This window comes from Paenibacillus sp. SRL342, assembly GCF_984798905.1.
This window is the reverse complement of the sequence record NZ_OZ481790.1, coordinates 4,669,706-4,727,376: the sequence shown is the minus strand read 5'-3', so window position 1 is coordinate 4,727,376 and position 57,671 is coordinate 4,669,706. Positions and strand designations below refer to the sequence as shown.

Here is a 57,671-nt window from a genome sequence, read left to right as displayed (position 1 = left end):
AAATCCAATATTTTGCTCCTCGGCATGTCGTACAAACCAAATATTGCCGATCTGCGTGAATCACCAGGACTGGAAGTATATGAACTGTTCAAGGAAAGTGGAGCTAACGTAAGCTACTACGACCCACATGCAGATTCATTCCAGGACAAGCATGGGGAGACCGTACACAGCGAAGTGTTCAATCTGGAACAGTTCAAAAAGTACGATTGCATCGTGCTGATCACCAACCACAGCGATTTGCCTTACTTTGATATTGCCGAGATGGGTGTACCGATTCTGGATACACGTAATGCGTTCCGTTCGTACACACATCCGCATATCTACAAGATTGGTCACTCGGTACAGCATCCTGTGCTTGAACCAAGTGAAGCGTTGCTCGTCTGAGGAAATATATGAGGCAACGGGGCAAACTGGTGGGTATGGCGAAATGGGCCATTCTGGCTGTGGTGTTGTGCCTGCTGCTTCTGTCCTGGATGTTCAAATGGTTCTCGGCAGAGGAACACAAAGCGACCTGGCTGTGGGACGCGTCCATTATTGCAGAGCAGACACCTGAGATTATTGCTTTCTCCAAAGAACAGGGCGTGGATACCATCTTCCTGCAAATCCAGGATGAGTTGCCTGACGCAACATACCGCAAATTCATTGCGGCTGCCCGACAGGCTGAGATTGAAGTGCATGGACTTAACGGTCATGCAGACTGGGCCTATGAGGAGAAGCGGGATGAAGGACTTGCTTTTATCGAGCGAGTACGAGCATACAATGCAGCTTCGGCCAAGAATGAACGCTTCCAAGGTATTCAACTGGATGTGGAGCCGTATCAGCTGAAGCGCTGGGAGAACGAGGAGAGCAGCGTCATTGCAGAGTGGCAGAACAACATGAAGGCCTGGACAAAAGCCGGCGAGGATGCCGGACTGTACATGAGCGCTGCCATTCCGTTCTGGCTTGATGCCCGTCAGTCGGCTGAAGGTGAGGGTACATTCAGTCGCTGGGTCATTTCCCACTTCGATGCGGTAGCTATTATGGCTTACCGGGATAGCGGACAGCAGATGTATGATCTATCCAAGGAAGAACTGGACGAAGCGGATGATCTCGGCAAGAAAGTCTGGATCGGAGCGGAACTCGCGGATACACACGAGGGGGATCACCTGACCTTTTTCCGTAAACCGGTTAGCAATATGAATGAAGAGATGGCAAAGGTGTTTGATCTCGGTACCTCTCATTCTTCTTTTGCAGGTGTGGCTGTGCATCATTATGAAGCATGGTATGCGAAAGAGAACGGTATTCCGCTTGCGCGCAAGAATGAGAAGAAGGAATAGCGTTAGGTCAATGTTAACAAGTTCCTGATTCATGGTGCGTGCGTCAAGACTATAGTATAGAAAGAAGGCAAGTTCCGGGTTAAACTGTACCCTATGTAAAGGACATTTCTAAAAAAAACTATATGGCTTCAGGAAGATGATCTCTGTATTGTACAGGGGTCATCCTTTTTAGGTTCCACTGGTATCTATAGTGATTATAGTAGGTCATATAGGCTTTAACTTCTCGTTTGACTTCGTCTAACGTGGCATAGCTCTTTAAGGAAGTTTCGTCCTTAAAATGACCAAAAAACGACTCTTGCGGTGCGTTATCCCAACAATTTCCTCGTCTGGACATGGATTGCCCAAGCCCCATCCGTTTCACTTTCTTCTGAAAATCCGGATGAGTGTAGTGCGTACCTTGATCGGAATGAATGAAAGCATCATGACTCTTCTTGAATTTGCGGTTTTTCTGTAAGTGGAGCAACGTGTTTGTCGCCAGATCCATCGTCATTCGCTCCGACACATGATAAGCCAAAATTTCATTGGTGGAACTATCCTTGATGGTGGACAGATAGGCGCGTTTCCCTTGGCCGTAACTTATGTATGTAATATCTGTTAGAAGTATTTTGCCCGGGATGCCTTGTTTGAAGTTGCGTTGTAACAGGTTAGGCATGGTTCGATGCTCATGGGTTGCCTTCATCATTCGTTTGTAGGGATTAGCTCGTCGATGAGGGCATACAATATCGTATTTTTTCATGATTCTTCGGATGCGCTTGAGATTCCACATGATCTGAAATTGTCCTTGCAGCGTCATCTTAATGGAGCGAGCGCCCTTGTTACGTTTCTTAAATTGGAAGGCTCGACGGATGTACACACCTATTTCCTCATCAACCTGTTCCTTCTTCGTGCGTCTGTGAATGGCTGAAGTGCTCCAGTATCGGTAGTATCCGCTTTTGGAGACCTCGGCGGTCTCACACAGAACACTTACCATTCGCTGAAGATGGTATTTCTCAATCACGGTTCGGATTAACCTGTATCGAAGACTAGGCGTTAGTTTTACTCGTGGTTCCACCCCCGTTCGGCCAGGCGAATCTTTTTTAAGAGTTCATTCTCTGCTTGGAGCAGGTGAATCTGTGCTTCGAGTTTCGCGTTCTTTTCTGCCAAGGTTAACTCACGTTTTAGAGACTCTCCTGAATGTTTGCCTCGTGTATCTTGTAAGCCTAGAGCTCCTTGCTCGTTGTAACTGGCTCTCCATCGGTCAGCTGCGGCTTTGACCCGAGTCATCCCAATGATTTGAACGTCAAATCCACATGTCTCAAAGATCTCTCTAGGCATCCTTCCTTGCTGATTTAATGTAATAAAGAACTGTTTGAACTCGTCCGTATAAGTGATTCCCTTGGTCGAAACAGACTTCACATAGGGATTTGTAGCAAGTTGCACTACTTCGCCGGTTGTAAATGTTTTTTTACTCATTAATCGTTCTCCGTCCTTGTCTCATTCATGGTATACAACAAAAATACCCCATAGAGAGACTTTTTTAAAGTATCTACTCTATAGGGTACAGTTTAGTAGAGGGGCTTGCCTTTTTTGGTGGTGGATTTATATAAATTGAACTAAAGAAAATTCACACTTGCCACTCCGATGACAGAACAACCTTCTGATCGCTGTTATTCCCAGATTTTTTATATTTGGCTTTACAAAGGGGAAATCTGGTGATAAAGGCGAACGCTCCACTTCTTCAGGTTATTTCTGTCCTCTACGTTCTCGTGTAAATGTTTAGTTGAATTTATATAGTAATGGGTTTTGCAGCACTATGATGTGCAGGATATGAAACTCAGGAGTCTATTGCAATTTGGTAGACGCGGTATCGTACACAACCGTACACAAGGCGTGGTCCATGAGGCATGGAGGATTATAGGCTGGGGAGCGAAAGGTCGCTCCCTCATTCTTTCGTGCTCTCCGCTGTGCGATAGCGATTGGGCGGCAGACCGACTTGCTTTTTAAATGCTTTGGAGAAGGAGAACAAGTCCGGGTAACCTACGGAATGAGCCACTTCAGTTAAGCTTAGCGGCGTCTGCACGAGTAGACGTTTGGCCTGATTCATTTTCAATTGTTGGATATATTGAACGGGAGACAGGCCATAGGCTTTGCGGAACTGTTTGGCAAAATGGGTTCGATCCACACCCGCATGAGCGGACACACCTTCCACGGAGATGCCGCCTGCAAAATGAATGTCCATGTATTCCTTGCCTTTCTGGAGCCAAGGTGTGGCTGAATCCGGTTGCAATCCTTTGGTTGCGGGGGACCGCGCAATTCGGTCGAAGAGGTTTAGAAATCGGGTGAGTCGTCCCAGATCACTCGCCCGGTCCTGCGGTTTACGAACATCCTCCATGAACGAGCGCATGGCACTTGAAGTCTCCGGTGTCAGTACACCTGAACGGTGCGGTGAGTCGGGTGTAAGTCCAATTCGGGAAAGCAGTTCGGCTGCATGTGCACCATCAAAGGCAATAAATATTTTCTGCAACGTATCCTCGGGGTCCGTCCAGTACTCATGGGTAACATGTGGAAACAGACAGAACGCATCCCTGGCACGAAGGGCGTGACGCTGTCCGTTCTGTATGAATGTACCTTCCCCCTCCAGCACAAATAGCAAATAATAATAAGGTGTAGTGCGCGGGCCAATATGATAGTTGGTCTTGGCTATATTACGGCCGATGCGGATCGGCCAGGCGCCACCAGCTTTCTCGAATTCAGATGGAGTGAAGAAAAAAATATCCAAAAACTCATGGTGGTCCTCCTTCATGCTCTCGGTCATCAGGAACACCTCTTTATTGTATAAGTATCGTTTGTACATTCTAAAAGTTTCGCTTGTAGATGTAGTTCAAAAAGTCCACTTTTGATTACGAATCATGCCTAGTGGCATCATCAACATCGAAGCTGAAATTCAGCCGAAATGTCCGTTGCTCACGTAGTTTTCCTACGCTCCACTACTCCATTTCTAGCTTCATTCCATCTTCTCGGTACTGAAAACCAGACTTTTTGAACATGTATTTAAACCTATTATACAGGTGGGTTTTATATATATTCAAGATCAGGAAGACCTAAATCTGAGAAAAGACCACAAAATGACAAAATAAAATTGCCGCGAAATGACATTGCTCACAGACAAATCAATTGTTATGATGTCCATACCTATTAAACCAAGTTAATTAATCGGCATTTGGATACCTACTTTGAAAATGAGTTAGAAATTAGGCACACTTTAAAAATAAGTTTTAAACGAGTGCAAACGTAGTGGAGGGGACGAAATCGATTCTGAAGAAACGTAGTGTTCACCTTTATCTCCGGATTTTCCCTTAGAAAAGGGAATCAAAAAAATCTGGAGATAACAGTGATCGTAAGAACGATTCGTAACCGGAACGGCCAAGTTGCAGAACAGTGATCTTTTTTTAACATGAGACTTTATTTATTCATAGAAGGGATTGACTTTTGTGAGCGAACAGGAAGATATGAAGTTTGGATGGTTTTTGCCTACAGCAGGAGATGGTAAGTATGTAGGGGTTGCCCCGGAGCGGGAGCCGAGTCTGGATTATCTGGTTGATGTGGCACAGACAGCGGAGAAGGCAGGATTCGAATTTGTATTGATTCCTACAGGGGGAGCCTGTCTGGACGCGTGGGTTGTCGGCTCGGCAGTAATGAGTCACACAAAGACATTGCGTCCCCTTGTGGCCATTCGCCCGGGTTTGGTTACACCCGTACTCGCTGCACGCATGGGAGCGGCACTGGATCAGCTATCTGGTGGTCGCGCCATGATCAATGTGGTGACAGGCAGTTCTGTTCGAGATCTGGAGGAACTCGGCGATCCACTGGCACATGCGCATGATGAGCGGTATGTGCGGGCAAGCGAGTATATGGAAGTCATGAAGCGTTCATGGACCCAATCGACCGGACTGAATCTGACGGAGTTCGCAGGAAGTGGTCCGAACTCTAGCGCAGATGCACCCAGCGATCCCAATCCTGAATTCAACGGCCAGTATTACAACTTCAAAGGACCGGTAGGCATGCCGGAGACGGTGCAAAATCCGCATCCACCATTCTATCTGGGAGGAAGTTCACCAATTGCCAAGAAGGTCGCCGTTGAACATGCGGATACGTTCCTGATGTGGGGCGAGCCCCATGACTGGATTCAGGAGCAGATCGAAGAGATTGAGGTCATTCGTCAGCAGGTGAAAGAGGAAACGGGACAAGATCGTCAGCTCCGTTACGGCATGCGTGCTCAGGTGCTCATTCGGGATACCGAAGAAGAAGCATGGGCAGCGGCTTGGGAGATTATTAGCAAAGTACCACCAGAAGCGATTGAGAAAGCCAAAGCCGCTTTTGCCGAGACGGATGCAACCAACCAACGCAGACAGAACGAGCTACGGGAACTGTCCGAGAAGCAGCAGTTTGTCGTAGGTCCCAACCTGTGGACAGGCTTGTCCGTTGTGCGTTCCGGCGGTGCGATACTCATTGTAGGTACAGCCGAACAGGTGGCAGAGCGCTTGATGGAATATGGTGATCTGGGCGTAACAACCTTCATTCTGTCCGGTTACCCGCACTTGGAAGAAGCCGAAATCTTCGGTCGCACAGTGATGCCAATCATTCGCGAGAAATGGAAAACAAGACAGAAGCAGCATTCCGTTACTACCAACTAAGTAAGTGCCCCTTTTTTTACACTTTAACGGAGAGGGTAGAACCGATCTGAAGAAGCGGAGCGCTCGCCTTTATCCCCGGATTTTAACCATTGAAAGAAATGATTCAAAGAAATCCGGGGATAACAGCGATCGGAAGATGGTACTGCACTCGGAGTGCCCCGTGTAAAAACATTCATGCAACTTATATCAAGCATCCTCAGGAGGTCGTCTTTCATGAAAAAAAATAAAAAATTGATCCTGCCGCTTGTCAGTATGCTGGTCATGTCCATCCTGCTGTCAGCTTGCGGCCGCGAGGATAACGCGTCACCTGGAGAGAACGGCTCCTCGGGTCCAGGTAAAGTTACGATCAGCTTCATGCACTGGCGCGGAGAAGATTCCGAAGCACTGAACAAAACCATTGACGCTTTTGAGACAGCAAATCCGAACATTAAAGTGGAGATGCAGACGCTGCCTTCCGATCAATATCAGTCCACCGTACAATCCAAAATCAGTGACGGTTCGGTAGGAGATGTATTTGCCTCCTTCCCGGGTGCACAGTTCGAAGCTTTCACCAAAGCCGGCTTGTTCACGGATCTGACCGGATCATCGTTTCTGACTGCCTACAATTCCAAGCTGATTGAATCAGGACAGCATGATGGCAAGCAATATGCAATTCCGTATCAACTCGTATATAACGATCCAATCTATAACGTAAAACTGTTTGAACGATACGGCTTGACGCCACCAACTGATTGGGAAGGCTTTCTGGCCCTTTGCCAGAAGCTGAAAGACAATGGTATCATTCCGATTGCCTTTGCCGGAGCGGACATTGGCCCAGGGCAATTCATGAATACGATGGTGATGAACAATGCACCGAGTGACGACATTTTTACCAAAGTAGAAGCGGGCGAAGCTAAACTGACGGATGAGTTTTGGGTGAAAACATTGACTCAAATCAAGGAACTGAACGATAAAGGTTACTTCCAACAGGATGCACTGGGTACCAAGGACCCTGCGGCGGGCGCACTGTTTATTCAAGAGAAAGCAGCGATGCTGGCAAGTGGATCATATCAATTGGCTCAGAATAAGCAGCAGAATCCAAATCTGGAGCAAAAACTACTTGCACCGATTACCGTAAGTGCCGATCAAGCGAAGTATGAAGGAGTGCATACGACCACATTCATGCTCGCCGTGAACAGCAAATCAAAACATCCGGAAGAAGCGAAGAAGTTCCTCGAATTCCTTAGCAATCCCGATGTAGCGAGTAACTATGCCAACCAAACGGGACAGAATGTAACGGTGAATGATGTGAAGTACGATACGCCTGAGCTTCAGGTAGCCGGAGAATGGGCAACCAAAAAGACCGTGTTCCAGCCACGGTTCACCATCCTGAACGGAGATAATCAAAAAGCCGTAACCAACTCCATTCAGGCTGTACTGAGCGACACTTCTCCGGAAGAAGCAGCACAGCAGGCACAAGCGATCATTGATCAGCATATCGGGAAATAAACGATGAAAAACCGTCTTCAGCTATCCCTGTTTCTGATCCCCGGATTGCTGCTGTACGTTGGATTGTTCGTATTTCCTACATTGACGGGGCTGTTCTATTCCTTTACGGACTGGGATGGGGTATCCCCGTCGTATGCATTTGTAGGGCTGGATAATTACAAGGACAGTCTCAGCAGCATCGTATTCCGCAAAGCCTTTGGCAATAACGTGGAGTTCATGTTAACGGTTGTTATAGCACAAACCTTTATTTCACTTGTCCTGGCTCTGCTCCTGGTACGTAATACCAAGACACGCATTGTGCTTCGGGCATTGTATTTCCTGCCTGCGATTCTGTCCTCCGTATCGGTCGGACTGATCTGGGCATTTATGTATGATCCATCCATTGGATTGATCAACTATGGACTGAATGAGGCCGGGATGAGCAGCATCGCTCGTAACTGGATTGGTGATCCCAAGATCGCCATCTATTCCATCGCTGCGGTACAGGTATGGGCACATGCCGGACAGATGATGATTGTATTCATCGCAGGTCTGCAAGGCATTCCAGCAGAACTGTATGAAGCGGCTCGCATGGACGGCGGCAGCAAATGGCAGGTATTCCGTACCGTGACCTGGCCACTGCTGGCACCTTCGGCAACGATTGTTGTGGCTTATACGACCATACAGTCGTTCAAGGCATTTGACCTCATTTTCACCATGACGGACGGAGGACCGAACTACGCAACTGAAATTTTGACAACATATATCTATCATACCGCCTTTGGCAGCTATTCATTTGGTCTGGCTTCTGCCGGTTCCATGATCTTCCTGGTGTTGCTCGCGCTCTTGACGCTGTTGCAGTTCAAGGCACTACGTGCCGACCGGGTAAGCTATTGAGGTTGATGTTGGAGCATTCATCCTGCAATCGAGGCAGAAGGGAGTTCACATGTTTTTAAAATGGTTCAATCGCCTGATCTTATTGGTGTACGCGCTGCTGATCCTGGTGCCGCTGTACTTTGTGTTTGTATCTTCGTTCAAAACAAGCAGCAACTTCTTCACCAGTCCATTCAGCTGGCCGGACCCGTTTACGTGGGATAACATCACTGGCATGTTCCGCAATCAGCCGATGTGGCAATATTTCGGGAACAGTCTGGTCGTGACGCTTGGTACGGTTGCCATTGAGTTGTTGCTGAGTAGCATGATTGCTTACGCCATTGTCCGCTGGGGCGGTAGTGTAGGTAAAATCGTGTTTGCTCTGTTCGTAGCAGGTCTGATCGTTCCATCCCAAGTGAGTATGCTGCCGATCTATTCTCTCACGCGTACACTCGGGTGGTCGGACAGTCTCACGGGATTGATTGTCGTATCCGCGGCTATGCTGATGCCTGTCTCAGTATTTATGCTGACAGGTTTCATGCGCATGCTCAATTCGGAGATTCTGGAAGCGGGCAGTATGGATGGAGCAAGCGAGTGGAGACTCTATACGCGGATTGCACTGCCACTGGCTGCACCTTCGCTGGCGGCAACGGCTACGTTCCTGCTCGTCATGGTATGGAATGACTTGCTTATTCCGATGTTAATGCTCAGCAGTAAGTCCAAGCTAACGTTACCACTCGCGCTTATGCAGTTCCGCGGAGAATACGTGACGAACTATCCGATGATGCTTACGGGTGTACTGGTAACGGCCATTCCAATGATCGTGTTGTTCCTTCTACTCCAGCGTTACTTTGTAGCAGGTCTGACAGCGGGTTCACTCAAGGGGTAAGGTATCGCAGAAATCGGAAGGAAAAGCTTATTTTGCATTGATTTCTGGAGCATTCTGCATAATAATGATTTAGTGTCAGAATGACTACATAGAGATCAAGGGAGCTATAAGTGATGAGCAAACTGGAAGTATTGCGGAATCCCAAGCAGCGCAAGCTGCTGTTCAGTGCCGGCATGAGCTGGCTGTTTGATGCGATGGAAGTAGGTATGATCTCCTTTATCGTGGCTGCACTTGCCAAGGAATGGAGTCTCAGTCCCGGACAAGTCGGCGTGCTTACGAGTATTAACTCGATCGGTATGGCGCTAGGAGCTTTGCTTGCAGGTGCACTTGCGGACCGATTTGGACGGAAAGCTATTCTGATGTGGACCTTGCTAATCTTTACGATTGCAAGCGGTCTATCTGCACTTGCGACCGGATTTGCTGTATTGTGTGCACTGCGTCTGGTTGCAGGTATCGGACTTGGCGGAGAGCTGCCCGTAGCATCTACCCTGGTATCGGAGTCGATGCCTACAGCGGAACGGGGACGTGCCGTTGTATTATTGGAAAGTTTCTGGGCAGGGGGCTGGATTGTATCCGCGCTGATTGCAAACTTTGTTATCCCGGAGTACGGATGGAGAATTGCTTTTGCCATTGGTGCACTTCCGGCGTTCTATGCACTGTATCTGCGTCGTGCCATTCAGGACCCGCCGCGGTACAAGAATCATACCAAACTTCATAAAATCACGTTCCGCGAAAAAGTGGCTACCGTCTGGTCAGCACCACATCGCCGTACAACGTTGATGCTCTGGATTTTGTGGTTTACCGTCATTTTCTCTTATTATGGTATGTTCCTGTGGTTACCTTCGGTTGTGATGGCAAAAGGATTCACGTTGGTTAAAAGCTTCCAATACGTGCTGATCATGACGATCGCACAGCTGCCAGGTTACTTCACCGCGGCGTACTTCATTGAACGTTACGGTCGCAAGTTCGTACTGGTTGTGTATCTTACCTTAACTGCATTCAGTGCGATTGCGTTTGGACTGGCAACAACGGAAGCGACAATCCTGACTGCGGGGATCTGTCTTTCCTTCTTCAATCTGGGAGCCTGGGGTGGTCTGTACGCCTACAGCCCCGAATTGTATCCGACTTCCGTTCGTTCGACAGGTGTTGGACTTGCCACATCGGTTGGCCGAATCGGTGGGGTGCTTGCTCCATTAATGGTCGGTATGCTGGTTCAACGTGAAGTGGCGATCAGCCTGATTTTCACGATTTTCTTCGTGACAATCCTCATTGGCGCAGCGGCTGTACTGTTCTGGGGCCGGGAAACGAAGGGTCAGGAACTGGCCGAGTAATTGTCAATAAATACAACGCAACTTTTGTACGGGTCTGCCTGCCTACGGAAATAATGGGTTGGACAAGCGGTATATGGTTGATACAAGAAGGGGCATGACCATGGTGTGACCATGGGCTCATGCCTCTTTTTGTTATGTTCAGCGTCGTTTTTTCACTGCGTCATCGGTCCGATAGACTTCATTTTTTCTATATCCTATAATGACACTCGGGATGTCCAACCGTGAGGATTCAGGGGAAAGAAGTGGGATCTGGATTCAGAAAAGTGGAGGTTAATGGAATGATGAAGAACAACATTGAAATGGATCACCCGAATGAAATCAATGAAAAGAATATGATAAGTGAATTAGATAGCGTGAGTGAGATGAAAGAGATGAAGGTGGGAAGCCATATGAACAGTAATGAACGGACTACAGTTGATAGCACGAATGAAGGGCTGGATCAATTAACGTTTGCTGGCAACATGGAACCTATCACTGTCAGTCGGAAAGTCACTCATGGGAAGGGGAACACGGCTGGCAAAAGAGCAGGGCGGGTCAGCATGCTTCTCGGTGCCTGCGCATTGACTCTGGGATTAACCGTGGCAGCTCCTTCAGCGGGAGCACAGAAGCTGGAACAGGGCGTTCGCAGCGAGCATGTACTGCAATTGCAGGAGCAATTAAGCGATCTGGGGTACTTCGACGCCGGAATGACTGGATATTATGGTTCGATTACCAAAGGTGCTGTACGTGAGTTCCAGCAGGCGCAGGGACTAAGTGCAGATGGAGTTGCAGGTCCGGCGACACTGAACAGGCTGAATAAAAAGGCTAAAGCCGAAGGCGAGACGTTACGCCAGTTGGCGAAGCTGATCCATGGTGAAGCGCGCGGAGAATCTTTTGAAGGGCAAGTCGCTGTAGGAGCGGTTGTGTTGAATCGGGTACATTCGAGTGAATTCCCGTCGTCTATTTCGAAGGTTATTTTCCAGAAAGGGCAATTCACGGCTATAGATGATGGGCAGTTTAATACCAAGCCAACCCAGACTTCTTACAGGGCTGCTCGTAAGGCATTGAATGGCGCTGATCCGACGAACGGAGCGCTGTATTATTACAATCCGAAGATTGCCACTTCGGTGTGGAGTAAGAGCAGGCCGACACTGCTGACCATTGGGCAGCATGATTTTACGAGATGAGTTAAGTTGAGATATGTAGTGTAATATTTGAATGATAATAATGAACCTCGGTGTACGCTGCTGAATGCAGACGTGTACCGGGGTTTGTTTTATATTTTGATTGTGCAGGCGAGGATTGTTGGAATCTCAATATAATCTACATCAATGGGAATGGTCAGCATATAAATTATACTTACGTTGCATTAGGGGAGAAAGCACTACAAGAAGCGGCAAGGGATATCATTGAAACCGAATCGAATTAATAAAGTATATATAAAGAAGGATATAAATTATTAATTGTAGATTTGGATGAATGAGAATTTATATTTAACAGGATGTAGATCATGCCTACTGAGGTTTTGCTAGGTTACATCCATAGAGGGGAGGACGAATATGCCATTTATTGGGGGAATCATTTTAATTTTTATCCTAGCATTCATTCTATGGTCATTAATGTTCCCGCTATTCAATAAAATAGGTAGTAGAATTCTGAAGAAATACAATAAATTCAAACAAGAGGAGAATGGTGATGAAAAATTCAAAGACGTTTAGGGTAGGGGCAATTACGGTTGCATTAGTTATTATTGTGGGCGTGCTGCTGGTGACCTTCTTTTTAACACGAATTCCTAATGGATATGTTGGGGTCGTATATTCACCAAATGGAGGCGTAAAAGATAGCACACTGAGTCAAGGGTGGAAACTCGTTGGAGCGTTTGATAAAGTGACGAAATATCCTATCCGAATTCAAACGGTGGAATACAGAGATATTCAGATTGCTACTTCTGATGGGAAAAACATCACAATCGATTTTGCTTACAACTACCAAGTAGAACCAAGTAAAGTATCTTCTATCTTTAATACATTTGGGCCAATTAGCATTCAAGAAATTGAGGATACATATCTCAAAACACGTTTCCGTGATGCAGCTCGTAAAGGTATTTCCAAGTTTACAGTCATTGATGTTTATGGTGAAAAGTCATCCGAAGCAGGCGTAGACGTCGAACAACGTTTTTCTGATGATGTTAAAGAGTTAGGCTTTATTGTATCAAACGTTACCGTCGGTGTTCCTCAGCCTGACGCTAAGACTCAGGAAGCAATCGATAAGCGTGTTGAAGCTTCTCAAGAACTGGAACGTAAAACGACTGAACTGGAGATCGCCAAGAAAGAAGCAGATCGTAAGCGTGTGGAAGCACAGGGTAATGCAGACAAACTATTGATCGAAGCAGAAGGTCAAGCTAAAGCAAATAAAGAGCTTCAGCAATCATTAACAAGTCAACTCGTTGAATATGAAACAATCAAGAAATGGGATGGAGCCCTTCCATATGTGAGTGGATCAAACACGCCAATGATTCAATTGCCAACTACAAAAACAGAGCAAAATAGCGGCGCGGGGAGTGTATCGCCCTAATAGCGGTTTGAAATGCATGCCTTGCTTTTTCACCATTTTAATGTGTTGAATTCTAATGAACAAGCCGGTCCAATCGTGGGCTGACTTGTTCATTTTGAATTTTTTCAAAGGTACTCTGAGAGATTTAGTTAAGCCATGGCATTGGATTCACCTGTCCAATCCTGTACAATGGATAACGACAAAAACAACGGTAGATTAAGGATGGATCAGCACGATGAGAATTATCATATCACCAGCTAAAAAGATGAAGATTGATACCGATCTTATGGCTATCGCACAGATGCCGCAGTTTATAAACGAGTCAGAACAGCTATTGAGTCTGCTTCAAAAGTTATCCTATGACGAACTCAAAGCGATGTGGAAGTGTAACGATGCAATCGCCGAACAGAACGTGGAACGGATTCAGAATATGAATGTAAAAGCAAATCTTACGCCAGCCATCTATGCCTATGAGGGCATTCAGTATCAATATATGGCTCCGGGTGTTTTTCAAAATGAGGAATTAGAGTATCTTCAGCAACATGTACGCATATTATCCGGTTTTTATGGCATGTTGCGGCCTTTGGATGGGGTTACCCCTTATCGGTTGGAGATGCAGGGCAAGCTGCAAGGTCCGGGCTTCAAAACGCTCTATCAATTCTGGGGTAGCAAACTCGCAGATCAGCTTCAATCAGAAAGCAACTACATCCTAAATCTGGCTTCCAAAGAGTATAGCAAAAATATTTTACCTTTTCTGAGTGAGGAAACCCGGTTCATTACTTGTGTATTTGGACAAATGGTCAATGGGAAGCTTGTTGAAAAGGCAACCTGGGCCAAGATGGCCAGAGGTGAAATGGTACGTTATATGGCAGAGCACAAGATTGCAGAGGTGAAGGACGTAAGAAACTTTGATCGGTTAAATTTCGCTTTTTCAGAAGAACGATCCGACGAGAGTACGTATGTATTCATACAAGCAGAGGGAAAGTAGCTTACAGTGCAACGGTGGGTTCCTATACAAAGTCGACCCTTTAAGGTCACAAAGAGAAAAGACGCAGGGGATGTATATCCCTGCGCCTGATCAAGAATTATTAAATCCATGTCCAAAGCTGATGAGCTTTTGGGCTTACTTTCCGTATTCCTCAGGATAGAACCAGGATAGCCAAATCCTCCAATATTCATATTACATCCTTCCTGTTAGCGAACATTAATCCAAGCGGTCCACTGTGTTGGAATATTAATGGAATAGACCGTACCTACAAATTGTCCCCCTGTACTAGGCGCTTCATAAACCCAAGAATGGGCAAAAGCATCTACGACACGATCACCGTCCAGATCAATAGCTTCAGACCAGTTGTTTGTCATTGTATTGCCGGCGAGTGTGCCGTAGTGACTGCTGTCATAACCGATCTGGAAAGTAATACACTGAATCCAAGCCCCACCATGATCATTGGTTGTGGACAGTGGGTTGTTATTGAAGCCGTAAATTTCTTGACCGCCATTAGGAGATACGACACCGTATACATTAATGTGAGATACTTTCGGAGCAGGCGCAAACAGAACTGGACCACCCACATTATCAGCCTTCTGCGATTCAAATTCAGCCTTAGCCGCTTTCACAGCTTCACGGAATTCTTTGGAATTAATAATTTCTTCCTTTGTCATAGGTTTGGCTTGAGTCACATCACCGTCTGCATAGGCAGCTACATTAAATGAAAGCATTAGAACAAGAATAAGAGCTAAACTAATCAACTTTCTCATAGCAATAAATTCCACCTTTCTTGTTATGGGGATTCTTTTACAAAAAACATGCGGTTACGACAAATAGACCTGCTTGCAGCTTAAAGCCTCTTGCCCTCCTCTCTTTTAAAGATGGTTCTTCCCCTTTTTTCTTTACTGAAAAAGAAATTAAGGAGGTAGAACTCTACAGGCTAGAAAACTCTATGAAGTAGGAATGTATATGTAAAATGAATGCCTGCCAATAATTATGTGTTGCAGACAAAATGTAAAACTCATTTATACGCATTGATATCTTAGCTATGATAGGTTCTGATACATTTTGAAAATATAAGATTCCAAAATAAATATCTAAATTGTAATATATTACATTTATACAAACATATAGTACACCTAATCATCCGCACGAGTCAAGTTTCTTCATTAATACTATGATTTGTTAAAGTCTGCTGCTCGTCGTAGTAAAATGCCACAGTATCCTATAGTCGCAAAAGGAAAACCCTCTGGAACATGTATACACCTACATAGAGATCGTATGGGGCTGAGGGACGGATATAAATCATTCTGAGCGTGGATTCATGCAGTGAAATCAGGAGGTTAGGCGGATGTATTGTACTAGTACTTCTGCTAACATAGGTTAATCATATATCAGATGAGCGGTGAAAACGGATGAGTACAATTAAGGTGACTCCTGAGCAACTACATCACGTATCGGATCAGGTGGATCAGGCGAGACAACAATTGGAACATATACGGGAGGATCTCACAAGACAGATCGTGTTCCTTCAGCAGATGTGGCTGGGTGTGACGCAGGAGCGTTTTTATGATGAGTTTGCACGGTCACGTCCTGTATTGCAGAGGGCGCTGGAAAGTATGGTGAACACCTCTAAGGAATTGAAGGATATTGCCACGCGATTTGAGAATGTCGATGCTGAAAAGGTGAGTCTTGGCAGTACTGTTGGCGCTGTAGGTGCGGGAGCAATGATGAAGACCTCAAGATATTATGCTGGTTCGGATGATAAGGGCTACCGGATGGCACAAGTCAATATGTTTGGGAAGCTGATGTGGATGCCTGTGAATGAGAATGGTGTTACGGATCAGGCAGCCTTGCAGGCATATAAGAAGGATCAGGGGCATTTGGATTTTAATCGGATGCAAGCTACGGATGCTGAAGCGCCAGGGGAAGATATTTATGCGATGCAGATCAAAGCTTTTGAAAATGGAATTCATCCCTTCACAGGCGAGCCTGTATCCGATAAGTATGCTCAGATGATGCTGACTTCTCTGAAATTCAGCCAACTATTTATGGCATTTCAGATGGTTCGCGGGAGTATGCCGGGTGGCAAAGGGCCGTTTCGCTTGCCTGCCTCTGATCCGGCTGTGGCGAAGATTAAAAAGAATTTGGAAGCGGCTGAAGCGAAGAAAGCGTATGGGCAAAAGAAGGGTTCTGAGGTCACAGGACAGGTTCCTGATATCGGAGAAGTTAAATTGAAACCACTTGGGACTAAAGGGGAAGGTGATGCACTAAAACGTACCTTTGAAATAGACGGAACTAAAGTAGAAATTAATAGTGGACATGGTTACCGTGGAAGTGGGCATCGAACAGGAAATGCTCAAGATATTGGCACCATGGATCAGATTGAATCCGTTATACTTAAAGATATGGAATTAGCCAATAAGGCAAATCTTGATTTCCCTAGACCTCCTAAAACGATTGAGCGAACGATTCAAGTAAATGAGAAAACAATGGGCTATACCGTAACACAAACGCCTGATGGTACTTTAAGGGTCTCTACCTATTATCCTAAATAAAATATAAAGGGGACATTTACCTTGACTATACAGAAGACAGTGGAAGAATTGCATCAGTTGATTGACCAGGATTGGTCGAAATTAGATCAGGCAGAGTTAAAAACAACGAGAGAGAGTGTAGAATCTCTATCCAATGAATTGCTATCTGAGATAGATCATACGAACAACTCAGATCATTTATTAGAAGCCATTAATTATGAGCTTACGCATTTTTTTCTACCGATCCCTTGTGGGATAAAGATGTATCAAAGATTGATTCTGTTGAATCCGTCCAACCCATCCTACTATGAATGGTTTACGGATTACCTTTTACAGTATGGACCCGATTGGCAGGAAGAGGCGAATGAGTTAACCGAAATTTATACAAAAAAAGATTTTCAGGATGCTTGTGACTTTGCACAAAAGATTGAGCAGGTTAAAGATTTTGAAAGTAAATAAATTTTCAGACATCATCGTAATTCGTTACAGTAAAATGATTTGATATCCTCTGTTAAATCAAAGAATGAACCATAGGGATCTGTATGCTTCTAAAGAGAAGAATAATGAATTTCGAGATCGTGGGAGGGATTCCGATGCCTAAGAAAGAAACAATTCAAGAAGTGGAGCCAGTATTAAACGCCAACAACGAATCAAAGTTTTATTTCGGATAGAGCAGCTCAAAGATTGGCAAGATGCCTGTATAGGGAAAATGGAACATTTACAGATAAAACAACATTTGAATCGTAAAGCAATACAAGCCTCGATTGGTTATCTCACTTTCGAGTAGGCTTAGACCGAAGCTTAGCGCTAAGTCAAGTCGGGCACATAGAAGAAATCTATGGCGTTTAAGAGTTGTTATTACACTTTATTTACCGAATATCTGACGATTACTTTTGGGTTGCCGATGATGATTGGGTGTACAGCTGGGAAGATATGCAATCACTAAAATCGTTACAGTATCCTGAATGGTTTTATAAAAATCCGAAAGCTCTTCCCACCTGAATGTTGTGAGGAACGAGTTCTTTAGTATGCAGAAAATAACTAAAGAAGGTGAGAGGACAGCAAATAAAGGCGCTGAGGTAAGTAGTTCAATAAGGTGTATAGCGATTTGATAGGCAGGTCATAGAATAAATTATTTAAACAAATATAATTATGCTCTGGAAAATCCTTGTTGGTTTTATAGTTCGAAAAACCTATAATTTGAATATATTTGGATTTTTAAAGAGGAATTAGTCTTAATATGTAGAAAATAAGTATGTAGTAGATTAATTTACAGCAATTTACTTCAAATATAACTTATCATGCGTTACAAGGGGTCAATATTATGGCGAAAAAAAAGACAGTTCAGGAACTAACAGCCGCGGAATCTAAATCTATCGGTTTTGATTATCAGTATTACTATTTTTTGTTTCTAATGCTGCAATTAGAATCTGATCAAGCTGTTGGGTACGAGGTAAAGGACGATGTTCATATTGACAAACCTGATGGTAAACAAATTTTCTTTCAACTAAAGCATTCTATTGAAACAAAATCAGATGATACGATAGTGAATTTAACAGAAAAAGATGAAGATATTTGGAAAACAATTTCAAATTGGGTGAAAATAATTAATGATGAGGTTGCAAAAAGAACAACTTTGGATATGCAAATTGAGTTCATAAATAAAACTGATTTTCACTTAATAACTAATAAATCGGAATCTAAAGAAAATGAGTTTTTGAAGAAAATCGCACTTTTTCAAAAAAGCCAGATTACTGTACAACAAATTAAAGAATATCTATTAACAATCAGTACTCCTGCTCCTAGGAAGATTGCATCTGTAGTGGACAATTATATAATGCTACTAATTAAACAGAAGCAGAGCTGGTTAAAAGCTTTTTTTTCTAAATTAATTGTTGAACATAACAAAGATGACTTGATAGCAAATATTAAAGTTAAAATTAAAGAGAAAAATGTAAAAGATACTCGAATTGATGATGTTTTCTCTTCTGTGGATAGCCACTTGAGAAGAATGATGTACGATAATATTAAAGCACGGCAGAAAATTGTTATTACCTTTGAGGATTACTATAAAAATTTCACTAGATATTTTGAATTAGGTAGAAATAGAAAATTACCTATCAGATTAGAGACGAAAAAAGCATCTATACCAGTAAATGCTCACACTCATATCTCTATTAGGCAATTAATTGATGCAGAAATTTTAAGTGGAATGGATGATGATTTTGAGGAAACATTAGTTAATATTTTTACAAGTAAGTATGAATTAAATAATAATCTTATTAAGTGGATTCAGGATAGCGATATCTCGGAAGATGATAGAAAGGCCTTTGACAAAGAAAGTCTTGATCGCTGGGTAGTTATATTTAAGGGTGTTTATTCAAAGATGCTGAGGAAACTACGTACAACACCCATTGAGGCAATTGATCCCGAAGAACTAATTGAGCTAGCATCTAAATGTTACTATAAAACGCTTGAGTTACAACTCACATTAGATGAAACTGAACTTACAACCAATATGAGTAACGGTCAGTTTTATCTTTTATCTGATAAGCCTATCCTTGGATGGTATTTTGATTGGAAAGAAAGGTATAAACCATGAGTGATTTAGGAGCTATGATCAAAAGTATAGGTAATGATTTAACTGTCAATCAAACTAACATATTCAATAATGAAATGATAGGTAGCATAGCTATGTATTCGGTTATTAGACACTTGGGATCGTTAAGTACTGCCAAAGCAATGTTAATTCTTCCAATAGCATTGCATAATCAAATTGTTAGTTACATTGGTAGAGCTAATAGAGAGGTCAAAAGTATCGAACAACTTCTTATAAGAAAATCGGATCTTTTAGCAAATTTTAATGGGCGTTTTTACTCACTATTAGAGGTTTCTGTGAATTGTATTGCAATATTAGCAGCTCTTAAATTTGTGAGTATAAGTTCTGATGGAACAATTAATGTTATAAAAGATAAAAATTTTATACCAAGTAGTGAGAAAAAATATATCGGTAGTAGAGCTAGTCGTATCATAGATTCAACACCCCAAATTGCTAGGCTCTTTGAGGATAATGTTGAAAATTTATATCTCCAATTGAGGGTGAAATTATGAGATTTCATATCATGAAACTTATTCTTTGGCTAAGGAATGGGAAGATGCGTGAATTGGAATTTAAAAATAACAAAGTGAATGTTATTACGGGGGAGAGCGAGACAGGGAAATCAGAAATAATAAGTATTATTGATTATTGTTTCTATGCAAGTGAAATTGATATAACGGAGGAAAAAATAAATGAAAATGTTAATTGGTATGGCATCAAATTCAGTATTAATAACAAAATATACACTATAGCTCGTGGAAGAATAAAAGAAAGAAGATTGTCTAAGGAATATTATTTTTCACCTGTGGGTACCGTTCCAAAAATTCCAAAAATGAACATAGAGGAAACTGATCTTAAAAAAGTAATTGAAAAAGAGTTCAGTATCTCAGATAAAACAGTGTTTACATATGGGAGTAAGAACATAATGTTAGGCAGTAAAATATCTCCTAGATATTTTTTTATGTTTAATACTCAATCGGAAAATATAATAATCAATACTGAAGTTTTCTTTGATAAGCAAAATAGTGATAAATACAGGGACGCGTTAACAAGAATTTTTGACTTAGCAGTTGGTATTGAATCAGAAGAGAATCTTTTACTTAAAGCAAAAATAAATGAATTAAATAAAGAAATTAATTTGCTTAATAGAAAAAAAATAGTATTTGACAAGGCTTCTAACGTCTTTCTGGAAGATCTAAAATCTTTATCTGAAAGAGCTCAAACATTTAACTTAATTGATTACGAGGTATTTAATGTTGAAGCAGTATTAGCTAAGTTAAAAGCTACAGTTACAAATTATAAAGAAGAAAATATAACGATCAATTTAGATAAGTTAAATAAACTAAAAAGAGAAAAAAATTCACTAATAAGAAAAATCAAAAATCTTAAAAGCTTCAAAAATGAATATGAAGAGTACAGAAAACTTGAGGCAGTTAATTTAGATAGTTTGAAGCCTGTTGTTGCTATCAAGAATGCATACTATAAGCTTTTTGGTTTGCCAGACCTTGATTTGATTATGAATGTGTTGAATGAAGAATATCATGAAATAAAGAAAAATATTGCGGGTAAGCCTCCTTTTGATTTTAACGTTGATGAAAAAATCAGCAAATACGAATCGGATGTTGACAAGTTAAATATGCAAATCATTAACATTCCTCTTAATGACGCACAAACTAGAAATGAGATGGATAAATTAATATTTATAGGGGAGTTAAAAGCTAAGATTTCAATTTATGAAGGAAGCGGTAATGAGTCAGAGATAAAGAGCGAAATTACTAATACTTTAAATGAAAAAATTGAAACTAGAGATGAGTTGGAAAAATATGTTGTAGACTATACTGAACAAAAGGATTCAGTTTTGCGACTGTTAGATGAACTAGTTCAAAATTATTTAGAACAAAGTGAGGATGCAATACCAACATATAAAGGATACAAATCTGCTTTTCAGTACAAAGAAAAGAGATTGAAGTTAAGAGAGCCGAAGGCCATAATACCAACTAAAGTAGGAAGTAGTTCAAACCATCTTTTCTTACATTTGTGTCTCTTTTTAGGTTTACAAGAGCTTATAGTAAGACAGAATTCTCCGTATGTTCCGAACTGGTTAATATTAGATCAGCCTAGTAGGCCATATTTTGGAGAGGAGGAAGAAGTAAAGGTAAAGGAACAAAAAGAATGGGAAGATGTCTCGAAAACAGATAGAGCAAAAATTAAAATCGCTATGCGGCTATTAAACGATTTTATTACTTACGTAAATAATGACTTACAGAAGGATTTTCAGATAATCGTCTTAGAGCACATACCAAAATCAATTTGGCAAGAAGCTAAATTGGATAATTTTTTTCAGGTAGATGAAGACTTTAAAAACGGTAATGCTCTTATTCGATTTGATATTAATGGAGAGCCGTATTGATTCAAGAAGTCTTGTAGAATTGATATTGTATAAAGGGCAATCAATAAAATTGAGGGAGATATTTTCTATGATAAATAAGGAATACAATGAGTATAAGGAAACTACAATAAATTCTGCTTTTATTACAATTAACACAAAACTTTCTGAAATATTCAATGATGCTACTAAAGAAAAGCTTGAGAGTTATTCTAGAAGGTGGATTTGGGAGTTAATACAGAATTCATGTGATACTGAGACTGATTTTATTAACATAAAAGTTAAGTTTGATTCAATAAAGCATACAGTGAGTTTTTGCCATGATGGGAGGCCTTTTGATAATCGTAGTCTTCTGAGTCTGATAACACAGATTTCTGAGAAGGTTGACTTAGAAGATAAAGTTGGCCAATTCGGCACAGGGTTCATTACTACACATCTACTCTCAAAAAGGGTGAGGATCACAGGAGCATATTGTAAGAAAGATAATCAAAATGTTGGTCTAAATTTTGATTTGGATCGAAGTGCATGGAGTGAGAATACATCGAGTAAAGAATTTGCGTATTCACTAAAAGAACAAATTCGTAAAAACCTGGATGATTTAGATGATCTTGAAACAGTAACAGCGGTAGCTAGCATAAACAACGAAACAGAATTTACATATTATTTGAATTCGTGGGAAATTAAAGAAGCAGTCAATTTGGGTATCAAAGACTTAATTAGTCATATTCCTTTTTTATTTGCTTTCAATGATAAAATCAATTCAATTACAATAAATGGTGTCAAGTATATTAGTCAACCAATTCCTACTAGTCATATTAAAAATAGAGAAAATTTATTGTTCTCAAAGGTTAGGATATATAAAAATAGTGAACACATATGTGATGTTTTTAACTTTAAAAATAAGCAAGAAGATATTTCAATCGGTGTTTGTTGTAATAAGGAAATAATAGCTTATCCGGATAATACAGCAAGAATATTTTGTAGATTTCCTTTGGTCGGGAGTGAAAGTTTCGGTATTCCATTTGTTGTAAATAGTAAGTCGTTTCAAGTTAATGAAAAAAGAGATTCTTTACAACAAAGTAATGAAATAAACAAAAAAATAATGGATGAAGCAATTAAGTTGTATGATAGAAGTATCAACATTTTTATGGAGAATTCCATTGAAGGATTGCGGAAATTTTGTATTACACGAGAAAAAAGGGAAAATACTCATTTGAGTGATTTTTACTTTAAGTATTCAAAAGAAATTTATTCAAATAAGGAAATAGTGAAGACAGCTCGTGGTCAAATGAAAACATTGAAGGAAATAAAAATTCCTTCTCTAGAGGACTTTAATTTTCCGAAAGAGATGGACGTAATGACTAAAGATAATATTCGAAAAGATTATTTCAATTTACTAACTCATTGTAAAAACATTGATGTACCAGAATTTGAATTCTACACAGATTGGCTAAAGACATTTAAAGAAGCTGCTATTTCGATTGAAAATTTAGCAGAAGAGATATCCACCAAAGATACAATATTAAATAAGCTGGAGAATAAAACTTGGAAGGAGTGGTTGAATCTTTATTTAGGGATTCTAGTTAAACTAGAAAAGAAAGAGTTATTGAAAACGAAATCAATATATGTAAATCAAAAAGATCTAGTAGTACCTTTAGAGAAATATTTTGCTGATATCATTACCGATGAAAAACTCAAAGAAATATATAATGGATTTTTCGAGAATGAAAAAGATTATATAGAGCATAAATTGATTCATCGTGTGATAGAACTAAAAGATGATATTTTTCAAGATTTTATCAACCCATATACAGATGAGATGATTGCAAAAGAAATATCTACTAATGTAATAAACACGTTGGCTAAAGAGCGGGGAAACGAAAATAAACGAGATGATAAAATCCAAGATAATTTTAACAAATTATTTTATTGGATAAAAGCTAATGAAGACAAAGCACAAAATATATTCAATTCAATTTACGATAATAGAATGAGTTTATGCTCTAATACAATTCAAATTGAAAACTATACTATGGCTGAAGAAGCAAAAAAATTTTTAGCAGACAATAATGTATCTTCTTTTGGGGAAATAGAAAATATAAAATTAATAGAAATACAGCAGCATCAAAATGTACTTGAAAATGAGATAGATAAGTTGCTCAATACTAATACGAAAGATGTTACAGAAGAAATGATATTGGATTTTTTGAGAAATATGTCAATCTCTTGTGAGGAGGAATTGGTAAAATTTTTAGAAGCTAGTGGTCAATCAGCGGAAAAAATTAAAAAATTCTTAGAGTATAGGTCATCAGGGTTACAAAGATGCTACTTGAAAGTGCAAGATATGTTAAAAACCGCTGCTGAGAGAGTAAAAGCTTATTTACCATCAAGAGGTTATGATTTGACTGATGTTAATCGAATTGCTCCTACTGTTTATGACGGAATAAAAAGAAATAACGAAGATATTGTAATTGTTGTCCGACCAAGTAATAATAAAAAAATAATACTTTATTATGACAGTGAGCCTACTTACCTTAGGAAAAATTATGAACTGTGGGTTGTCGACACGGATAATCAAATAGACATTCCGAAACAACTGACTCTGGGTGATATACTAAAAGTAACTGGAATAAAGGTAATACCATTGAGAAATTTATTTCTGTAAACGGAGGCTAGGTTATAATGTATTATTTAAATGATATTTTTTGTGAAAAAATAAGAATAAAAGAAACAAGCAAAACAAAATATTATCCGATTATTCAAACAATTGAAACAACAGTAAAAGAAATGCTCGCATATGCAAATACAAATGGAGGTTACATAATTTGGGGAGTTGATTACGATACAGAACTTGAAGTTATGGGACTCTCAAACGATCTATTCTTAGAAAATCGATTGAAAGAGTTAGTTAGTAAGCTTCCTGATGGGCTAAATTATACTATTAGTTCGTTTTCATACATTGGTCATGATTTGATTGGAATAATAGTTCATAAGTCACCACTAACATTATTATTGAATAATATTAAATATATTATGAAAGATAACAACTGCGTAATTGATAATCCAAAGATATTCATAAGCCATTCATCAAAGGATAAAAAATATGGTAAGGCGTTTGTTAGACTTATTGAAAGTCTTGGGGTAAGTAATAAAGATGTAATATTTACTAGTGATGACATACACGGCATCCCTTTAGGGCGAAACATCTTTGATTTTCTGAAAAATGAAATCAGTAATAATGCCCACATGGTGTATTTATTATCAGACAACTATTTTGATAGCCCTGCATGTTTAAATGAAATGGGAGCATCTTGGATAATAAAGAATGACTATACATTTATAGGTGTTCCAGAATTTTCATTTTCGAATCCTAAGTTTTCGGGAATTGCTATAGATATAAGGACTGTAGGTTTTAATATGAATAATAAAAGTCGATTAATAGAGTTCAGAGATATAATTTATAAAAAATTCAACATTCCAAGTATTGATGAACGAGTTTGGAATGAAAGATTAGATGAATATATTGATGAACTTAAGAAATAACTGGATCATATTTCAGTGAAAAATATTATTGGAATTAATGAAAAATAATGTTAAGTGAGACAGGAGGATTTTTCTATATTTGATACATGTTCCTATCTTTCTAAACCTCCGCTATTATTTGGTGAATCAATACTAAGAACATCTTTACGTAGCTCATTCCCGTTGAGCGGGATCATACCCAATGACAATACAATGATGAGCAAAGAAAAGTTTACTTATGAGTTGGATAAACATTATGTTATACGACAGAATTAAAAGAAAAAGAGAGTCGTAGGCTCTTTTTCAAGAGATATATTTTAATTAGTGTGTTAGGGCATAAAATAAAAAAAATAGAAACTTAGTTGGAGGCAATCATGCTATTAAACAGGCTATTCAGTATTCATGGGTTACATCGTCCAAGTAAAAATCAGGAGAAAAAGATGCGTAAATATATTGAGTCAAAAGTGTTTGATAATTTTAAGGCAGGATTATATACGGATTCGAAGGATGTAAACCAAATTATCCGTTATTGCTTTAATCTCTATATGGACATTATTCAATCAGAACTAAAAGGAATTTCATCGGGGCAACTCATACTAGATTTTTTAAATCAATATGACAGGACGATAATAATTCGGCAAGACACTAAAAACTTTTTGAATACAGATACAATGGAAGCTTGGAAATATCATGGTCCAATAATTAGAAGAGCAATTAAATTCATGATAGAACACGCTATTATGAACTATAGTAGTCAAGTTGCTGGAAGAGTGAAAAAGCAACAAATTGATAAATTGACAATTTGTACTGAAGAGTTAATTCGATTATCAATGCAAAGCGAGTCAACTTATGCCATATTCCCTGAACAAACCACTTTAGAACTAAAACAGAATTCAGAAATATATTATGATTTAAAAATTAATAATAGTGTCATTGAAAGTGGACTTAAATCACCTGGCTTTTTAAAATTATTAAATGGAAAAGCAATCATAGATTCAGATTTATCAGTTTTGAATGATTTGATGAAAGAGGACTTCTATGAAAAATTCAAAGCTGAATTAACTGATTTATGGAATGCTCTGGATAGATTGATTAACGAAGAATATAATGAAACTCGATACATAAAAAAAGAAATTATATTGGAGAAATTAGCGTTATATGCTGGTATTAGCAATGAAGATGCCTTTATTTTTTATGAGGGTTTATCTATTAATTCAGAAAAATTAGAGGCAGAAGGTCGTAATATTATTAATCCAAAGCAAGAAAAAAGATTACTGCGAAGATTTTTCATTGAAATTAAAATTGATAATGAGGAATATGTAACATGTAGCAAAGGTATGGCGAAGGAATGCAAACAACTATTCTTAAGAGGGCTATCATACAAAAAAATACCTTCTGAGTGGAATCCAGAAATGTTCAACAAAAGCATTGAAAAAGTAAATGAAAATTTGGGAATTTGGTTTGAAAATTTAGTTGAGGAAAAGCTAAAGGAGAATGCAGTTATTGGACGTAAAAATATAGAGGATAGGATTGGTAGTGATGATTATAAAATAGACATTCCAGAAGAAGTGGGTGAAATTGACTTTATCGGATTTGATTCGAAAAAAAATGAATTACTATTAATAGAGTGCAAAATAATTTCGCCAGCATTAGAACCAAAATATTTTCGTGATGATTATGATAAATTTATGAGGGATAGGAAGAAAAAACTAGGTTACAAGAGTCAATTCGAAAAAAAAATTGATTGGGTGAAAGATAACATTAAAGACGTCAAAAAAAGTTTCGGTTCCCAGATATCACTAAGTATTGATGATTCTAAACTTCGTCCGGTTTTACTAACTTTTTATCCGAGCATAATTGAAGGATTTATAACAGAGTTTGAAGTTTATACTTTAAGTGAATTTATTGAAACAAATTTTTAGACAATTAATAGAGCAAAAATTTCAAACTGTTCGATTCGCAAATCTTATAATGGTTTCTATAATATAAAATTTAAATATTTCCATATTTGGAGGGTGATATTGCGAATTTATGTAAGGGGATTATTTATTGGGAATAATTATTGATAACCCGCACGCACCCGTCATTGATGAGTTATTTGAATCAGTTCTGTATTATCATAATATTCGCTTTAACTGAGGCTTTAGCATTGCATTTGTATTGCTTAGCCTCAGTTTATTTTTGAAAAAACCAATTTCTTTTAACTTGAAGGATATGGCCTTCTTACATCCGTCCGATTCAAAAGATAATCTGTACTGGTCTGATGATAATCAGCCAGCTTTATCAATATAGCCGTTGGAATATCCAACTCACCACGTTCATAGTTGCTATAGACACGTTGACTACAACCGAGATAGGCGGCCATTTGTGTTTGGGATAAGTCTTTATCTTCACGCAGATTGCGTATACGAGCATACATGTTCATCACCTCACCAATACTATACTTTAGCGTGTTATCCGCTATTGATTTTTAGCGGAAAATCCGCTAAAGTATAGTGAGAATAGTTGGTAAAAAGACTAGGTGGGGATAACATGTCAAACCTGATCGAAGATTTGTTTCACGGGAACCTGAGGTTGGACGAGTCGATTCATCCTGAGCAAGCTGAGTATCAGGAGATCAATCGCCAGATATCGGACCTGATGCAGGACTACAAAACACAGCTTACGGGGAACGAGTACGATGCTCTGGAACAACTGATAGACTTAATCGGACAATCCACATCTATGTATGTGGAAGCAGCGTTTGAGCAAGGTTTTCGCACAGGCGGCAGACTGATGATTGAGGTTTTAGCCAAGCCGTGAGTATTTATCTATCTACCTCATAAGCCAGCGGCAGACAATACAAAGCAATTCAAAAATCCCCTCCTCCATTACCACCGATCAGGCTGGAATGGGGAGAGGGGACTTTGCTTTTAAATTATTCTTTTATCTTATTACTTACCACCTACCGCGCCCCAATATTCTTACCCGCTGGCGTACCGGACCCTACCAAATCACTGCCACCCGCAAGATTCAGAAAATTGCCCAAGACAGGTGTTCCGTCCGCGCTACGTGTTACCGAAGGCACGAGGGAGACAAAGTCGGCTGCGCTGGCGAGCAGGCCTTTGGCGTTCTCGCTTTTTTTGTTCTTCCACCAGACGTTGGTGCTGCTGACGTCGGTTCCGCTCGTTTTGTCACTGGCGCCACCTTGGAAGGACAGGTTGTTGGTGAAGATATGGGTGCCTTTATCGAAGGCAAAGTTGCTTTGCCCGTTGTTCCAGGAGGTGTTATTTTTCATCTGAATCGAACCGGGATTGCTGTTGTAGGTGAAGCCGTGCTTTTTGTTATTAAACGCAATGCTGTTCTCCACAATGTGATTCACCGCAATCTTCTCGCCGCCGAGCTTGAAGCCGTTGCCATCACTGTTGGAGGTAGAGGTGCCATCTGATGTTGCCCCGTTCGCATAGGCGATGCTGTTGCGGATCGTGACCGGGCCGATGGCGCCTGTATCTGTTTTGCTATACAGATCCCAGCCATCGTCCACGTTATAGGCCGCAATACAACCGTCGAAGACGTTGCCTGGACCTACGGTCAGTTTGGCCGCAAAACCGTCTGCATCCTCGCCGTCATCCGGATCATAGTTGTTGTGGGAGTAGGAACGAATCACTTCATTATATGCAGGCCATTCACTCTTGGCGGCTGTGGAAGCATAACGTCCCATTTGAATACCCGTATCCCGGTTGTGATGAGCTTCAATCTGCTCCAGACGGTTGTAACTACCTCCGATGAAGATGCCGTTGTCGCCAGCACCCTTCACCTCAAGCCCTTTGACGAACCAGTAGTCTCCGAACATTTGCAGTCCACGATTGGTGGAAGCGAAGGCCTGGGCTGAGAAATCAAATACCGGTTTTTCCGATCCATACGCCACCAGGTTTTTGCGCTGGCTCGTTGTGCCGCTATTGCCACGCTCAATGGTAATGGTTTCGGAGAAACTGTAAGTACCGCCGCGCAGATAGATGGTCTTGCCTGGGGCGATCTGGGTTAATGCGTTAGCCAGTGACGTAGGGCTGTTGATCGTACCCGGATTGCTGGCCGAACCGTTAGGAGACACATACAGATCACCCGCAGCAAGTGCGAGATTCGAAGTCGCCACCGATTCAGAGGGATTTTGCAAGCTGCTCTCGATCAGCTCTTCAGCACCAGCCGATCCACCACCAATCAATAATAGAGGGAACGCGGCACTCAGACAGATCTGGGCCATTTTCGATTTCAGAGAACGTTCGGATCGTACAGATGCATGAGTGGATGTAGATGGGAATAATTTCATTACGCAAACCTCCTTGGTTAATTGGGAATAGAATGAAGATCATGTGGTAGCCGTGTACCAGACCGTTACCCATGAGATAGGTCATGCCGGCTGGCTAGATGCAATCTCTAGGACACAGCTTTATGGTAAATGTTGTAAGCGTTATCATCAATAATCATCTGATCAGATGGAGGTACATGCAGGCAGGTCAGGCCTGCAAGCTTCCAATGCCTTTAATATCACGTGAATTATGTAATCTTTCCATTGGGTGATAGCTCTCATTTAACGAAGAATCATCTGAAATGAACGTATAGAAGTACACTTTTCCATCCCACGAGCACAAGTCTTACCTTCGATCCACTCATATGAACTTCTTTTAATTTAAAATACATAGCTGCATGCATCCTGAAGTGGAGATTACACTCAAGCTAGTCATGAAAAAGCCCTGATGGCAGTTGCAACCGGCAACTTGACGATCAGGGCTATGCTTAATCCAGAACGTAATCTGCATATCCAAAATACTCACATATACTAACGTTGTCAGACTCATCAATCATCAGTCTAAACGCTGTCAATCTACCTTAATAACCGTCCGTCTCACGACTGCGTTTCTCTGCTTGCTCGACACTTGGTTCATGTTTCGGTTGGACCGTTGCACTATCATCGGTTGGAACAGAGGCTAACCCTTCAGAGACGCGCCGACCGTAATCCGCATCCGCTTGGGTGAAGTAAGAGATCATGCGCTCCCGGATATCCGGTTTGCATTGCGCCAATGCGCCAACCATATTGCTGATCAGTTCATCCCGCTCCCAATCCTCGAATGCCCGGTACGTATCTCCTGCCTGACCAAAGTCATTCGTACGTTCAATCTTCTCGCGGACAAGTCGACCTTCCACCAATGGTTCATGTTCCTTGCCACGAGGGGTTGCTTCCTTTAAGCCACCAAGCGACGAAGGTTCGTAGTTCACATGCGGATTCTGACCCGGTGCACGATCCACTTGATACTGCATCTGCCCACCGCTCTGATTCGTCGCTACCCGGTTCTTCGGTGCATTCACAGGCAATTGCAGGTAGTTTGCACCCACCCGGTGACGCTGGGTATCTGAATAGGAGAAGGTGCGCCCTTGCAGCAGTTTGTCATCTGAGAAATCCAGCCCGTCCACCAGGACACCTGTCCCGAACGCCGCTTGCTCCACTTCATTGAAATAATCCTCGGGATTACGGTTCAACGTCATTTTGCCCACAGGTAGAAAAGGAAACTGGTCCTGCGGCCACAACTTGGTTGGGTCGAGTGGGTCAAAGTCCAGCTCTGGATGTTCGCCATCTTCCATCACCTGAACGCACAGTTCCCATTCGGGATAGTCACCTTGTTCAATAGCGTGATAGAGATCCAACGTCGCATGATTGAAGTTCAGTCCCTGAATCTCGGTCGCGTCTTTTTGCAGCAGGTTGCGTATCCCTTGATTGAGCGGTTCCCAGTGATATTTGATGAGCACGCCCGTGCCTTCCTGATTGACCCACTTGTATGTATTAACACCCGACCCTTGCATCTGCCGATAATTCGCTGGAATGCCCCATGGAGAGAAGAGGAATGTCACCATATGGGTAGCTTCAGGACTTAGCGATACAAAGTCGAAAAACCGCTCCATATCCTGTGCATTGGTCAACGGGTCTGGCTTGAAGGCATGTACCATATCCGGGAATTTAAGCGGGTCGCGAATGAAAAAGATTTTCAGATTGTTACCCACTAGATCCCAGTTGCCATCTTCAGTATAGAATTTTACAGCAAACCCGCGCGGGTCCCGAAGGGTCTCCGGTGAGTGCCCACCGTGAATAACGGTAGAGAAGCGAACGAAAACGGGCGTTTGTTTGCCTTTTTCCTGAAACAGACGTGCACGTGTGTACTTCGATACTGGTTCACTCCCGGCTGTTCCATACGCTTCAAATATGCCATGAGCGCCAGCACCGCGGGCATGGACCACACGTTCCGGAATACGTTCGCGGTCGAAGTGAGTAATTTTTTCGAGAAAATGATAGTTCTCCAGCGTAGTCGGTCCCCGACTGCCAACGGTTCGTACATTCTGATTGTCCGTAATGGGATGCCCTTGTCGATCCGTTAATGTCTCAGCTGATTTGTCTGAGGAATGCTCTGGTTGTGAAGACTGATGATTCATGGAGTGGAGCACCGCCTTTCCTTAAAGTGGATTCCTGTATATATTTTCCCTGAAAATTGGTTCTATACATTAAACCTCGCAAATAATCTCGTAAAAAAAGCTTGTCACCCGCTTCATCGCGTGAGATAATTAACTTTTGCCCTGCGGCCTTTTTTGAACGGAAAATGAAAGAGGACCGCGTCTAAGAATGGAGGCTGACCTAGGATTGTCTACACAACGTTATCCTTTTGCATATGATCCGGCTGAACCTTTTGTATCCCGTCTTGGGGAATGGGTTGCCGATGTTTTTTACGATATTTTGCCAGAGTTCGGCTTCGAGGTGCGGGATGAACAGATTTTTATGGCGTACCAGCTCGAACGGGCCTATGGAGATAAAAAGACCATTATGGCGGAGGCCGGTGTCGGAACAGGCAAGACGTTAGTCTATCTGCTCTACGCGGTCTGTTACGCACGTTATACGGGCAAACCGGCAGTGATCGCCTGTGCCGATGAGTCCTTGATTGAACAGCTTGTGAAGCCCGGCGGAGATATTGCCAAGCTGGCTGCACATCTGGACTTGGAAGTAGACGCACGTCTGGGTAAGTCACCGGACCAATACGTCTGTCTGAACAAATTAAGTGCGGTGCGATTTGCGGATGAGGATGCGCCTGTTATTGAAGAAGTGCATGAGAGTCTGCCGGATTTTGTGAACACGCCGGGTACACTTCAGGCCTTCCATCCGTATGGTGACCGCAAGCAGTATCCACATCTGAATGATCGTCAGTGGAACAAAATCAACTGGGATCCGTTCCAGGATTGTTTTGTTTGTCCTAAAAGACAACGCTGCGGCCTGACGCTGTCACGTGACCATTACCGTCGATCCAAAGACATCATCATCTGTTCCCATGATTACTACATGGAGCATGTGTGGACCTATGATGCGCGCAAACGTGAGGGCCAACTGCCCCTGCTGCCTGATCACAGCTCAGTTGTATTTGATGAAGGACATTTGCTGGAAGAAGCAGCCCTGAACGCACTGAGCTACAAGCTGAAACACCGCATCTTTGAGGAACTCGTCACTCGCCTGTTAGAAGGAGAGATTCGTGAATCCCTCGCGGAGTGTGTGGATGAAGCGATTGAGAGCAGTGAGCGACTGTTTGCGTTGCTGGATACGTATACGGTCGCGATCCCTGGTTCGGAACGGAAAGAAGTTCGGGTAGAGCCGCCACTGCTACGTGAGATTGAACGTCTGACGAGTGTGCTGGATGCAATCGGCGAAGAATTGGTATTTGAGAGCGGATTGTTCTCGCTGGATGGTTACCAGATGCGTGTCGTGGAAGAACATCTTGATATGATTCAGTCTGCGCTTGCCTTGTTCCGCAAGGAAGATGGTTACATCTGTTGGGCGGAAGAGAGCGAGGATGAGACGACCTTATCGATCATGCCGCGTACCGTGAAGGAAATGCTGAATGAGCGTGTGTTCAACACAGGTATTCCAATCGTGTTCTCCTCCGCAACGTTATCTGTGGACAGTTCATTCCGTTATGTGGCGGACAGCCTGGGCATTGATGATTTTGTATCATTCTCGGTGGCTTCCCCGTATGATTATGCGGACAAAATGAAGATGAAGATTACCGATGAAGCTATACCGGGTCACCCGGAGAACGAAAATCGTATGCGGGACGCGGTGTCCATGCTTCAGGAGAGTGGAGGACGTGCGCTGATTCTGTTCCGTACGATGGAAGAACTACGCGCATTCAAGCAGGACATCGTTCATGTACCTGAAGCAGAAGGTTTGCGCTTTATGTACGAAGGCGACCGGGAGATCAGTGATCTGATTGCGGCGTTCCAACAGGATGAGGAGAGTGTGCTGTGCTCCGTTAATCTGTGGGAAGGACTGGACGTTCCAGGCCCGTCATTATCCAATGTCATGATCTGGTCGCTTCCGTATCCACCACAGGACCCTGTCTTCAATGCAAAACGCAGTGCGTCGGCAGCACCATACGAAGAGATTGATCTTCCGTATATGCTCTTGCGTGTGAAGCAAGGTCTCGGACGTCTGATTCGGACAAGCACAGATTCTGGTTCCGCGGTCATTCTCGATGAATCGCTGTATACCAAAAAGGAAGCTAAAGACCGCATTGCGGCCCTGCTTCCTGAAGGTGTGGAATGGACAACCCTGACATACTAACCAGCTTACGTTAAATATTCTTGCTTTATTTTTGATGATAAAGTTTTTTGCCAAAATAAGTTCTTGTTCTCTGCGGATACACCATCCGTAAGTGAGCAAGGGCTTTTTTTGTTTTGATAGTTTCTCTAATGTACTTCGCTTCCCTTTTTTTCGAGGGATTTTCCCTCGCTCCTCGCTACCAATCGCTCCAACATTCTAACGAATCTACCGCACCTTATTAGAGTGATAATTAAGAGATGTGAATTCTAACGAATCTCAGTAACGTTATCCCGTCCGAAAATGGCTTTCAACCTGGAATCGACCGAATTTGGAGAAATAACGTCGATGTGATTCGTTACACGTCAGACCTGCGCAAGTAGGAGCGAATAGCGTGTGTCAGGTTCATTAGAACCAATGACCAAGGAGCGTTAATAAGGGAGGACCTCTGTCATGCTCATGACTTATGTGACATGGAGGCCCCTTTTTGATGTGTATAGATGTTTGCTGTGTTAAAAAATACCCATGCTCAGATACCGTTCCCCGATATCCGGCGCAATGCAGAGCACTCGGTGCCCCGGCCCCAGTTCCTTCGCGATGCGAAGGGATGCCCACACCGAAGCGCCAGAGGAAGGGCCGAGCAACAGCCCTTCCCGGGCAGCAAGCTGCCGCATCGTATCCAGTGCGTCCTCATCGGACACCTGGATGATGGCATCCCACACGTCGGTATTCAGGATGTCCGGAATGAACCCCGGACTTGTACCGACGAGCTTGTGTGGTCCGGGCTCGCCACCGGACAACACCGGAGAACCTTTGGGCTCCACCGCATAGATGCGGATATCGGGCAACTGCTTGCGCAGTTCCTCCCCGGTACCGGTAATGGTTCCGCCAGTTCCCGCCGTAGCGATGAAGGCGTCCAGCTTGCCTTCCATCTGCTGCATAATCTCGGGAGCCGTTGTGATCCGGTGAATGTCCGGGTTCGCCTGATTCTCGAATTGCTGCGGAATGAAACTTCCAGGAATATCTGCCTGAATTTCTTTTGCTTTGCGAATCGCACCAGGCATCCGCTCCGCAGCAGGGGTGAGCACCACATCTGCGCCGTAGGCTTTCAGAATGTTGATGCGCTCCTTGGACATATTGTCCGGCATAATCAGAATGGCTTTATATCCTTTGGCGGCGGCATTCATCGCAAGACCAATCCCGGTATTGCCGCTCGTCGGTTCAATAATGGTAGCACCAGGGAGCAAGTGTCCCGCAAGTTCAGCCTGAACGATCAGGTTGTAGGCGGCACGGTCTTTGACGCTGCCACTTGGGTTGAAGTATTCCAGTTTCACGTATACATCAGCAGAGTTGCTGCCTGTGAGTCTGTTCAGTTTAACGGCAGGTGTCTGGCCGATCAGTTCTGTTACATCTGCGGCAATGCCTGTATGTGCGGGTGTTTGTTTAATCGAATGTGTATTCAAATCCATGAAGTACAGCTCCTTGATTGATAAGACGTTGAGAGTATATCCAGTTTGAATTATTTCATGCCTTATTGGATGGTTGGATATCTCTTCTCCATCTTAATGAACGTAACCTTCTGTGGTCAACCCGTTCAATTGTCAAACCTGTTGTGTCAAATCCATCTGCAGATGGAGACTCAGCTCTTTTTTGACCTCATTGCGTGCAAATGTCCAGAGCATATAGAACCGTTGCATGTATCCCCTGCACAAATAAACGGTTTCGATGCCATCCTTTCCCCGCGTTTCCTCCAGAACTTTTACTCCACGGGTTTTCATCTGTTTGCGTAGTCCCAGCATCTCCTTAAGTACTTCGTTCTGAATGCGGGTGAGCGACAGAATATAGACCTCAGGCATTTTTAGAAGCAGGGTATCCAGAGTTCGAATATCCCGTTCCAGTACATCCAGCAAAAGCGTACGCACAACCATCCCCTTGATCAGACGATGATCTTCATCCGCAGGAGTTGGGGCTGAAGTGGAAGAGGAGGCCATATGTTCACTTCCTTAAACATAAATATATCGTTCTATTCCGGAACAAATGTTCCTGTTTATATTATAGTCAGCATATTCTTGAACCATGCAGGTTTCAACCTGAAAATATTTACATTCTCTCTTAAAGGTAGTTTGAATCATTTGAAAGCCCTTATGGGATAAGGAATATACGCAATTTCACATTATCGAAATGCAAAACATGAAGGAGAAGTTACTCACCATGTTTAGAGTTTGTTTATAGTAGCTCGTTATAATATCTTTAAAATTTCAAACCACATTGAAAGGAGTACTAATATTTTAAAAAATACATATTCAACAAGTGTACGTTGGATGAAAATACGACCAAAGTAGTAGATTAGCTCTCAAATAGATATGTAGGTTGCGACGGGAATCGAGCTGGATGAAGCAGAGTATCGCATTTAAATAGGAACGAACGGAAGGATGATAGTGATGAACAAGCGCTTACTGCAGCCTAAAAAACTGATAACGATGTTAATTGTGGTTGCTTTATTATTTGGAGGATTTCCAGGATTTCAGACGTTGGGCGTAGAACAAGCCCATGCAGCAAGTGGAACGTGGACAAATGTAGGAGAGGCTGGCTTAACATTAGGGCAGGCGGAGAATATTACGTTGGTTTTTGATCGGGAGGGTACGCCGTATACCGTATTTAAGGATGGAACCAAAGGCGGGAAAGCAACGGTTCTAAAATATGTTTCTGGAGCATGGCAATCCTTAGGTCCTGCAGGTTTCTCTACTGGCGAGATACATAACACCTCATCGCTCGCATTTGATTCTCATAATACTCCATACGCAGCTTATCAGGATGGTGATAATGGAAGTAAAGCAACAGTTATGAAATTTAGCGGAGAACAATGGGAGATTGTGGGTAGTGTTGGTTTTTCTGCAGGAGCTGCAGTTTACGTTACACTTGCTTTTAGTCCTGATGATACCCCTTACGTTGGTTACCGGGATCATGCTGCAAGTACTAAAGTGACGGTGAAAAAATTGAATGGAAATCAGTGGGAGACCGTTGGAACGGCCGGCTTTACGACAGGTGTTGCACTAGAGATGTCCAAACTTATTTTTGACGCTAACGGAATTCCTTATTTTGCTTTTAAAGATTCAACAAATAATAAATTGACTGTCATGCAGTTTGCAGGTGGCTCATGGAAAAATGTAGGAAATGCAGCATTTACAGCAGACTCAGCATCTTATCCGTCCCTAGCGTTTGGTCCGAACAATGTACCTTATGTTGCATTTCAAGACGGTTCTAAGAGTTATAAAGCAACTGTAATGAAACTGAATGGTAGCCAGTGGGAAGTGGTAGGGACTGCGGGATTCTCATCTGGAACACTCAACAGTATGTCTTTAGCTTTTGACCCACAAGGTGTGCCTTACACGGCTTTTAAAAATCTTGTTAATTTTAGCATGGAGCCACAAGGTGTGATGATGAAGCTGGACGGGAATCAATGGAATGTTGTTGGCGGAAAGCCGTATTCCGCAGGTTCGATTAACGAATCTTCCCTTGCCTTTGGACCGAATGGAATGCCTTATGTTGCTTATGCGGATGGCAGTCAAGGGAATAAAATGACTGTCATGACACTCTCTACGGAACATTCGGTGACTTACAATGCCAATGGTACGATCACGGGTAGTGTTCCGGTGGATAATCAGAAATATGAAAAAGATACAGCGGTGACAGTGCTAGATAACACAGGAGTGCTTGAAAAGGAAGATTATCAGTTCATCGGATGGAATACATCCGCAGACGGCAGTGGAACCAGCTACAGCGCAGCAGACACATTCTCCATGAATGATAGTGACGTTACGTTATATGCACAGTGGCAACCGCTTTATGTGAATATTGGTTTTGAATCCAATGGTGGATCGGAGGTTGCTGCTCAAAAGGTGGACTATAACAGCCCAGCAGTAAATCCGGATATTCCGGAAAAAGCAGGATATACGTTCTCGGGCTGGTATCAGGATAGCCAACTGCTTCAAGCCTTTGACTTCAATACGAATCTGACGCAAAATATTACACTGTATGCGAAGTGGAAATCATCGACAGCAACACTTTCCAGTCTGGTAGTGAGTTCGGGTCAGTTGACACCTGATTTCTCTGCAGATGAACTCGATTATCGCGTAGATGTGGAATCTGATGTGACAAGTCTAAACGTGTCCTTGGGCAAAGCAAATGACGGACAAGTAGTACAGGTAACAGGTGTTACAGATGAAACCGTGACGGATGGTATATACACATACACAGTTACGGATCTAGTATACGGCTCAAACCTTGTAAAGATTAATGTTCAGGCGGAGGACGGTACGAGTAACGACTATAAACTTAACATCAATCGAATTGACATCACCAATGCCAAGCTGAGTGAAATAACTCTACCGTCGATCACGTTAACTCCAACATTCAATCCAGATGTAGAAATTTATGAAGCGACGGTCAGTAGTTCCGTTAGCACGACTGAAATTAGCGTTAAACCCGATCAAACGGGAACCACAGTGAAAATTAATGGTATCAGCGGTAACAGTACAGTCTTGCAATTAGTCAGTGGTATGAACACAATTACGATCGAAGTGACTGCATTGGATGGAGTAAGCAAGAAAACATATACGCTGAACATCAAGCGCAATACTGATAGTTCAGGCGGGTCGGCTGGCAATGGAAACTCCGGAGGTTCCGGTTCTGGTGGAAGTAGTGCAGGTGCACCAGTGACTAATCCCATCGTAACTCCGCCATCCACAGGTGCTCAGGTACTTGTGAACGGTAAAGCCGAGAACGCTGGAAGTTTAGCGACTACTGAAGTGAACGGACGAAAGGTTGTAACCCTTTCAGTGGACGCAGCTCTCATTGCACAGAAACTTCAAACCGAGGGGAACAACGCCATTGTGACGATCCCTGTGACAGGTAATGGCCAAGGAGATCTGGTTATTGGTGAACTGACGGGGCAGACAGTCAAACTGATGGCTGACAAACAAGCCGTATTGGTGCTTCAAACGGATATTGCTTCGTACACGTTACCTGCACAGCAGGTTAATATTGAGAAGCTCGTGCAACAACTGGGTATGAATTCTGACAATTCCTTGGAGAACATCAAACTGCAAATTGAAATTACACAGCCGACAGAAGCAGTCATACAGACAGCACAATCAGCAGCTCAGCAAAATGGATATACTCTTCTGGGATCACCAGTTGATTTCAAAGTAACAGCCACCTTCGATGGCAAATCCGTGAGCGTGGATAAGTTCAATAGTTATGTATCGCGTACGATTGCATTAGCAGCGAACGTTGATCCAAATCAGATCACCACAGGTGTTGTAGTGGATGCAGAAGGAACTGTGCGCCATGTACCCACAAAAATTACACAGGTTAATGGGGTATACCATGCGCAGATTAACAGCTTGACCAACAGTGTGTATGCCGTTATTTGGCACCCGCATACCTTTACTGATGTAGCCCAACACTGGGCCAAGACAGAAGTGAATGATATGGGTTCACGTATGGTTATCGAGGGAATCACGGACACCACATTTGAACCGAACCGCGGTGTTACACGTGCAGAGTTCGCTGCTATCCTGGTACGTGGATTAGGATTAAAACCTGGAGAACTGCTTAACTCCTTTAACGACGTAAGTGGAAGCCAGTGGTACGCGGGTGCTGTGAACACAGCGTCCAGCTATGGCCTGATCGATGGATATGAAGATGGAACATTCCGTCCACAGGCACAGATTACTCGTCAGGAAGCGATGGCGCTCATAGCACGGGCTATGACAGTGACTGGAATGGAACCAGCTGCGTCTGCCGGGAACGTTCAGCAATGGTCTGATTACGCAGATGCTGAGCAAGTAGCAAGTTGGGCGAAGGAAGCAGTAGCATCGAGCATCTCCACTGGACTGGTGTCCGGACGTGGAAAAGATACCATTGCTCCGAATCAATTGATTACCCGTGCCGAAACAGCTGTGATTATACGCAGATTGCTTCAACAGTCTGGTCTGATTTAGACATCTCCAACTTATAGTACGAAATAATGACTAATGAAACAGGCAGCGCGAGGTTATGCGTTGCCTGTTTTTTTGTGTATGAAATTAAAGTCTACTCAACTTTTATTGAAATTCGTATAGGTCAAAATATATTTTTCTTTTTTTATTTACAGAACATATGTTCTTATATTATAATTGAAAATAGAAAGTAGTAGGAAAGACGTGAACTATTACGATCATTACTCGTTTTCTTTAGTTTGCTGAAAGCAACAAACAGGACAAGCCTGCTCCAAAATAAGGTATAATTTATGGGTTTTGCAGGAAACCTAAGGCCATAAACCAATTAAGCCTTATGCAATGCAGTCTGCTACAGGAGTAATTACAAGCAATGAATTACTGTAATGAATTGCAATAATAATGATTCAAGGATGTCTTGCCTTAACACGATGGCACCATGTCAACGAGTAGAAGCAGTTTTAGTTTAGCGAAAATGAGCAACAAAAAAGCCCCTGCCTTGGGCGGCGGGGCCTATGAAATACTGCCGATTCAGCGACAGGTTTGATGATGTGTTCAGAAATTAAGCAAGATATTGAGGTTTTTCGTAGAACGCCTCTTTTTCAAGGATGACCTTATAAGGTCTTTCCTTGCCCTTCAGGGAGGGCCCAATGGTAGTTAGCGGTACGGCCGGCTTGTGGAAACGATCTTCTTCCTTGGGTTCCGGAACCGGTCGTGATGATTCGGGCGCAGAACTGAGGCGTACCTTTTTTTCGCTGCCCCAGCGCTTGCTTATTTTTTTCGTTTCCGGTTTCATTCCGGTTCGCCTCCTAACAAATCGTTGATGGCGTTGAACAGTTGACGATTCTGTAGGTCAATCTGCTGAAATACCGCCTCATCCGCTTCAATATGTCCAATAATGTGAACGGTGATTACATACCTCTTGGCTACAGGATAGCATAGCAGATACTCTTTCTCAAGGTAATCATCATACAGGTTAATCTTGATTTTATTCTCCCGGTAAGAATCAATCACCAGGATGCGCTTGGGATCATCCGGTTGTTTGTCGTCATTAGCGGACAAGTCATACTTTCTCCCCGGTTCTCCAACATTACCACATAATTGCTCAATATAACCACTGTCATCTGTACGGTATATGGCTGTGCCACGTACAGCGAATGGAGGATGAGAGACAAAGGCAGTACGCAAGGCATCGCTCATTCGCTCCAGCATCTTGGCATCTGCTTTGCGGGTACGCAGCAATTCCCTAAAGAACCGCAGCAACTTAAGCAGTTGTAACCTCGCTTCTCCCTCAGTGCGTTTATGCTTCTCAATGATGTTCTCCAATTCTGGATCACTCCAGCGTCCTTGTTCCTCAATACTATCTGCGATTTTGGAACATGCCACGGACACGGCTGGTGCCCACTTTCCGTCAGAACGGATTTCATATACCAGTGGATTTAACCCCAGCAGATCTGTGGGCATACGCAATCCTTCGACCTTGCTTGTATCCTTGATGTCTGTAATATCCTCAGGAAGAATGAAAAAAATACGTTTTCGTCCCAGACGACCCATAAACAGACCCATTTCCAGCATTGTATTATCCCGGACCGAGGCGTAGTACTTCCCGCGAATTTTGGATATATCATCCGGATGAAAAATAAAAATGGCAAAGTCGGTCGTGCGGACCTCTACTTCCAGATCGTCCATGGTATAGCTGCTTGGATTAAAAACCCCGGAATACCAAGGGGTAACTTCGGCTGAAAAACGTAAGTTTTCGTGTACTGCGGCTGCAATCGGCTTCGCTTCCAGCGAGCAGCCAATAAAGACTCTTGGCTTTAACGTTTTCATCAATCCGCCTCGCTTAAACGGTAGTGGGATTCAATTGTTATATTATACCATAAACAGCAGAGTAAGTCTGGAAACGTCTGAACTGGACAAAGAATAAGCCGATCACGTTTGCTATAGTGTATGTATGAAAGGAAAATGATTCCTTTAAAAAGTGCAAGAAAATAAAAAAAGGGCCCCAATTTGTCACAGTTGGGTGACTGACAGTTATTTTTGGAAGCTTTGGTCATAGAATAAAGGAGCAGGTTGCACCATTAGCAAGCATTGCTTATCCTGGTGTTGCCGTATGACTGCTGGAGCAGTCCAAAGGCTGCTTTATGCCTGTTTTTGAGGGGTCTGCTGTTTAGACCCGGTCACGTTGGTGTTATATAATAGAAGAACAAGCAAGTTAGCTTTGGTGTTTAAACTGAATGAACTTGCAACTGCTGTAACTTGGATTTACAATTTACACAGGAACGAAGAGTGCATAACCCATCTGTAGAAGCGAAGCGTTCACCTGAAAGCTTTCTGAAAGAAAGCAGCTTCGGAGGCATAGGCTATCACCGGATTTTCCCCAGAGGGAAGAATGGAATTTCAAAAATCCGGGGATAACAGAGATCGAAAGAGGGTACTTTAATCCAAGTGTAAGTGTACAATTAAATGTTCAAGCTTATGCATTGTAGTTATTTTTCAGTTTAACTGAGCACAGCTAACCACAACAGAACAGAAAGGATCAGGATACCATGAGTTCCCGAAGGACAATCTCCCCAAGGACGATCTGGAAACGTTACGATCTCTCATACACATAGCGCCCCTTGTAGAGTACACCAACCGGTTCAAAAAAACGGCTGACTCTGCGAAAGAGGGGATTGGAATGAATATTCGAAGGACGTACACGATGATTTCTTCCAGGCTTACCTTTTGCAGGGTACGGTCGGTCTAAAAAACCAACCTACAAACTGCGAGGGAACCTGAATGAAGAGAACATCGTTAACTTTACAACACGTTAAAACAGAGGCGATCAAATTCGCCATTATGCTACTCGGTACATTTATTTTAGCTTTTGCTTATTATCACATTAACTTTCAGAATCATTTATCGGAGGGCGGATTTGTTGGTCTGGCCCTGCTCGGAAAATACGCAACAGGCTTATCACCTGCTATCGGTATGTTGTTACTGGACATTCCGGTCATGATCCTGGCTTGGTTCCTCAAAGGCTGGAAATTCATGATTCAGGCATTGCTTGGCGTCGGTGCATTTTCCCTATTCTATGACGGCTTTGAACGATACTCCACACTGGTATTGTCGTTTAACGGAAATCTGTGGATTCCAGCAGTTCTATCCGGTATATTGACAGGGGTAGGCGCTGGGATCGTGCTTCGATTCGGTGGAGCGACAGGTGGAGATGATATTCTCGCCGTACTGGTTAGCCGCTGGAAGGGATGGAAGCTGGGAACAGTTTTCTTTGTCAGCGATGCTTTTGTATTGGGATTGTCGCTTTTCTTTCTTCCGGTAAAAGAAACTTTATATACGATTCTGGCCGTATGGATTGCCAGCAAAGTCATCACGTACGTCGTTAGTGTTCCGGCTCGCGGAACCGTGGTTACAACTTCGGCTGTGAAATTGCCGGTGCCATCGGCTGCAGCCAAGGCAGTTAACGCTGCTGCTATTTCACAACGGACTACGGTGGCTAGAGGGGTATCCAATTAACCATACGTTTCAGAACAACCATAACCTGTATGCATCATATTCAGGTCTTGATCGTTAACGTTCATATAAAATCCCTTTTGACTGCTCTTCAGCAGCAAAAGGGATTTTATTGTTTTCCGATCATTCAGGGTTTGATCGAAGAAGCAATCTGACCATCCTGATTATGGATAATCGCTCGAATATTTTGTTTGCTACTCAGTTCTTTGGCCTTATCTACAGCTTCTGCCTTAGTATCAAATGTGGACAGATAGGTAGACTTTCCTTCTTCCTTGATCGCCCAACCGGAGTCGGTAGGCACGACATGGATGTTATCATGACTTTTGGACGAAGAAACGGGCTCAGAATGACGACGTTCCGTGGAAGACGACTTTTTAGGGTTGGAATTGTCGGAAGAAGATGTGGAGTCCGATTTCGAACTTTCCGGTGCGGGATGATTCTCATCCCATTCTTCTGCCTTAGCTGTCGCGATGGCAATCGAGCGTCCTTCCTCATACCCGTCATCGAGCAGAGCATTCGCGATTTCAATTGCTTTGTGTCTGACACGTGGTTCCAGGTTCTTCATGGATACCGGATAATCCTGTTTGTTCCAAGGCATATGAATCCCTCCTGTACAATAATGGATTAGTTGTATATTACCCTGTGAGGGGGAGGATAAACTATAAACAGCCGAGGTCGTAAGTGCATTTACCGATGATCTATATAAATTGAAATAAACATTTACACGAAACGGAGAGGACAGAAAAAACCTGAAGAAACGAAGTGTTCGCCTTTATCCCCGGATTTATCCCTTTATAAAAGGAATCAAAAAAATCTGGGGATAACAGCGATCGGAAGGTTGTTCTGTCATCGGAGTGTCCCAGTGTAAACATTCTTTAGTTCAACTTATATAAAAGGATCTCGTTCCTATACTTTTGCAAGACAGAGGAGTATAATGCTGTCCATGAAAGAAATAAGTTCAATAACAGGAATATAAAGGAGTGCATACATATGTTTAGTCTTAGTCTGGCAATCCCTATGCTGTTCACCATGCTGATTCATGCCGCAGACAGCTTATCATACGCGCTACGCCTTGGTGGTTTACGCACTCGCAGAATTGCGCTAGCCATTTCTTTGGCGGGTATCTTGCTGCTGGTTTCTAGAACCTCGAATATGGCCCAAGGTCCGATGGTAGGTAATCTGGTGGATACCGCAACACGTGGAGCCAATCCACACTTTGCAGCGCAGCTGCACTGGTTAATGGGTGCGGCAACAATAGGAACGGCATTAGCCATATTGTGTTTTCCAACCATGGTGAAGCTCTCATCGAGAATGGTTGTACATTTTGAAGCAGCCGGCTCTATCCCTGCGATGGTTCGCGGTATGCTGAAGCGAAGCAAGATTAGAAATGCAACGTATTACATCACTCCACCATCCTGGGAGATGGCCAAACGATTGGTACAGCATGGGATGCCAAGACGGTTAATGATGCTGAATGTAGCGGTAACCGCAATCTACACCACGGGTGTCCTGTCCAGCTTGTACGCAGCTTATCTTTACCCAGGGCAGGCTGTAGCTGCATCTCAATCAACCGGGCTAATTAACGGAATAGCGACTATTTTGCTAACCATCCTGATTGATCCGCGGATTTCCCTGCTCAGTGACAAATCATTACGTGGCGGGATCCGTTTGGATCGCATGAATCAGATTTATGGCTGCATGCTTGTATCTCGTTTGTTTGGTACTCTGTTGGCACAGTTGTTATTAATTCCATTTGCGTATTGGATCGGTTGGATCGTAAGTATGATGTGACGACTTTTTTCCTGAATTGTCGCCAGGCACTCTCTTGTACATCTTTTGAAGTAGCAAATGAGAGGGTGCCTGTGCAAATTGAATTGACGGGTTATTTCTGCTGTGATACTATTAGACCGAATAGTCGGTTTATTTTATGGAGGTTTTTCCAATCGAAGTCAAACGAAGAAAAGATGTTACCCAGATAAAAAAAGACATTGCACGTAATACCAAGGAACTGTTTGCCCAAAAGGGATATAGTGCAACTTCCATGGAAGACATTTGTACGATTAACAATCGGAGTAAAGGCAGCATCTATTATCATTTCAAAAGCAAAGAAGAGTTATTCATGTATCTAATCAAGCTTAACAATGAAGATTGGATGAATGCTTGGCTGGACAAAGAATCAGGGTATAAGACCGCCATAGACAAACTTTACGGACTTGCTGACCATTACGTGGATGATTTGGCTAACCCGCTGAATCACGCCATTAACGAGTTTGTCTCGGGTCAGGTCGTCAGTCAAGAGATGCTTGATGAGATGCTTTCCCTGATCCGAATTCCGTATGCGACATACGAGTCCATTATTACTAAAGGGATGGAAGATGGGGAGTTAAAACAGGATGACCCACAGGATGTAATGCACATTATCTACGGTCTGTTTAGCGGATTGACTACACTTTATTACGAGAAGGACCTGACGGATATTCGTCGTATTTACCACAAAGGCATGGCCAGTCTGCTGGCAGGCATTCAACAACGTTAACCATGAAAAGCTGATGTAACGTCAGTTTTTCTTTTGAATATTAATAAACCGGACAGTCGGTTTAAAAGGGGAGATGGAGAATGAACACATTGTTCAGGAACAAAGCTTTTTTAATCGTTACAGGGTCTGATTTGCTGCAAAATCTGGCGATATGGATCCGGAATATGGCGATCCTCTATTATGTGATGGATCAAACTCAGGGAAGTCCAATAGCCGTCTCGCTGATTACCGTACTTGAATATGCCCCGATTTTTGTTTTCTCCATCATTGGCGGTGCACTTGCTGATCGCTGGAATCCCAAACGTACGATGATACTGGGGGATATTCTGAGTGCGTTGTCTATTGTCATGATTATTGCCGTCTTATCTTCCGGGTATTGGCAGATTCTATACGTAGCCACGTTTGTATCCTCTGTCGTTAGCCAGTTTTCTCAACCATCCTCTCTAAAGATTGTGAGGCGAAATGTAAAGGGAGAACATTTGCAATCTGCAATTGCGATTACACAGAGTGGTCAATCGTTGTTTTTAATTCTCGGACCAATCGTCGGAACGTTTATATACACTGCAATGGGAATTCAGGCATCCATGTACGCATTACTCATTCTATTCCTTACCTCTGCGCTTCTACTCACATTTCTGCCTAAAGACGCCACCCAGCGGGAAACAAATACCTCATTATTAGCGGATATCAAAGAGGGCTGGCAATATGTTGCTCGATCTCGCTCGTTAAAAATGCTTAGTCTGGTATTCATCTGTATAGGGCTTTCTGCGGGTCTCATCAGCCCACTTGGAATATTTCTGATCACCGAACGTCTGGGACTTGAAGCAACGTCGTTACAGTTCCTCTCTGGAGCGTCCGGATTAGGTTTATTGATTGGAGGAGGGATTGCGGCTGCTGTAAGTGGCAAGTTGAATCAGACTTTAACTCTAATCGTAGGTGTGCTGTGTCTGGCTGTAGCCACGATGGGGGAAGTGTTATCCAGTTGGTTCTGGCTGACCCTTTTGATCAGCTTCTTGAGCTCAATCAGTTTGGCATTTATCAACGTCATCATCTCCACGTACCTGGTCACCCGGATAGATGAGCACTTGATCGGGAGAGTGAATGGCACCATCACACCTTTATTCATAGGAAGCATGCTTCTTGGATCTTCCATGGCAGGTGTACTGATGAACAGCACATCCATTTTTATTGTCTACGCAATTTCGGTTACCGTGATGATCATGGGTATTGTTCCAGCGATGCGTATTCAATTTCATAATGATCAGACGGCTCCTGCCAGCCATTTGACTTCGGAAATCTCTTCGAGCCAAACCTAACCAGTGCATTCTCGTGCAACAATAGTTCGTCTATGAAAAACAAGAATGTACAATAAAAAAGCAGCGGGATCATCCCACTGCTCTTTTTGTATTAGTATTATAACTTTATTGGAAAAGGACGGCGTACTCACCGTATCCTTCTTTTTGCAAGTCTTCTTTGGGTACAAAACGAAGTGCCGCAGAGTTGATGCAATAACGCATTCCACCTGCTTCGGCAGGACCATCGTTGAACAGGTGACCTAGATGGGAATCGCCCTCACGACTTCTCACTTCGGTACGAATCATGAAGTGGCTGAGATCGGTTTTTTCTTTCACGTTGTGGTCACGCAATGGACGTGTGAAGCTCGGCCAGCCACAGCCGGAGTCGTATTTGTCGGTAGAACTGAACAATGGCTCGCCAGATACGATGTCCACATAGATACCATCACCGTGGTGATCCCAGAATTCGTTATGGAATGCAGGCTCGGTTGCGCTGTTCTGCGTAACTTCATATTGAAGCGGCGTCAAACGCTCTTTCAGCCCGTCTTTATCCACGTTACCGGTCCAGTTGCGTTCGATGAAATCTACACGTCCAGAACCTTTGCTGTAGCGTTTGTAATGGGCAGGGTTCTTCCGGTGATAATTTTGGTGATGTTCTTCCGCTTCATAGAACGGTTTGGCTGGCAAAATCGGAGTGAAGATTGGTTTGTCAAAACGTCCGCTTTGTCCCAGCTCCGCTTTGGAAGCTTCCGCAATCTGGCGCTGTTCTTCACTGTGATAGAAGATGGCCGTCTGATAGGAAGATCCACGGTCATGGAATTGCCCGCCTGTATCCGTAGGATCAATCTGCTGCCAGAACAGTTCAACCAGTTTCTTATAAGGGAAGATGGCAGGGTCAAACGTAATTTGTACAGCCTCTACATGTCCTGTTGTCTCCGAGCAGACCTCTTCATATGTTGGATTCTCGGTATGTCCTCCTGTATAACCCGATACGATCTTATGAATACCGGGCAGTTCTTCAAAGGGGGATACCATACACCAGAAGCATCCGCCTGCAAAAGTTGCTAACTCACTTGAATGTTGTTCCATGCTATAGTCACTCCATTTCTGATGAAGATTTAGCGCTCGTGTTCGAGCTCCAGCAATCTACCGTTTTATTAAACTTGTTACACAAGCATTAGGCTTGCTCTTCTATTATATCCTGAATTGGCAAGCCAACCAAGCCGGAATGAAAACAAGCTGAATCTGAACGGTTTGCGAATTCTAAATTCAGACTTTGTTGCGTGATCGAAAGCGAAATAAGAGCAGAACAATGGCCATGAACACCAGATATGCGGCAAGGATGGCCAGGCTCAGCCAGATGGAGGTTTCAGCTTGTGCACCTGCATAGGCAAATACAAAAATCGCTGGCATTTTCCCAATGGCCGTGGCAAGCATGAAGACCCAGAATGGTGTGTACGTTATACCTGCGTAGATATTAACGGCCATCTGAGGCACGATCGGCAACAGTCGCATCGACATGACACCCATGAACGGATGTGCTTCCATCCATGTGGTAAAACGGTTTAGACCCCGAATGCGTTCGAGGTACGATCTCGCCTGATGTCTGAAGATGGTTCTTGCTCCGCCATACACGAGCATGGCTGCAAGTGTGGTGCCAAGCCAGCATATCCAGGCTGCCGTGGTGGTACCGTAACTGTAACCAAAGGCGATAATAACAAACTTATAAGGAATTACAGGCACAAGAGCAAACAATGTTGCCATGGCGAGTAACAGAGGAATGGACTGATGAAGATCGGTCCAGGCCAGTAGTTCATATCTGTAAATAAACGTGACTCCTGCAAGTAAAACATATAACAGAAGCCATAACCATTTTCGCAAAATCCCAAACGCTCCTTTCAGATCAGGCAGGTCTGGTCGTGTCCCGATCTGTACTGCTGTTCCTCCTCAGTTTACCACGTTCGCCCATTGTCTGAACAATTCGTGCGAAGTCTGCTGCAATCACTGGCAAGTTGCTGTCCGAAGGGTTACACTATAGGACGTGGAAATATAGAACCGAACTGAAGGTGGAATGATCATCATGGAAACAACCCAACGTAAACGAGTTGCAATTATCGGCCTGGGCGATATTGCACGTAAAGTATATTTGCCGCTGTTAACAGCTCATCCGAACGTGGAGATTGTAGGCATTATGAACCGATCTCCGGAGCCGGTCAAAGCCGTTCAGGAGGCGTATCGATTAGAACGGGGAACAACGGATCTGAAAGAACTGTTGTCCTGGGACTTGGATGCGGTGTTTGTACATACAGCAACGGAAGCGCACTTTGACATTGTCATGCAATGTCTGGAACAGGGATTAGCCGTGTACGTAGACAAGCCGTTGTCCTATACGATTCGGGAGTCGGAAGAGATGACTGCTTTTGCCGAGGCACAAGGGCTGCTACTGGCAGTGGGCTTCAACCGCAGATTCGCACCGATGTACCAAAAAGGGAAAGAATGGATGCAGGGTGGAAAAGGTTTTGAATCCTTGACAGTGACCAAACATCGTACAGGCATTCAGGATCGTCCTGCGGCAGAAACCATCTATGATGATCTCATCCATATGCTGGATCTGATGTTGTGGTACTCGGATCATAATGTGGAGTTGCTTCATCAATGGATTCGGAAGAATGATCTGGACAGACTGCTACATGCAACAGGAACGGCCAAGCTGGGCAGAACAGCTTACGGTCGATTCGATATGGTGCGTGAGGCTGGGGCAGACCTGGAGAAGATCGAATTGCATGGTGGTGGACGCTCTGTTGAAGTGGTGAACATGGACACGATCCGCTGCATGGAACAGGGGAGTCTGGAAACCAAAGAAACGTTCGGGAGCTGGGACACCGTGTTAACACGCAGAGGTTTTAGCGGAGCAGTTGATAATTTCCTGGCTTGTCTGGACGCGCCTGATGATTGCCTGATCAGTGCAAGTCACGTCATGGACAGTCATGAACTGGCGGAACAATTGATTCGCAAATAATTGCAGAATACACATACGGAGGAATACAAGTCATGGATGAATATGAAAAGGAACGTAATAAACAGATCGAGGAAGCTGTTGTAGAAACCTATAAACAGGAAGAAGAGATGATGATCCTCGTATTTGCCCAGTGGTGTGTCAATAATGGTTTGGACCCGGAAGAGATGTACCGGCAAGCCTACCCGGATCAGCAAAGCAACGAGCGTTTGCAGCAGGTGCAGAAGCTGATTGTATCCAAGGAGGAAGCCGGTGAGATCCCGGATGATACGGTACTTGGCGTGTTGTCCATGTTTGGCAATGAAGATCTGGCGATGGTTGTATCCGAGGCCATAGCCGCGCGCAAATAAGTTCAACTTACGTATACTAATATGATTACATCTGTTCCCGGTGAATGACGCGGAATTCCTTCGGGGACATGCCGAACCGGGAACGGAATACCCGATGAAAATAGGTATAGTTGTTAAAGCCGGAAGACTCAGACACTTGCTCCAGGGTCATTGGACTGAAAATAATTCGTTCCCTGGCCATGTTCAACCGTACGTCAAGCGTGTATTGCATGATGCTTTTGCCAAACGCTTCTTTGAAGAGATGAACACCCCGTGAGACACTGATGCCAATATGTGTTGCCACATCATCCAGCTTGAATAAAGAGGAAGCGTTTTCTTCAATGTAATTCTTGATCTCATAGGCCACATAATTGGTGTTGGTTATCGTTGGATGCTCCGCGAGCAGACGATCCACTTCGAGACATAAAATTCGCATATAATAACTTGAAATTTCCGGATAAGGATTGGAGATGCGGCGCTGTTCCAGCACGAGTTGTCGAAACAGGACCAAGAGGCTTTCCGTCAGTTCGACTTTGATTCGGGTCGGCCGTTTGTGACGCTTCCACCACTCATCCACCCAGGAACCATTAAAGAAGATGTGATAGTCGCCACTCTCCACCAGTCGTTCTCCCATCGGATTGGTTTCATTGTCAATTCTCAGCTCATAGGGCTCGTCAGGATCAAAAAGAAGCAGATCGCCCGCATCTATCAGGGACATGTCCCCGTCTATGCGTGCACGGCAACGTCCGTCTGTTTGCAGTCTTAACAGGTAGTTCTTCACCCCTTCAGGCTGCACCATAGCGTAGGGTTTACGATGAAATGAAAAGCCTGCTGTAAGAACTTGGCAGGATTGATCTGTCGGCATGGGCATACTCCTTGCAATTTGAAAATTATGACCAGATAGTTCATGTTTCAATCATATTATTCATTTTAATTGAAGCTGAAACGGAATACCATAGTATTAGATTCAAGGAACAGGAAACATCCAACAAAACATATGTATCTCAACCATTCAAACGCAGATTTTAACCATGCGTAAGGAGATGAACGTCACAGTGGAGAAAATGAAAGCAGGCATCATCGGGTGTGGTAACATCAGCGCCATCTACTTGGAAAATCTCAAAAACAACCCGGTCATTGAAGTCGTGGCTGTTGCGGATTTGATTCGTGAACGCGCTCAGGAACGGGCAGATGAATTTAATATCGCAAACGTTTACAATGTAGATGAGTTGCTGCAAAATAACGAAATTGAACTTGTGTTGAACCTTACGGTTCCTGGCAGTCACGCGATGACCGATCTGGCTGCACTCGAAGCAGGCAAACATGTGTATGCCGAGAAGCCGCTGGCCATTTCTCTTGAGGATGGTCGCAAGGTTGTTGAGTTGGCTGAGGAAAAGGGATTGTATGTTGGTTCTGCACCGGACACCTTCCTTGGTTCAGGCATACAGACAGCTCGTAAAGCCATTGAGGATGGGCTGATTGGCAAGCCGGTTGCAGCGACTTCATTCTTCATGGGTGGAGGACCAGAAGCTTGGCATCCTAATCCGGAGTTCTTTTATGTCGCAGGTGGCGGACCGATGTTTGATATGGGACCTTACTACCTGACCGCTCTGATTACGTTGCTTGGACCGATACGCAGAATCAGCGCCTCGGCAGGCATACAGATTGCAGATCGCAAGATTGGCTCTGGGCCGAAGGAAGGTACAGCACTGCAAGTAGAGACGCCTACCCACTTGGCAGGAACCATTGATTTTGCAGAAGGTGCCATTGCAACCATGATTACCAGTTTCGATATTCGCGGAGCTTCGGATCTGCCACGTATTGAAATCTATGGTACAGAAGGTACGCTTAGTGTACCGGATCCCAATTATTTTAACGGGGAAGTGAAGGTTCGCAGATACGGTCAAGACACTTGGGAGACGGTCAAACCAGTCTTCGAAAGTGGACAAAACGAACGAGGCATCGGCGTAACGGAAATGGTTGAATCCATTCGTGCCGGACGGGAACACAAAGCCAGTGGCAAGCTAGCTTATCACGTACTGGAAGCCATGCATTCATTCCAGCGTTCTTCACTTGAAGGCAAGCATGTACATCTGGAGAGCAGCTATGATTCTTTTGCAGTAACTCGCACAGTTCAAACTGAGATTGAAACCGTGGAATCCCACTAGTCTGAGTAAAAAGTGTTCCAAGCTTGATGCTCTTACGGGTGATGCAGAATAACCAGTATTCTTACGTTCAATTTCAGGATAGAAACACTCTCGATTTTCCACACTAATCAAACAGGCATGTGATCTGAACGGTAATTGTATACAGTTCAATATTCATGAATTCAGCAATCATACGATATCTAATCCAGGGAGGAATCGCACTTGAAACTCGGCGTATTTTTGGTACTATTCGGAGGACGTAAATTGGAGGATGCTCTTGATTATGTAGCATCCAAGGGATTAAAAGCAGTAGAGATCGGAACAGGCGGACATCCAGGCAATGCACATTGTAAGCCAGATGAGTTGTTAAGCAATCCTACAGCATTGAAAAACTTCAAAAATGCAGTGGAATCACGCGGTTTGACCATCAGTGCACTCAGCTGTCACGGTAACCCGCTACATCCGCAAAAGGATATTGCCAAAGGATTTCACGATGATTTTGTTAAAACGGTAGAACTGGCTGAGAAGCTGGAAGTACCTGTAGTGAATACATTCTCCGGTTGTCCGGGAGACCATGAGGATGCCAAATATCCCAACTGGCCTGTTGCACCATGGCCGAATGATTTCCAGGAAATCCTGAAGTGGCAGTGGGAGAACAAAGTTATCCCTTACTGGACAGAGTGGGGTAAATTTGCAGCAGATCGTAACGTAAAAGTTGGATTGGAGCTGCACGGTGGATTCTCCGTTCATACTCCAGCAACGTTGCTTAGACTGCGTGAAGCAGCAGGTGAAGTGATCGGAGCCAATCTGGACCCAAGTCACATGTGGTGGCAAGGTATTGATCCGGTTCAGGCAATTCACATCTTGGGACGTGAAGGAGCCATCCATCACTTCCATGCCAAAGATACAACGATTGATCCGGTAAACGTGAACAAACACGGTGTAACGGATATGCAGGACTATACCAATATGCTGGATCGGGCTTGGCAGTTCCGCTCGGTTGGTTATGGACATGATAACAAGACATGGGCAGACATTATGAGTGCCTTGCGTCTGGTCGGATATGATTATGTAGTAAGTATTGAGCACGAAGACGGTCTGATGTCGGTTGAAGAAGGATTCTCTAAAGCCGTGCAAAATCTCCAGCAAGTATTAATCGAAGAACCGCTGGGCGATATGTGGTGGGTTTAGAGTTACACTAGGGGGAAATTGAATATGATCAACGTCACCATTTGGAATGAATTTGTCCATGAGAAAATTCACGATGAAGTAAGGGAAGTCTACCCGGATGGTCTGCATCGAGCACTGGCTGACGGACTTGGCGGCGAAGGCTTTGCTATTCGTACAGCTACACTGGATCAGCCTGAACACGGATTAAGTGATGAAGTGCTGAATTCCACAGATGTGCTTATATGGTGGGGACATATGGCACATGATCGCGTAAGTGATGAGATCTCACAGAAGGTTGCGCAACGAGTGCTGAACGGCATGGGGATGATTGTGCTCCATTCAGGTCATTTCTCCAAACCATTCAAAGCGCTGATGGGAACAAGCTGCGATCTGAAATGGCGTGTAGCTGACGAGCAGGAAATTGTATGGTGTGTTAACCCATCTCATCCGATTGCGGATGGCATCGAAGGCAAGATTGTATTGGAAAAAGAAGAGATGTACGGTGAATTCTTCGATATTCCAGTGCCGGATGAACTGGTGTTTGTAAGCAACTTCCAGGGTGGGGAAGTATTCCGGAGCGGATGTACGTTCCGGCGTGGTGAAGGTAAAATCTTTTATTTCCGACCAGGTCATGAGACGTATCCGACCTATTACAAACCGGAAATATTAAGAGTAATCAGTAACGCAGTGAAATGGGCATATCCTGCCCGCAGTTTTAAGCCGGAATTTGGCAAGAGTGAACCTGTAAGACCATTTGGTGGCGTGCTGGTTTAATTCATAATTTGCTTCGTGAAAGAGATATATCAGTTCAACTAACATTTACACATCAACGGAGAGGGCAGAAATAACTTGAAGAAGCGGAGCGTGCGCCTTTATCCCCGGATTTTTTTCCTTTAGAAAGAAATCAAAAAAATCTGGGGATAACAGTGATCGGAAAGTTGTTCTGACATTGAAGTGCTAGTGTAGATATTCTTTAGTTGAACTGATATAGATAACGTAAACGCAAGCATATACCCAGGAACCCTTCTCCGAGTCAATGATGACTGTGGCAGTTGGGTTCTTTTTGGGTAAGATAGTACTATGGGGAAGTTATACGATATTTCCCATGGTTACGACGCAGCGTGTAATGTATACTGGGATATATGATCCATTTTGGATATTATGCTTCTAAAATTTAAACTTTTTAGTTGCAGGCGTTTTCTTTGAAGCTTAAATATGTTATTATGAAATATACTAACAAAATGTAAGTTGAGTGATCTCTAAAGAGGTGATTAATGTGGAAGGTCAAGACTTGCGGATGTGTCCGCGTTTTGAGACGGCGTTTTCTTTTTTGGGCAAGCGCTGGAATGGTTTAATTATTCAAACGTTGATGAGTGGTTCGAAGCGATTCAAGGATATCTCCAATCTGATCCCATCCATGAGTGATAAGATGTTATCCGAACGGATGAAAGATCTGGAGGGTGAAGGTATTCTGGTTCGTCACGTCTATCCCGAGACGCCGGTTCGTATTGAATATGAACTGACGGATAAAGGTAGAGCGCTCCAGCCTGTCATGAATCAAATTCAAGACTGGGCTGAGCAGTGGGTTGACTAACGTATAAGCATCACCCGCATTCGTTGCATGAATGACATAGACTCCTGATTTCCGTGGAAATCAGGGGTTTTTGTCTTAAGGATTAGGTGGAGCGGCGTTTTTCTCTTGGGCTATGCACATGTTGTCATGAGTTGTAGTATAATCTATAGAAAATGGCCACAGACGGCCGGAGCGAAGGAGGCCCACTCGTCATGAGAGAAGAAAGCTTATCCCGTGAAGTACGCTACGGCAAGAAAGATATTGCAGAACTTGAGAGCGCATCCATTCAGGTCCATCTAATTTACAAAAAAGCTGCAGAGTTATTCAAGCGCACAGCATATTCCCGATCGGTTAAGGATGATCTTGCCCAATTGAATACGCATTCTGTGAACAGCGATGGTCCGAGATTAGCTCCGGCGGTGCTGCAAAAATGGATTCAAACGTCCAGGGGCTGGAAGTGTATCGGATGTGAGCTGGGGCAACCTGATTCAACGATGTCTCAGATGGAAGAAACTATCCATGGTAAGCAATGGGTTCTGGATGTGGGAGAAGGTCGGCTGGTTCAGGCAGAAATGCTGATTCAGGCGGTTGTCTGGTCTCAATATGAGAAGATTCGAATGTTTGCACCATGGCTTGGTGATGAACCCTTTTATAGCGTGCAGGAATTGGATGTCATTGCCCGTTATATTGTGCCTACCTATTTCTCGGAACGACCTTTGCATGAGCAAGGCAAGGTATTCAAGGTACATCAACAATATGGGCAGATTCCGTTGTATCAGGAGTATGTAGATGCACCTTCATGCTGCGTACAGGTGGATGGTGGATTACTTGAAGGGCGATTGCTGACAGGGGTATATGTGTCTGAGGAGCAGTTCTTCGGACTTAATCCATATCTGAAAGATGGCGATGGAGGACGGACATACATGCAGGCTTGTGTCCAATGATAACGCAACCAATGATAACGTGAAAATAATTTAGATTGGAGAGCCTGTGTGCAGGCTCTCTTTCTTGTACAAGCCTTATTTGGAGGCGGAACCCTATAAAAGTAACGGCTTTGACACTTTTTTTTGCCGAAGGTTGTGCCATAATAGAGGTTATGGACAACAGGGTGAATGATTTTACGCAGGGTGGTGTTACCTACATGATGAAGAAAATCCCCGGTTACATAGGTGTATGTTTGCTCCTACTGGCGATCTTGGCTGGTTGTAGTGAGACACAGCCTTCTGAGCAGCCAATTGTCAAAGAGACAGAAACAGCGAATACAATTACAGTGGCTGTAGATGGCAGTACGTTTTTGCCTGATGCAACAAAGTCCATTAAGCGAGATTTTAGTGAGGGTTTGACAATCAAAAAAGCATTACTCAATAGCGGACTGGTTGATTTTACGGCAGATGGCAAACGGATTCAATCCGTCGGTGAAGTTTCTCTGGATTCTTCGCTTAGCTGGGCTGTCAAATTAAATGGCAAGGATATTGAGCAGGAAGATTGGGACATGGAGCTTCATGCCAAAGATGAAGTGATCATTTACGTGAAAGCCGCTGACAGTGGGGGGGATGGCGTTGCATATCAGACAACGTTACTCAAGGTTAGCGGTGGAAACATTATGCCAACTCTTAATCGTCAATATGCTGGCGTCTATGTTCAGGAGTGCACAGTTCGCGATGTGTTGAAGTCCAGCGGCATTGTAAGAATGTCGGAGAATAACAAATTTGTCGTTTCGGTCGAGAATGTCACGCCTCGTATGAATGAGCGGTGGGTCATTATGGTGAATGACAAAGAATTAATGGAAAATGGCCTCGACATGAAATTGAATCCACGTGATGCGGTAAAGCTTGAATTGACCAATGCATCCTAAGTATACCAAGAAGCCCAATCTCTTTTTAGAGAGATGGGCTTTTTTCATTGAAATATATAAGCAATTTCCGATTGCATAGTCAAATATTAAATACGACAGATCTCGTTCGGGCAAAGCTCACAGTGACAGATCCCTTGCAGCATCTTCAGATCTTTGATGACAATCATGCCATTGTCATATTCAATCCCATCTTTCTTACGCAGGTCGCTTAACATGCGGTTTACACTTTCACGAGTGGCTCCAATCATATTGGACAGATCCGTGTGGGTAATTTTTTTGTGAATAATGACATGCTCTCCATGAGGCTCACCATACGAATTCGACAACCGAATGAGGGTGGAGCAGAGTGCACCCGGTTTGCCGTATAACATGAGATCCCGGAATTTGGTCTGTGTCAACCGGTGGTGGATGCCCATCCATTTCATAAAGTCGATCGCAAAGTCACAATGCTGGCATATTAACATCTCCAGGTCTTTATGCTCCAGTACACCGATCTCACTATCCTCTAATACTTCCGCAG

General features: G+C 43.3%; 49 protein-coding genes (2 of these 49 running past the window's edge). 34 read left to right on the top strand and 15 right to left on the bottom strand.

Annotated features, from left to right (window positions below; genetic code table 11):
• Both AC4E8D_RS20795 and AC4E8D_RS20790 read left to right on the top strand, forming a co-directional pair.
• Positions 1 to 384, top strand: partial view of a nucleotide sugar dehydrogenase gene (locus AC4E8D_RS20795; protein ID WP_221825275.1) — the 3' end only. Its footprint begins 984 nt before the window's first position; 384 of the gene's 1,368 nt are visible here — the last part of the coding sequence; its start codon lies beyond the left edge, outside the window; its stop codon occupies positions 382 to 384.
• A 35-nt stretch (positions 385 to 419) separates the two neighbouring features.
• Positions 420 to 1,316 (top strand): hypothetical protein, encoded by an 897-nt coding sequence (locus AC4E8D_RS20790; protein ID WP_490205180.1) that lies wholly within the window; start codon positions 420 to 422, stop codon positions 1,314 to 1,316.
• 118 nt (positions 1,317 to 1,434) lie between these two features.
• Here the strand turns inward: AC4E8D_RS20790 and AC4E8D_RS20785 are convergent.
• Positions 1,435 to 2,768, bottom strand: a protein-coding gene (locus AC4E8D_RS20785; RefSeq protein ID WP_490205179.1) for an IS3 family transposase whose coding sequence is annotated in 2 segments (ribosomal slippage) — positions 1,435 to 2,358 and positions 2,361 to 2,768 — 1,332 coding nt in all. Because the reading frame shifts where the segments join, the coding sequence is not laid out codon by codon here.
• Between the two features lie 469 nt (positions 2,769 to 3,237).
• Entirely contained in the window at positions 3,238 to 4,110 is an 873-nt protein-coding gene (locus tag AC4E8D_RS20780; RefSeq protein ID WP_221822232.1) for a helix-turn-helix transcriptional regulator, read from the bottom strand.
• A 694-nt stretch (positions 4,111 to 4,804) separates the two neighbouring features.
• Here AC4E8D_RS20780 and AC4E8D_RS20775 point away from each other — a divergent pair.
• From AC4E8D_RS20775 to yaaA, 9 genes are all read left to right on the top strand, one after another.
• The gene (locus AC4E8D_RS20775) at positions 4,805 to 5,989 is read left to right on the top strand and encodes an LLM class flavin-dependent oxidoreductase (protein ID WP_490206498.1); all 1,185 of its coding nucleotides are present in this window, start codon (positions 4,805 to 4,807) and stop codon (positions 5,987 to 5,989) included.
• Between the two features lie 213 nt (positions 5,990 to 6,202).
• A complete protein-coding gene (locus AC4E8D_RS20770; protein ID WP_490205178.1) occupies positions 6,203 to 7,477 on the top strand; it encodes an ABC transporter substrate-binding protein in 1,275 nt (424 codons plus the stop codon).
• A gap of 3 nt (positions 7,478 to 7,480) precedes the next feature.
• A complete protein-coding gene (locus AC4E8D_RS20765; RefSeq protein ID WP_017687487.1) occupies positions 7,481 to 8,353 on the top strand; it encodes a carbohydrate ABC transporter permease in 873 nt (290 codons plus the stop codon).
• A 49-nt stretch (positions 8,354 to 8,402) separates the two neighbouring features.
• Positions 8,403 to 9,218 (top strand): carbohydrate ABC transporter permease, encoded by an 816-nt coding sequence (locus AC4E8D_RS20760; RefSeq protein WP_017687488.1) that lies wholly within the window; start codon positions 8,403 to 8,405, stop codon positions 9,216 to 9,218.
• Positions 9,219 to 9,331: 113 nt separating this feature from the next.
• On the top strand, positions 9,332 to 10,549 hold the full coding sequence (locus tag AC4E8D_RS20755) for an MFS transporter (protein ID WP_036614537.1): 1,218 nt from the start codon (positions 9,332 to 9,334) through the stop codon (positions 10,547 to 10,549).
• Between the two features lie 278 nt (positions 10,550 to 10,827).
• Complete coding sequence (locus tag AC4E8D_RS20750) at positions 10,828 to 11,715, top strand: cell wall hydrolase (RefSeq protein ID WP_490205177.1); 888 nt, start codon at positions 10,828 to 10,830, stop codon at positions 11,713 to 11,715.
• A 372-nt stretch (positions 11,716 to 12,087) separates the two neighbouring features.
• The gene (locus AC4E8D_RS20745; RefSeq protein WP_165789856.1) at positions 12,088 to 12,246 is read left to right on the top strand and encodes a DUF8570 family protein; all 159 of its coding nucleotides are present in this window, start codon (positions 12,088 to 12,090) and stop codon (positions 12,244 to 12,246) included.
• The gene (locus tag AC4E8D_RS20740) at positions 12,224 to 13,102 is read left to right on the top strand and encodes a prohibitin family protein (RefSeq protein ID WP_237174498.1); all 879 of its coding nucleotides are present in this window, start codon (positions 12,224 to 12,226) and stop codon (positions 13,100 to 13,102) included. Before AC4E8D_RS20745 ends, AC4E8D_RS20740 begins: the two co-directional genes overlap by 23 nt.
• Positions 13,103 to 13,316: 214 nt before the next feature.
• Positions 13,317 to 14,069: a peroxide stress protein YaaA gene (gene yaaA, locus AC4E8D_RS20735; protein ID WP_221822225.1), complete on the top strand. Its 753-nt coding sequence runs from the start codon at positions 13,317 to 13,319 to the stop codon at positions 14,067 to 14,069.
• 206 nt (positions 14,070 to 14,275) lie between these two features.
• Here the strand turns inward: yaaA and AC4E8D_RS20730 are convergent, their stop codons facing one another.
• Positions 14,276 to 14,839, bottom strand: a complete 564-nt coding sequence (locus AC4E8D_RS20730; RefSeq protein WP_221822223.1) for a DUF4879 domain-containing protein — start codon at positions 14,837 to 14,839, stop codon at positions 14,276 to 14,278.
• Between the two features lie 645 nt (positions 14,840 to 15,484).
• Between AC4E8D_RS20730 and AC4E8D_RS20725 the strand changes: the two genes are divergently transcribed.
• From AC4E8D_RS20725 to AC4E8D_RS20690, 8 genes are all read left to right on the top strand, one after another.
• Positions 15,485 to 16,627: a WXG100 family type VII secretion target gene (locus AC4E8D_RS20725; protein WP_490205176.1), complete on the top strand. Its 1,143-nt coding sequence runs from the start codon at positions 15,485 to 15,487 to the stop codon at positions 16,625 to 16,627.
• Between the two features lie 21 nt (positions 16,628 to 16,648).
• A complete protein-coding gene (locus AC4E8D_RS20720; protein ID WP_490205175.1) occupies positions 16,649 to 17,065 on the top strand; it encodes a hypothetical protein in 417 nt (138 codons plus the stop codon).
• Between the two features lie 865 nt (positions 17,066 to 17,930).
• On the top strand, positions 17,931 to 19,208 hold the full coding sequence (locus tag AC4E8D_RS20715) for a hypothetical protein (protein WP_490205174.1): 1,278 nt from the start codon (positions 17,931 to 17,933) through the stop codon (positions 19,206 to 19,208).
• A complete protein-coding gene (locus tag AC4E8D_RS20710) occupies positions 19,205 to 19,717 on the top strand; it encodes a three component ABC system middle component (RefSeq protein WP_490205173.1) in 513 nt (170 codons plus the stop codon). The genes AC4E8D_RS20715 and AC4E8D_RS20710 overlap by 4 nt, the downstream gene beginning before the upstream one ends.
• Before the next feature lie 11 nt (positions 19,718 to 19,728).
• Positions 19,729 to 21,615 (top strand): DUF3732 domain-containing protein, encoded by a 1,887-nt coding sequence (locus AC4E8D_RS20705; protein ID WP_490205172.1) that lies wholly within the window; start codon positions 19,729 to 19,731, stop codon positions 21,613 to 21,615.
• Entirely contained in the window at positions 21,554 to 24,256 is a 2,703-nt protein-coding gene (locus tag AC4E8D_RS20700) for a sacsin N-terminal ATP-binding-like domain-containing protein (protein ID WP_490205171.1), read from the top strand. The genes AC4E8D_RS20705 and AC4E8D_RS20700 overlap by 62 nt, the downstream gene beginning before the upstream one ends.
• Before the next feature lie 17 nt (positions 24,257 to 24,273).
• Positions 24,274 to 25,134, top strand: coding sequence for a TIR domain-containing protein (locus AC4E8D_RS20695; protein ID WP_490205170.1), 861 nt, complete (start codon positions 24,274 to 24,276; stop codon positions 25,132 to 25,134).
• 419 nt (positions 25,135 to 25,553) lie between these two features.
• Positions 25,554 to 27,035, top strand: coding sequence for a hypothetical protein (locus tag AC4E8D_RS20690; protein WP_490205169.1), 1,482 nt, complete (start codon positions 25,554 to 25,556; stop codon positions 27,033 to 27,035).
• A 278-nt stretch (positions 27,036 to 27,313) separates the two neighbouring features.
• Here the strand turns inward: AC4E8D_RS20690 and AC4E8D_RS20685 are convergent, their stop codons facing one another.
• Positions 27,314 to 27,538: a helix-turn-helix domain-containing protein gene (locus AC4E8D_RS20685; protein WP_490205168.1), complete on the bottom strand. Its 225-nt coding sequence runs from the start codon at positions 27,536 to 27,538 to the stop codon at positions 27,314 to 27,316.
• A gap of 107 nt (positions 27,539 to 27,645) precedes the next feature.
• Here AC4E8D_RS20685 and AC4E8D_RS20680 point away from each other — a divergent pair, with 107 nt between their 5' ends.
• A complete protein-coding gene (locus AC4E8D_RS20680) occupies positions 27,646 to 27,915 on the top strand; it encodes a DUF6809 family protein (protein ID WP_406881081.1) in 270 nt (89 codons plus the stop codon).
• A gap of 142 nt (positions 27,916 to 28,057) precedes the next feature.
• Here the strand turns inward: AC4E8D_RS20680 and AC4E8D_RS20675 are convergent, their stop codons facing one another.
• Both AC4E8D_RS20675 and AC4E8D_RS20670 read right to left on the bottom strand, forming a co-directional pair.
• A complete protein-coding gene (locus tag AC4E8D_RS20675) occupies positions 28,058 to 29,419 on the bottom strand; it encodes a right-handed parallel beta-helix repeat-containing protein (RefSeq protein ID WP_449005385.1) in 1,362 nt (453 codons plus the stop codon).
• A gap of 560 nt (positions 29,420 to 29,979) precedes the next feature.
• Positions 29,980 to 31,572 (bottom strand): catalase, encoded by a 1,593-nt coding sequence (locus AC4E8D_RS20670; protein ID WP_490205167.1) that lies wholly within the window; start codon positions 31,570 to 31,572, stop codon positions 29,980 to 29,982.
• A gap of 205 nt (positions 31,573 to 31,777) precedes the next feature.
• Between AC4E8D_RS20670 and AC4E8D_RS20665 the strand changes: the two genes are divergently transcribed.
• Entirely contained in the window at positions 31,778 to 33,742 is a 1,965-nt protein-coding gene (locus tag AC4E8D_RS20665) for an ATP-dependent DNA helicase (RefSeq protein ID WP_490205166.1), read from the top strand.
• Between the two features lie 488 nt (positions 33,743 to 34,230).
• Here AC4E8D_RS20665 and cysK read toward each other — a convergent pair whose 3' ends face one another.
• Both cysK and AC4E8D_RS20655 read right to left on the bottom strand, forming a co-directional pair.
• A complete protein-coding gene (gene cysK / locus AC4E8D_RS20660; protein WP_490205165.1) occupies positions 34,231 to 35,187 on the bottom strand; it encodes a cysteine synthase A in 957 nt (318 codons plus the stop codon).
• A gap of 132 nt (positions 35,188 to 35,319) precedes the next feature.
• Positions 35,320 to 35,709: a YhjD family protein gene (locus tag AC4E8D_RS20655; protein WP_221822199.1), complete on the bottom strand. Its 390-nt coding sequence runs from the start codon at positions 35,707 to 35,709 to the stop codon at positions 35,320 to 35,322.
• A 450-nt stretch (positions 35,710 to 36,159) separates the two neighbouring features.
• On the opposite strand from AC4E8D_RS20655, the gene AC4E8D_RS20650 reads away from it, so the two are divergent.
• On the top strand, positions 36,160 to 39,723 hold the full coding sequence (locus AC4E8D_RS20650) for an S-layer homology domain-containing protein (protein ID WP_221822197.1): 3,564 nt from the start codon (positions 36,160 to 36,162) through the stop codon (positions 39,721 to 39,723).
• Between the two features lie 556 nt (positions 39,724 to 40,279).
• Here the strand turns inward: AC4E8D_RS20650 and AC4E8D_RS20645 are convergent.
• Entirely contained in the window at positions 40,280 to 40,513 is a 234-nt protein-coding gene (locus tag AC4E8D_RS20645) for a hypothetical protein (protein ID WP_017687536.1), read from the bottom strand.
• Positions 40,510 to 41,547 (bottom strand): nucleotide-binding protein, encoded by a 1,038-nt coding sequence (locus AC4E8D_RS20640; protein WP_221822195.1) that lies wholly within the window; start codon positions 41,545 to 41,547, stop codon positions 40,510 to 40,512. The genes AC4E8D_RS20645 and AC4E8D_RS20640 overlap by 4 nt, the downstream gene beginning before the upstream one ends.
• A gap of 951 nt (positions 41,548 to 42,498) precedes the next feature.
• On the opposite strand from AC4E8D_RS20640, the gene AC4E8D_RS20635 reads away from it, so the two are divergent.
• Complete coding sequence (locus AC4E8D_RS20635) at positions 42,499 to 43,233, top strand: YitT family protein (protein ID WP_221822193.1); 735 nt, start codon at positions 42,499 to 42,501, stop codon at positions 43,231 to 43,233.
• 124 nt (positions 43,234 to 43,357) lie between these two features.
• On the opposite strand, the gene AC4E8D_RS20630 is transcribed toward AC4E8D_RS20635, so the two are convergent.
• Positions 43,358 to 43,828: a DUF2188 domain-containing protein gene (locus tag AC4E8D_RS20630; protein WP_221822192.1), complete on the bottom strand. Its 471-nt coding sequence runs from the start codon at positions 43,826 to 43,828 to the stop codon at positions 43,358 to 43,360.
• 392 nt (positions 43,829 to 44,220) lie between these two features.
• On the opposite strand from AC4E8D_RS20630, the gene AC4E8D_RS20625 reads away from it, so the two are divergent.
• From AC4E8D_RS20625 to AC4E8D_RS20615, 3 genes are all read left to right on the top strand, one after another.
• Positions 44,221 to 45,021, top strand: coding sequence for a lipid II flippase Amj family protein (locus tag AC4E8D_RS20625; RefSeq protein ID WP_221822190.1), 801 nt, complete (start codon positions 44,221 to 44,223; stop codon positions 45,019 to 45,021).
• A gap of 136 nt (positions 45,022 to 45,157) precedes the next feature.
• Positions 45,158 to 45,766: a TetR/AcrR family transcriptional regulator gene (locus tag AC4E8D_RS20620; RefSeq protein ID WP_221822188.1), complete on the top strand. Its 609-nt coding sequence runs from the start codon at positions 45,158 to 45,160 to the stop codon at positions 45,764 to 45,766.
• A gap of 80 nt (positions 45,767 to 45,846) precedes the next feature.
• Entirely contained in the window at positions 45,847 to 47,082 is a 1,236-nt protein-coding gene (locus AC4E8D_RS20615) for an MFS transporter (RefSeq protein WP_221822186.1), read from the top strand.
• A gap of 105 nt (positions 47,083 to 47,187) precedes the next feature.
• Here the strand turns inward: AC4E8D_RS20615 and msrA are convergent, their stop codons facing one another.
• Positions 47,188 to 48,150, bottom strand: a complete 963-nt coding sequence (msrA, locus tag AC4E8D_RS20610; RefSeq protein WP_036614455.1) for a peptide-methionine (S)-S-oxide reductase MsrA — start codon at positions 48,148 to 48,150, stop codon at positions 47,188 to 47,190.
• Between the two features lie 180 nt (positions 48,151 to 48,330).
• Positions 48,331 to 48,942: a TVP38/TMEM64 family protein gene (locus AC4E8D_RS20605; protein WP_221822185.1), complete on the bottom strand. Its 612-nt coding sequence runs from the start codon at positions 48,940 to 48,942 to the stop codon at positions 48,331 to 48,333.
• Positions 48,943 to 49,141: 199 nt separating this feature from the next.
• Between AC4E8D_RS20605 and AC4E8D_RS20600 the strand changes: the two genes are divergently transcribed.
• Positions 49,142 to 50,080 (top strand): Gfo/Idh/MocA family protein, encoded by a 939-nt coding sequence (locus AC4E8D_RS20600; RefSeq protein WP_221822178.1) that lies wholly within the window; start codon positions 49,142 to 49,144, stop codon positions 50,078 to 50,080.
• A 32-nt stretch (positions 50,081 to 50,112) separates the two neighbouring features.
• On the top strand, positions 50,113 to 50,427 hold the full coding sequence (locus tag AC4E8D_RS20595; RefSeq protein ID WP_036674958.1) for a protein YxiS: 315 nt from the start codon (positions 50,113 to 50,115) through the stop codon (positions 50,425 to 50,427).
• A 25-nt stretch (positions 50,428 to 50,452) separates the two neighbouring features.
• Here the strand turns inward: AC4E8D_RS20595 and AC4E8D_RS20590 are convergent, their stop codons facing one another.
• On the bottom strand, positions 50,453 to 51,271 hold the full coding sequence (locus tag AC4E8D_RS20590) for an AraC family transcriptional regulator (RefSeq protein ID WP_221822176.1): 819 nt from the start codon (positions 51,269 to 51,271) through the stop codon (positions 50,453 to 50,455).
• A gap of 190 nt (positions 51,272 to 51,461) precedes the next feature.
• Here AC4E8D_RS20590 and AC4E8D_RS20585 point away from each other — a divergent pair, with 190 nt between their 5' ends.
• From AC4E8D_RS20585 to AC4E8D_RS20560, 6 genes are all read left to right on the top strand, one after another.
• Entirely contained in the window at positions 51,462 to 52,574 is a 1,113-nt protein-coding gene (locus AC4E8D_RS20585) for a Gfo/Idh/MocA family protein (protein WP_091028759.1), read from the top strand.
• Between the two features lie 201 nt (positions 52,575 to 52,775).
• Positions 52,776 to 53,744: a sugar phosphate isomerase/epimerase family protein gene (locus AC4E8D_RS20580; RefSeq protein WP_036674961.1), complete on the top strand. Its 969-nt coding sequence runs from the start codon at positions 52,776 to 52,778 to the stop codon at positions 53,742 to 53,744.
• A gap of 24 nt (positions 53,745 to 53,768) precedes the next feature.
• Complete coding sequence (locus tag AC4E8D_RS20575) at positions 53,769 to 54,497, top strand: ThuA domain-containing protein (protein ID WP_017687549.1); 729 nt, start codon at positions 53,769 to 53,771, stop codon at positions 54,495 to 54,497.
• Positions 54,498 to 55,020: 523 nt separating this feature from the next.
• A complete protein-coding gene (locus tag AC4E8D_RS20570; RefSeq protein ID WP_221822238.1) occupies positions 55,021 to 55,317 on the top strand; it encodes a winged helix-turn-helix transcriptional regulator in 297 nt (98 codons plus the stop codon).
• Positions 55,318 to 55,508: 191 nt separating this feature from the next.
• The gene (locus AC4E8D_RS20565) at positions 55,509 to 56,240 is read left to right on the top strand and encodes a hypothetical protein (protein WP_221822175.1); all 732 of its coding nucleotides are present in this window, start codon (positions 55,509 to 55,511) and stop codon (positions 56,238 to 56,240) included.
• Positions 56,241 to 56,437: 197 nt separating this feature from the next.
• Positions 56,438 to 57,151, top strand: coding sequence for a hypothetical protein (locus tag AC4E8D_RS20560; RefSeq protein WP_221822171.1), 714 nt, complete (start codon positions 56,438 to 56,440; stop codon positions 57,149 to 57,151).
• An 86-nt stretch (positions 57,152 to 57,237) separates the two neighbouring features.
• Here the strand turns inward: AC4E8D_RS20560 and AC4E8D_RS20555 are convergent, their stop codons facing one another.
• Positions 57,238 to 57,671, bottom strand: the 3' portion of a protein-coding gene (locus AC4E8D_RS20555; protein WP_036614443.1) for a Crp/Fnr family transcriptional regulator. Its footprint extends 283 nt past the window's final position; the window shows 434 of its 717 coding nt (coding positions 284-717); its start codon lies beyond the right edge, outside the window — the gene reads right to left on this strand; the stop codon is at positions 57,238 to 57,240.

Coding starts and splice junctions, on each gene's coding strand:
- AC4E8D_RS20780 (WP_221822232.1), bottom strand. CDS start 4,110: ATGACCGAGAGCATGAAGGAGGACCACCATGAGTTTTTGGATATTTTT.
- AC4E8D_RS20705 (WP_490205172.1), top strand. CDS start 19,729: ATGAAACTTATTCTTTGGCTAAGGAATGGGAAGATGCGTGAATTGGAA.
- AC4E8D_RS20715 (WP_490205174.1), top strand. CDS start 17,931: ATGGCGAAAAAAAAGACAGTTCAGGAACTAACAGCCGCGGAATCTAAA.
- AC4E8D_RS20725 (WP_490205176.1), top strand. CDS start 15,485: ATGAGTACAATTAAGGTGACTCCTGAGCAACTACATCACGTATCGGAT.
- AC4E8D_RS20655 (WP_221822199.1), bottom strand. CDS start 35,709: ATGGCCTCCTCTTCCACTTCAGCCCCAACTCCTGCGGATGAAGATCAT.
- AC4E8D_RS20565 (WP_221822175.1), top strand. CDS start 55,509: ATGAGAGAAGAAAGCTTATCCCGTGAAGTACGCTACGGCAAGAAAGAT.
- AC4E8D_RS20590 (WP_221822176.1), bottom strand. CDS start 51,271: ATGCCGACAGATCAATCCTGCCAAGTTCTTACAGCAGGCTTTTCATTT.
- AC4E8D_RS20770 (WP_490205178.1), top strand. CDS start 6,203: ATGAAAAAAAATAAAAAATTGATCCTGCCGCTTGTCAGTATGCTGGTC.
- AC4E8D_RS20630 (WP_221822192.1), bottom strand. CDS start 43,828: ATGCCTTGGAACAAACAGGATTATCCGGTATCCATGAAGAACCTGGAA.
- AC4E8D_RS20745 (WP_165789856.1), top strand. CDS start 12,088: ATGCCATTTATTGGGGGAATCATTTTAATTTTTATCCTAGCATTCATT.
- AC4E8D_RS20560 (WP_221822171.1), top strand. CDS start 56,438: ATGATGAAGAAAATCCCCGGTTACATAGGTGTATGTTTGCTCCTACTG.
- AC4E8D_RS20620 (WP_221822188.1), top strand. CDS start 45,158: ATGGAGGTTTTTCCAATCGAAGTCAAACGAAGAAAAGATGTTACCCAG.
- AC4E8D_RS20690 (WP_490205169.1), top strand. CDS start 25,554: ATGCGTAAATATATTGAGTCAAAAGTGTTTGATAATTTTAAGGCAGGA.
- AC4E8D_RS20685 (WP_490205168.1), bottom strand. CDS start 27,538: ATGAACATGTATGCTCGTATACGCAATCTGCGTGAAGATAAAGACTTA.
- yaaA (WP_221822225.1), top strand. CDS start 13,317: ATGAGAATTATCATATCACCAGCTAAAAAGATGAAGATTGATACCGAT.
- AC4E8D_RS20600 (WP_221822178.1), top strand. CDS start 49,142: ATGGAAACAACCCAACGTAAACGAGTTGCAATTATCGGCCTGGGCGAT.
- AC4E8D_RS20765 (WP_017687487.1), top strand. CDS start 7,481: ATGAAAAACCGTCTTCAGCTATCCCTGTTTCTGATCCCCGGATTGCTG.
- AC4E8D_RS20775 (WP_490206498.1), top strand. CDS start 4,805: ATGAAGTTTGGATGGTTTTTGCCTACAGCAGGAGATGGTAAGTATGTA.
- AC4E8D_RS20695 (WP_490205170.1), top strand. CDS start 24,274: ATGTATTATTTAAATGATATTTTTTGTGAAAAAATAAGAATAAAAGAA.
- msrA (WP_036614455.1), bottom strand. CDS start 48,150: ATGGAACAACATTCAAGTGAGTTAGCAACTTTTGCAGGCGGATGCTTC.
- AC4E8D_RS20675 (WP_449005385.1), bottom strand. CDS start 29,419: ATGAAATTATTCCCATCTACATCCACTCATGCATCTGTACGATCCGAA.
- cysK (WP_490205165.1), bottom strand. CDS start 35,187: ATGGATTTGAATACACATTCGATTAAACAAACACCCGCACATACAGGC.
- AC4E8D_RS20650 (WP_221822197.1), top strand. CDS start 36,160: ATGAACAAGCGCTTACTGCAGCCTAAAAAACTGATAACGATGTTAATT.
- AC4E8D_RS20680 (WP_406881081.1), top strand. CDS start 27,646: ATGTCAAACCTGATCGAAGATTTGTTTCACGGGAACCTGAGGTTGGAC.
- AC4E8D_RS20570 (WP_221822238.1), top strand. CDS start 55,021: ATGTGTCCGCGTTTTGAGACGGCGTTTTCTTTTTTGGGCAAGCGCTGG.
- AC4E8D_RS20575 (WP_017687549.1), top strand. CDS start 53,769: ATGATCAACGTCACCATTTGGAATGAATTTGTCCATGAGAAAATTCAC.
- AC4E8D_RS20730 (WP_221822223.1), bottom strand. CDS start 14,839: ATGAGAAAGTTGATTAGTTTAGCTCTTATTCTTGTTCTAATGCTTTCA.
- AC4E8D_RS20790 (WP_490205180.1), top strand. CDS start 420: ATGGCGAAATGGGCCATTCTGGCTGTGGTGTTGTGCCTGCTGCTTCTG.
- AC4E8D_RS20700 (WP_490205171.1), top strand. CDS start 21,554: ATGAAGACTTTAAAAACGGTAATGCTCTTATTCGATTTGATATTAATG.
- AC4E8D_RS20615 (WP_221822186.1), top strand. CDS start 45,847: ATGAACACATTGTTCAGGAACAAAGCTTTTTTAATCGTTACAGGGTCT.
- AC4E8D_RS20740 (WP_237174498.1), top strand. CDS start 12,224: ATGAAAAATTCAAAGACGTTTAGGGTAGGGGCAATTACGGTTGCATTA.
- AC4E8D_RS20670 (WP_490205167.1), bottom strand. CDS start 31,572: ATGAATCATCAGTCTTCACAACCAGAGCATTCCTCAGACAAATCAGCT.
- AC4E8D_RS20750 (WP_490205177.1), top strand. CDS start 10,828: ATGATGAAGAACAACATTGAAATGGATCACCCGAATGAAATCAATGAA.
- AC4E8D_RS20760 (WP_017687488.1), top strand. CDS start 8,403: ATGTTTTTAAAATGGTTCAATCGCCTGATCTTATTGGTGTACGCGCTG.
- AC4E8D_RS20625 (WP_221822190.1), top strand. CDS start 44,221: ATGTTTAGTCTTAGTCTGGCAATCCCTATGCTGTTCACCATGCTGATT.
- AC4E8D_RS20640 (WP_221822195.1), bottom strand. CDS start 41,547: ATGAAAACGTTAAAGCCAAGAGTCTTTATTGGCTGCTCGCTGGAAGCG.
- AC4E8D_RS20755 (WP_036614537.1), top strand. CDS start 9,332: ATGAGCAAACTGGAAGTATTGCGGAATCCCAAGCAGCGCAAGCTGCTG.
- AC4E8D_RS20645 (WP_017687536.1), bottom strand. CDS start 40,513: ATGAAACCGGAAACGAAAAAAATAAGCAAGCGCTGGGGCAGCGAAAAA.
- AC4E8D_RS20710 (WP_490205173.1), top strand. CDS start 19,205: ATGAGTGATTTAGGAGCTATGATCAAAAGTATAGGTAATGATTTAACT.
- AC4E8D_RS20595 (WP_036674958.1), top strand. CDS start 50,113: ATGGATGAATATGAAAAGGAACGTAATAAACAGATCGAGGAAGCTGTT.
- AC4E8D_RS20635 (WP_221822193.1), top strand. CDS start 42,499: ATGAAGAGAACATCGTTAACTTTACAACACGTTAAAACAGAGGCGATC.